This window comes from Rhodococcus sp. GB-02, assembly GCF_053470465.1.
Genome location: NZ_JBPUKE010000004.1, coordinates 518,733 through 576,403, shown reverse-complemented (window position 1 = coordinate 576,403; position 57,671 = coordinate 518,733). Strand labels below are relative to the sequence as shown.

Genomic DNA, 57,671 nt, shown 5'->3' with positions numbered 1-57,671 from the left:
CACACAGACGCAAAGTCTCCGGACGGCTCCACTTCAATGTTCACACAGTCACTGTCCGGGTCGGTCACTGCAGTGACGTACCCGATGACAGCAACCGGAACTTGCGCGATTGTGGTGACGTTCATGGTGCTCCTATTACGACCGCTGCTACAGACCCGCCGAAACCGAATGAGGTTGACAGCACATAGTTATTGTCAGCGAGCGGTACAGCAGAGCAGGGAACTTGCACGTGGGCAAGCTCCTCAATACCGCTCTCCAGGGTGGAGATGGTCTTATTGGGAGGGACAACACCTTCTCGAAGCGAGGTGACTGCGACGACGGTTTCGATCACCCCTGCCGCGCCCTGACAATGTCCTGTTGTTCCTTTGATCGATACCACTGGTACGCGATCGTGCCGCGCGGAGAATATTCGGTCGTACGCACTAGCTTCGAGTGCGTCATTGGCGCGAGTTCCTGTGCCATGGGCGCAGATCCACCCAACATCATCGACCGTGATCGAAGCGGACTCGAGTGCATCTGTGATTGCGATGGAAAGCCCCGTCGCGGTAGGCGAAGGGGCGACGAGGTTCCATCCGTCGCACGCTTCTCCATACCCGGCAATGCTTGCGAGTGGTGCTTTCGCAAATTCTGGGGGTTCAACGACGACAACACCGAATCCCTCGCCAGGCATCATTCCTCGCCGGTCGGCGTCGAATGGGCGAACCATGTCATCATCACTCAATCCACCTAGCGCCAGGAAAAGGGTCAGCACTTCATAAGAAAGAACCTCCGCACCAAGGCATATGACCATATCCGCGCGCCCAGATGAGACGAGCGACTGCGCGAGCCCGATGACGGTAGTTCCGGCGGCACAGCCTGATCCGATTCCAATCACGTCGACATGTCCGCCGAGGAACGTCGCCACTGCTGCGGCATCAGAGTCAAGGGCAGCCCGCACTCCCTCAGCTGCCGAAATCGGGTCGCTGCGGTCATGGTCGGGGCGAGAGCCCATGACCGTGGACAGGAGAACCACAGGCCGATTACGTTCCACATCTTCGTCCGCAGCGACGATCCTGTTACGGATCGGACCCAATGCCTCTTGCAATAAGGACTCGAACAGATACTGATCGCCCTGGGCCTCGCAGGCGAGTGCATAAGCACGATAGTCGCTGTCATGTCCGATCCCGGGAATTCGGCTCGCCTCGATAGCGTCGCCGAAAAGCATTCTCTTCCAAAGCGTGTCACGACTATCGCATTCCGAAGTTCGGCATTCTGCATAGGTGATCTTGGACGCCAAACTTAACACTGCGAGCCTGCCGCGGCCTTGGATTGGATCAGTTGCTGCAACTGAAGCAGTGTGAGGACTTCATCCGCCTCACTGTCGGATATAGAGATCTCGTACTTGTCCTCGAAGTATCCATAGACTGCGATCAGATCGAGCGAAGAGAGCCCGAGATGGTCGTGGACGTGGTCCTCGTCGGCAAGATCACTGGCTTGCAGACCCGTGGTTTTCGCTACGATCGCTCGGAGCTCATCGTCAATCGTCATGGTGATCCTTTCATCAGGCGAGGGAATCGACGGCGTCGTTGGTTAGGGAGTGGCGAGGCCACAGAAGCGCTGACATATGAGACGCGGACTTGCGGGACAGGTGCTTATTCCAGTGAGCCAGAAGTGACATCAGGACCCACGCGATAACGCAGGCACCCGCGACGAGAGCAAACTGCAATGACTGGTTCACCGCAATGCCGATGCTCACCACGGACGCCATTGTGACGAGGTAAACGTGCTCGCGGACCGCGATTGCGTCGGCAGGGGTACGAGCGCGCCGTACACCGAGAATGACGCTCACCTCGCCCGCTGCGATGATGGAATATGCGAGAAATACGGATATTCCGACCTGCGTGACAGTGATTGCTGCGACCGTGAACTGCACTAGGGCTGTGATGAGAACGGTTCGCCCCGCGCCGTTCTCCACAGCGGTTAGCCAGACCGAGCGGTAGCCGATCAAGGTGTCACCGCGGCGATCTGTGAGGTCTTTTGCCCCAGCGATTATGACTGAGACCGTCGCCAGCAATACCGCGACTCCGACCGCTACCCGCCACTGCTCAGAGGAAAACGTTCCGTTGCCGGTAGCGAGGCCAGTCACCCATGGCATGACGAGCGTTGCAGTCAATAGTGCGATCGTGGCACCCGGATATCGTTTGGTCACTCTGCCGAACGAATAACCGATACCAATAGTGATATTGACGACCAGAACGACAGCTAGGGCAGTCTTCGACGGTGCGTCGCTAGGGCTCAGTGCCACCATTGCTGTCGAAAGGAGCACGACCGAGAACCACGCTACGAATGTTGCTCGACGCAGACCACGAGTCCCGAAACTCAACGCCCATCGTGTACGCAGCGGTTGATTAATTCGATCAGCGGGAAGATCCACCAGTCGGTTGAGCCATTCTACGGAGACGCAGAACGTAATCCAGTAGGTAATCCACAACAGAAGATGTGGTGGCGCTTCGTGCGCGACAAAGAAGCTGCCGGAAAGGAACCCGGCAATATACAGGGCAGAGAATCGGGGCGATCCGGTTCTGACGAACTGGGAAGCGCGACTCGCCAGCGGTACGGACATTGCTATCGGCTTACCGCTACGGAAAGTGTCTCTGGACCGCGTAACCCCATGCCAGGCTTGTAATTGATTGGCTCTGCAACTTCGATGGAGCGGTACCGTTGCGATAGTTCGCGTAGAAAGTGCTGAAGCATCGAGTTTGCCAGTGCCGAGCCGAGGCAGTGATGGATCCCACGCCCGTAAGAAAGTGAAGACACATCAGGGCGCGTGACTGAGAATGTGTCTCCGCGCTCGACTGTTTCTCGATTTCCGGAGGCAAGAAGGACCATGACGGCGTCACCCTTAGTGATATTTGCGCCACTTACCTCGCAGTCCTCCAATGCGATTCGCCCAGCTTCGTGCGCCGGAGGCTCAAAACGGAGCACCTCAGCCACTGCATTCTCAATGAACTGCGGGTTGGCGCGTACCTGTTCGAACTGATCCGCATGACGGGAGAATGTGATCAGCATGTTGCCGATCGTGTTGGAGGTGGTTTCTTGTCCGGCGACCGTGATCAGGAGGCATGTCGCGGCGATCTCGTCAACGCTGAGCTGGTCACCGCCGTGACTGACTTCGGACAGTCGCCGGACAAGCCCCTCGGGCGCATTGCCGGATGTTGCGAGAGTTCGGAAGTAATCGATCGATTCTTCGATTGCGGCAGAGCGGCGATCGGCGACTTCTTTTGGAATCGCGAAGTTGATATCAAGTACGCCGGCCACAAGATTCGACCATTCGGAGAATCGCCCGCGATCTTTGTCCGGAATACCCAATATTGACGAAAGTACCTCTACAGGAAACGGTTCCGCAACCTCGGAAACGGCGTCAGTGCAGTGTTCGAGATGCCGAACCGCTGATGAGGCCGCGGATAGGACGATGTCGTCCATGGAAGTCGTGGTACTGCGGGTGAAGGCATCGGAGACGAGGCCCCGCAGCCGGGTGTGTTCGGGCGGATCTGTGAGCATGAAAGGACGGGCGTCGCCGTCGATGCCAAGACCAAGGAATGGTGGCATGTCTTCGCCCATCATCGACGTCAGATGGTCGAAGAAGGTGGAGTTGGCAAAATCCTTGCCGAATAATCTGCTTCGAAGCACCTTGTCGCACGACGTGTAGTCAGCAACGATCCAGGCGCCCAGAGCTGAGCGATGTATTGGAAGCTCCGTGCGCAATCTTGCGTAGACCGGGTATGGGTCTGCCTTGAAGGTTGGATCGAAAGGATTGACTGCGAGAGCGAGATCGCCCGTATCGTCGACCGTGTGTGTCATGTTTCCCCCTGTGTGGATCAATGTGTGCCGTCGCGCTGCCGCGCGAGACCGCGATGACGAAAAGCGAAGGAACTCAATCGGTTACAAGCCGGTAAATCACGTAGAAGCCGAACCAGGCGATTGCAGCGCAAGCAGCGACGAGGAGGACGTCGAAGAAGATGACCATGAAGCGAGCCCCATCCGTTTGGTTCATGGAGAACAAATCTCAGTATGAATCTGGTTGTGTGCCTGTGGATATAACCACATCGCAACACGAGTTGCAATAAATCCATTGCTTGACCCTGTTTGACGCAGCAAGCTAGGACCAAAGTCCCGAGAGTGAGGAGAATGAACCCGTTGGTTAAACGCAGAGGAACGCACGTGACCACGGCGGTGCTCGATGCAGCCGCCAAGCTGATCGTCGAGGATGGCTACGACTCGGTTACGGTTGCTCGTATCAGCAAGCTCGCCGATGTCCATCCGACCTCGATCTACCGTCGCTGGCAAACGCTCAACAACATCCTTGCCGAGGCCGTCTACAACATTGTCGAGGACGATGCCCCGATCCCCGATACGGGCGATGCTCGAACAGATCTCATACAGTTCTGTCAGACACTGAGAGACTTTATGGGGACTGCGGTTGGACAATCTCTGGCCCGCCAAGCCATCGAACCGGTCGACAGTGACGATATGGCCGAACGGAGGCGGGAGTTTTGGCAGAAACGATTCACTGCGGCCGGTACGATCATCCACCGCGGAATAGAGAATGGTCAGATCAGGAGAGATATTGATCCAGGGCAGGTTCTCGGGTTAGTGACGGCGCCACTTCACCTTGAGGTTCTTCTGGATGAAGCTCAGGAGCCGGTCAATATTGAGGCGAATGTGGATATCATTTGGAGGGCTATCGCGTCGAGTGAATGATTCTGTTGACGGTGAGCTTGACCCAGTTGGAACATATGGACTGATGGGGTTTCTGACCGTGGCAGTGAATCGATGAGCCGGATGCTGACGCGGCCGTGTGGCGTTCAATCGGGGAATGCCACACAGCCGCTCGCCGGGTCGACTCAGCCAGGGCACCTTTCTGCCTATCGATTGGACAGTTTGTAAGTGCCCGGAATTCTCTAAACACTCGTCAATCACTCCGCCGGGAATGAAAATCTCTTCAGGCTTAGGGCACAGCCCAGTTCGATGCATTGCTGGTCAGGATAGTTTTCTCCCGGATACGCTCGAACGGTGACTTCTATACAAGACTTCATCGATGCTCGCACGCATATCGGCTTCAGTCAGCGAGAGGTTGCAGCGATATCGGGCGTCTCCGAATCAACCATCCGCCGCGCGGAGTTGGGCGAATCGAATGTCTCGATCGTTGTGTTCAATCAGTTGATGTATGCGGTCGGTGTCAAACAGGCTGGCTTTCAGCCAATTTGCGACTACTCCGCGATGGTGGCGGCACGATTTGTTGTGGGGGATACAACAGTCCAGCTCAGTGATGCCGCCCGCGAATGGATTATCCGTTGGCGGAAGATGGGAACCGCAGCAGACGGTGCCTCAGGGTTCAAGACAATCCTTCGAACAGCCGGATATGCGGCAAGGATTTTGGATCGACCGCGGAGAGAGACGTATCGCGGTTCTTTGCGTCCGACCCAGATCTTTTCCAGACTCCGCGAGTTGCAACAGTCTGACAACCTCGATTGGGCAGTCACCGGTGCGGACGGCTTGCCGATGATCTACGTATCGGATCCTCCGCTGGCGTTGGAACGACTAAATGACGTTGGGGGCGGTAGTAATCGACGATCACGCTTCTGGGAGGGTGTGACGTTACTGGATATGTCTCCGGTGGCGAATGCACGTGTGCGTGGCCGTATTTCAGCTGGGGGAGACAAGGTGCGTTCGATGGGCGAGATACAGACGGTGATCGACATGTACTCGGCCGGTCAGATAGACGCAGCAGATAGGCGTGCGAACAGCATTCATGCGAGATCGTTCGCCGACTGGGAAGGGTGCGGGTCAGGACTGGTTCGTCGTGCCCGCGAGACAGGGGAACAAGCATGAGTTGCAGGCAGGCGTCATGCAGCGATCGCCGGCCCGGATAAGGCCGATGACAACATCGCGTAAGGGTTGGTCAGAGGAAGAACGTGCGTACCTCGCTGCGATCATCGAAAGTGAGGGAGGTGGTCTGGTGGACTATCGGGATCAGGTGCCTCCGTCAGGTTCAGGGATTCATTCCCGGCAGATCGAACTGCAGGAGGGGACGTAGGATTTAGCAGATATCGTTGCGCAGCTTCGGATCCCGAGGGAGTGGCCATGCCCTGGACGGCATCATCCGGTCTGATTTCGCCGACCACCCACTCATATACCTCTGGCCAGCTCATCGATCGGATCGTTGCGACAACGTCTTCGTTCGAAATGTGACCTCTCGCGGTTCGGAGTTCTGGTCGGGCAACCCATTCGTCCGCGTAGTCGATCACGGCGTGCGTCATATCCGCGATGGTATCCGCGAGAGTCTGTTCACCCGACAAGAGGCCGAGATCTGGTGCGACGATCACAAACGCGCCGTTGTCGTCGAGGAAGACCTCAAAGCCGGTGAACTGATAGGTGGAGGCTGCAGGTGCCGGGAGAAAAGTTCTGGACGGGTCCGGTTCGCGGTTGATCCATTCGACGATCTCCTCGTCGCTCAGTCCGTCTACCTGGGCCGCAAGTGCCGCGCTCCGCTCCGGATGCTCCGAGGTGGGGCCGTCGGAGTGGTTCCACCAGTATGCATACTGCCGCAACTGTCGGACCAACTTGTCGGTCGCTCTGTCGGAGTCGGAGTCAGTGGCCGAAATCCCAAGCCCGGGAACATAGACCGTGTAGAAGCCGCTGACGAAGATCATCCGAAAGTCTGCATCGAATTCCGGTATCGGTTCAATCGACATGATGAAACCCCTTGTCGCTCAAGTATCTTACTCTGATACTAGAGAGACCGTACGATAGCTATTTCGAATGTGAAGGTCCCATGCATGGAGTGCTGTTAGGGCAGATTTCGTCGCAGTCGACCGACGAAGCTTTCGTCTGTGATTGGACAGCGCTTACTGACCTGACCTTGGCCGGGGGCTACATTGCCTGTCGCCGCATCGTGGTCAGGTTGTCGACCAACCTGGTGGTTAGTTGCCCACGAGCCAGAAGCTCAAGGGGAGTTTGGGCCCCCGCGATGCGAATTGGGGTCACCCACCAAGCGAGTGTTCCCCACGGATCAGTTTCCGCATTGAGATCCGCGTTCGCGTGGGCAACGATTGGAATGACCGCCCGTGCTGCAATGTCGAATTGGAATGCCGGATACTCCCAGTTCAGTCCACGTGGAAGTCGGATTAGGGAGACTTGTCCTCTGAGTGACTCCAATCTGAGCTCTGCATCAGAGTGATTGGGGTACAGCAGGTTCGCGGCTTCTGAGGTCGAGATGCGTTGGAACCGTCGACGCAGCATTTCTGTCAGCCGGGAGATTGTCGGACCGCCGCTTTCGGGATCCCTTGGTTCAGCCATCATGTGCCCTCGATCCATTGTTCGGCGTGGCGTTCTCGTTGATCGTAGCGAGTTGGATACCGTGTTTGTCCAGGTGATATCCGAATGATGTGTGCCCCGTATCGGAGCTTGTTTAGGCCATGACGACGACCTTCGACCTTCGGCTTGATGTGGACCTCATTGAATTGGTCTGGCCAGTCTTGCATGTCCTCAATTCTCGGCGAGCCGGTTGTCCAAAGGCCACTCTCTCCTCGATCATCGATCCCGCATTACGGGCGTGGATCGCCGAGAATCATGAGCTACTTGCCGCGTTGCCCCGAGATTTCGTCCTGCCCAAGACGCTGCCTTATGTTCGGCGAGTGAAGCTCCCAGCGCAACCGGTTCTCGGTGACGTCGACGCCGAAGAACGGGGACTCTTCGCGAAAGCCAAGCCGCGAATCCGACCAGGGCATGCTGAGCCGGCGAAGGCAGTTCCTCCGGTACCGGTCCCAGTTCCTTCGGCGATACGGAAATTCCGCACCACGCCCGTATCGATCACCACTACCGCCGCGGTAGTCACCCAGGTGCGTCAGTTGACGTCGGCTTTTGACCGGGACCTTCCGAAATCCCCGCGAGGCGCACCTGTCCACCCTGTATTGGTGGCGGAAATGGCGCTGCGGAGATTCCTAGATACCCCGATGTGCGATCTGGTCCGCGCCTACTCCAAGGGCTGATCGGATTTTTGCCGCTTGACCTGGTAAATATTTCCGACAAAGTGAATTCTCCTGGATTACTAGTCTAAGAATGACCGCCAAGTGGGCGGTGGGACGAGGAGATTTTCATGGGCAAATCGGCTAGACGCACGGCAGAAGTGCCGCTCGCGAAGGAGCGCCCGGTGCGCGCAGAAAGTTACTTGAATCGGGTGTGGTCTATCCCTGCTTTCCACGACCAGGGAGAAGATGCTCGAGAGGCGCTTGGGCACGCACTATTTCAGATCGGCGATCCTGAGATTCGTTCTGATCTCCTCGATGTCTACGACCAGATCCCTACGGACCAGGTGCAAACGTGGCCCAGGACGGAGTCGGGGGAGTCAATCGCAGGAGTCCGGGTATTGCGGGAGTCAGCGCCAGGCCTGCTCCTACGGCGTCCGTCACGACTCAAGTCCTCGGAAACATGCTTCTACTGCGGCGATGCGTCCAACGCCAGAGGCCGGCATACCGAATGCGATGTGATCGCCGTCGCTGAACGTGAACACGTTTTCATGAAGTGCATCACTTGCAGTAATGAGCACTACAACGTCGATTTTCGCGAGCACGAAGAACTAGGTTTGTCGCTGACCAGGCTTCTCTGTGAATTCTGCGGTGGTTTTGGCAGAAATGTTCACGCACCGTCGATTTCGGTAGTCCGCTCGATGGGGCGCCGCTTCGATCTGAGCTCAGCGGTTGCCGTTGAACCATCGATTCCCGCGGTGCTGCTACGTTTCAAAACCGATGAGGGTCGGCCATTCTCGATCTGTATCTCGTGCGGCGCCGAAACAACAGGCGATCCAGGTATTTGGACAGTGTGTGGGAGGTGCCCCGCAGGGGAAGACGAACTGCGCGGCTGCGTCTATGAGGAGCCCTGACGGCTGCGTGCGCATCCGACGTGTTCCAATCAGGCCGTTTCCCAAGTGTGCTGATCGGCTCCCATCGTCGAAATTGGTTACAAAACAGCATGTTTCACCTGCGGACCTTCATGGATGGTCGCACCTTGTGCCAATGAGCTGCCCGAGTTCATGAGCATCCAGCGGCCTGATCGATCATCTCAGCGGATGCCTATTCCGACTGTGTGGCAAAGAAATTCAATTCCTGGGTCTATTAGTCGACCCGAAAAGCAGAAGGAGAAGGACGATGGCTAAAAGACCTCTCAAAGATCTCGCCGGTCCAGATTCGGTGAGTGCCTGGATGCAGTCGCCTCTTGAGCCCGGGATCCGATTGACTGTTGAGGATCACACGCAACTGGTCCAGTTGAGGAACATACTGAGCAGAGTGCCGGACTTCTTGGAAAGCGAGGGATACGCGAGGGTTCCGATCGTCCGTATTGTGTTCCGATACCGGGGCCAGGAGGACGACATTCTGGACATGGATTTGTGTGGGCGCGTACCTCAATCAAGCGCTGACAAAATCGCACAGAGTCACCGCGCCGAGATAACGATTCTCGGTGCACGCCGAACGCCTGGAATGGCGGCAGCGCGTACATCGATCTCCAGAGAATGGGTGGGTCGTCAGACTGTGTGTGCGGGCTCCAGGTTGGCGAGAAAGTATAGGGCAGAAGATGCACGTCGCTATGTCGTGCATGAATGGTCGGCGCGCAGCACTGTCCTGGATGTTTTCGATTTCATAATGGACGATCTGAATAGTCGCGATCACGACATAGCATTTGTCGGCTCAACGATTATTTCGCGGTATATGGGGTGCTCGCGATCGATCGCTCAGAAAGCTCTGACCGCACTTGTTGCGGCGGATGTTCTTGTCAAAGTCAGGGAGCACCAGTATTGGGTCAACAGTGAGTCGAACAGGAATCGGCCCACAGGCTATTGGGTTTTCGGTCTTGAGCGCAAGAACAGAAAGAAGGCCAATTCATCCGACACCGAAGAAACATGGTCCGCGGTCACGTGTCCGGAATTCAAGCCGTCTGCTTCAGGCGCCGCGAAGCGGCAGCGCGAGGCCAGGCTTGAGATGCTTGCCAACGGCGGCAAGGTCTAGACGTATGCATTCGATCAGTGTTCATAGCCGTAGATTCCGCGCGGCTGTGCCGATTCTGCGTCCTCGGTGTGCAGACGATCGGCGTGATGAAGTCCTTCTGGATGGTCACGGGCTACTACCAGGAATCTGATCTCAATCCGGGTCTGCCCTCCGGATAGTAGTCAGGGAGCCACGGATCGCCTATTTGCAGATCGATCCTGAGTGCAAATTCGGCACTAACAGGCCGTGGCATCTTTATGCCTTTTTGCTATTGGTGATATTGAAAACTATTCGTCAATGGCGCTACCGAATCTACATTAGTGATTATCGCTGGACATTTCGGCTATAAGCCGAATAAATTTCGTCGTAGACGAGTTAGCTACTCGTTCTGAAGAACTGAAGCAAGCAGGGTGGCTCGGTTAGAGGTGACCATGTTCGTCACCCTGCTTGATTTCAGAAATGAACAAACACCTCACTTTTAGGACATTCCGTATGATCCTCTGCGCGCCCGAAATCGATGAAGAAACTCGATCTTCGACTGACTATCTTAATGAGCTGCGCACACAGGAATGCCCTCGAATCACGCCGGAATCAACTCGGGATGAGCGAGGTCTACTGATCGATTGGCTACTCCTCGATAACGGAATCAGTTTGATTCCCTGCACGATTGACAAGACTCCAAAGATGCCGTGTCTGCAAAAGAAGCTGGATCCGGCCAATTATCAAGGTAAGAAACATCCCTCGTGTGAGAAGTTTGGGCATGGATTCAAGACTGCGACGCGGGATCGGGAGCTGCTGCTTGACGTTCTCGATCTGCATCCCGAATTGGTGCTCGGTGTGGTGCCCGGTCCGGACAGGCTGATCCTCGACATGGATTCGGACGACGCGATTGCGAGCTTTTTGGCTGCAACAGGTGCCGACGTGGAGGAGAATCCTTGGGTGTCGACCGAACGCGGCGCACACCTGCACGTTAAGTGGCCTGGCGCAAAGTCATTCAAGACCAAGCAGCTACCCAATGTTGACATCCGCAAGGGTGGAGTCGGCTTCGTGATCGCGCCGGGGTGTGAACGGTCAGAGCGGGCGTTGTATACCCATACGCGTGGTATCTGGGGGCATGTGGTCGAGAACGAGGCAGTCGTTCGGTACATCCTGAAGACGGCGGAGCGTCGGCCGAAAACCTCTGGTGTCCAACGGAAGCAACATGTGAAGGCCTGCGGGGCTGAGAAAATCTTGCTGGAGAAGTGGCAGAACAATTTCGATCTCATGTACGGGTGGCTGAAGGACACCCCGGCGGGCCGTGAATACCGATCCCGCCGGACCAAGCCCTCGTCCCGCACCGATGACCAAGACGCGTACGACCTGTGCTCGGTATGGAATGTGGCCTATCATTTGGGCTTCACCCAAGAGCAAGCCCTCGGCTTGGTGAAGAAGTTTCAGCCAAAGCTGGCGCAGAAGCGCCTCGAATCCCGTGACGAAGTTTGGCTTGTCGAAGACGTGGCACGGGTATACACATCTGCCGCGGGCTGGACCGGCAATCCCCTCGTCAGGTTTCAGGCCGAGCAGGCATTGCAGACGATTGAGCGACTGTGCGGCAAAGAATCTCGGCAGTATCTGCTGCTCGATTGGATAGTCCGTATGTGTACGACCACGCAGAAGGATGTCCTCAACGTCGGGCAAGAAGCTACCGCCGAACTTTTCGACGTCACGCATGTGACGATAGGTCGCGACCTCCGTTTCCTCCGCCAGACGATGGTGGAAGGCTTGGTCGACGAAGACGGGCAACCCGTCCCGGTTCTCAGAGTCGTGCGGCGGCACTGGTATGACGCAAAGCGCTGGAAACACTGCAGGACGACGTCGTACGCAGTCGGTGGCATGGTGGCGGTCGGTGCGGTCGGTGCGGTCGGTGCGGTCGGTGCGGTCGGTGCGGACGGTGCGGACGGTGCGGACGGCAAGGAGTGCCCCGATCTGGAAAAGGCAGCCGTTCTACAGGCGGAAAAAGCGTTACTCACGAAGGTGAACGACGCAACCGGACAGTGTTGGCCATTGGTGCAGATGGACTACGAGGTTGACTTGGTCGGAGGCACGGTCGATGTCCGAATCTTCGACGAGCGCCTTCAGACATCGGACCCCGTCGTGCAGTTCGAGATGGTACCGAACCGAGAGGCCCTCAGTCCGCTGGTTCGGCGTGCCGAAGCGAACTGCCCGAACTTTAGCTCGCCTGAGAATGAAAGCAACAGGTACCCCGATGTGCGAAAGGAGCCGAACGCGCAGGTGCCGGCGAAGCGCTTGGAGACGTTGGTCGAGAAGGTGACGGTCAATGCTGCAACATTGGGTCGGCAGCGGTCACGGTACGAGCGGATATTCGATGGCGTCAAGTTTGAGCTTGACGACGAAGGCTTGCCGATGAACAGGCAGGTGCCCGAGTGCATCGACAGCGCTTGTCTGATCCGTTCATGGGACGACGTCGACGTGGTCCAGGTGGTGACAAACATCGCCATCGGGTGGGACGAGATCCGTCGTAAAGCCCTGATTATGAGGAATTCTCCCGAGGCTGAGGCGGCGATATGTGCAGTCGAAGGTGAGACATGGAAACTCCTGTTCGAGGCTGAAGAGCGGCTGGGTAGACGCTATGACAGTCTCCGGAGAGCGGCGGAACGCAAGGTTATCCGCGCAATCCGGCACCTCTAGGTCTGTATCGCTCACCGAAGTGCCTTTGCGCGTTCAAATCGATTGTGATGCACTGAACTCTCGATTCGAGTAAGTCGTACCCCCTCGAACTTTCGGCGCGTCACAATCGCAATGCGGGGCCGTTGGGGTCGCAGTGTGGTCGGTGAGAGCTTCGGGTTGCGCTTCAAATTTGATCGCGATGTTTGTCGTCGTAAACTGTCTGTCGGACAGTGGCATTGAAGGTGATGCACGTGAATTCAATAAGGGCTCTGAGCTCTACGAATGGGTCAATGTTCAATACGTCCACGTCCTCCGCTTTAGGAGCACCACTGATCCCCGGGGTCCGTACAGAAGGGGCGCTCTGAGAAGAGGCTCCGCAACGTATAGGGAATCCACGCAAAGAGATGAACCTCGAAGCTGTTCCTACTCAAAGGATTCGCGTCGAATCGTGAGCTATCCATCGTGGGCTCTGAGCTCGTCGTATAGGTCAATGTTCAATACGTCCACGTCCTCCGCTTTGAGAGCACCACCGACCTCAGGGGTCCCGCAGAGAAGGGCGATTCATCACGGGCTCTCCCTAGGAAAGATCTCCGCATGGAAGTCAGTCTCCGCGAAGGTGCCATCTCCGTCTGCGATCGACGGTAAAGTGATGTGCTGCAAGGAGTTCCGAACAACTTCCTGGGCGAAGTCTCGACGTACCTGAAGCTCTATGGGGCTATTGCTGAAGCTGAGTGCGACGCTGACGAACTTTCGATACTTCTTACGAACGATCTATCGAGACGACGCTCTGAATCGAACTGAGAGCGAATCAGAGCTCCCGGTATCCGTACACCTCGCAGAGGATCTTCCGCGAAGATCGATCCTCGTCGAATGGAACCTCCTGCACCGCATACGACCACGACGATGATAGCCATTCGATCGACGCCATATGGCCGGCATCAGCAGTCTTATGGCCGCAGGGGTAGAACATCCGATTCTCGGGCCAATGTCCGCGGTCGTAGTAGCCGACCGAAGCGCAGATCGTGCAGCGGGCGAGCCCGGCGGCGTGCGCATCGTGGATCGGATCGAAGTCGTGACGCCGATCAGTCGGATCCTCGATGATGATGCCCGCGATGAACTCCCGAGAATCGGTGAGTCCGTCGATGCGGCAGGGCTTCCGATTCAGCAAGGGTGCATCTGTGACCATCGTATAGAAATCATCTGGCCGGCGATCGATGACTCGGGGCGGTTCGAACTGTCCGCTCGCGTGATCCTCAACTATCAGGTGGGCCAGTCTGTAGCTGTGTTCGGTCGACAGGGTGAACGTGACACCGGCGAACTGCCGGTAGGCCCAGTGGAACCCGAGGTCGGTCAGCAGTGCGGCCCATCTCCTGTGAGTGGGCGATTCCAGTGATGGCTCGTCCTGCGAAGTGCTGCCGCCGAACGGACGGAAGATGGATGAATGATCTGGGCTCATGGGAACTCCGATGACGGAAAGGATATGACGGGCGAAAAGTCGCTATACTGCTATTTTACTAGGCTGGTCGCCGCTCCTACAGCTCAAATAGACTGATATAGGGCATATTTGGGTATCGTGCGCTGTCGATGCCGAGCGTTGAGGAATAGACTGGACAAATGAACGCAGATCCGGCGCAGTCCAAGTGGGAAGCGATGGTGGAGAGCGGTGAGGTCCAGCTGGTCGATCCGAATGCCGCACTCGACCAAATGCCGATTCCCGCGCTCGAACTTCCGGACGGCATGACCTCTGATTCCATCCTCGACGACCTCCGAGGTGATCACTGATGGAGGACGGGCAAGGTCATCAGAGGGTCAGCGTGGAAAAGGAAGTGACGTCTGTCTTCGATGTGCCGGTGGACGATGGTTGCTCGGCCGAACTGGCCCCGCGGCGTGACGCTGAACCCGTGATGGTTCCTTTGGCCCTCCAGCTGACTCAGCCTGACGCCGGAGTTGGAGAGTGAACACATTGCCGCCGGATGGACCCACCGTGCCGATACAACCCGGCCGACTGAAGTCGTCGTCTTCCTGGGCGCCTCCGGAGCTGGCGCCACTTCTCGACGACCCTGACTTGGTGGAGTGGTTCGCAACGAATTATTTCCGGCCCAGGGACCCGGTCGATCCGATAGGACGAATTCTGTATGTGCACCAGCATGGTTCGATCGTCGTGCCGATCGGATTCCGAACTGATGGGCTGATGGACTGTCTGCTACTCCGTGGCCCCGCGTCGAGTGAAGAGGTATTCCCGCTCGTATTGATCGAGGAGAGTTACATAGGACGGGCAACCGAATTGGGAGTCCGGCTTCCAGACGATCGGATGTTCTCTGACACTGGCAAGGGTGATCGGCCACCCAGCTCGGACGCTGATCTGCCGGACATCGAGCTCGGCGACAGTGCGACGGGGCCAGTCGATCTCCGCACTCGATTCAAACCTCCGCCCTGTGATCGTCTTGACTGGTTGGGATTTGAGGAGACGGTCCCTGTCGAAGAAGAATCGGAGAGTCTGGGCGAACCACCGAGTCTGCGCGAACCGCGCCATAAGGTGCGATTCGACGACGATCTGGACGACCCCGATGCGGTGGAAATGATCGCGGCGAAGCTTCACCAATGGCCACCCAGGGATAGAAGGGAGACCCCCTACGGAAAACTCCTCTATCTACACGAGCACGGCGCGATCGTCATCTGGACGGGAAATGTGATGCAGTTCGGGTCCCTGAATGCGCTTGTGATCAGGGGGAGGGGTCGCGGATCGTCAGCTGGGGTGTCCGAGGCAGAGTGTCGGCTGGCGTTGGAGGTCGGAATCTACCTGCCGGACAGTGCGAAACAATGATGGGCCGAGTTCGTCTGACGAGTATCGACTCGGAGGGCGCGTTGCGGCCCCTAGCTGCGAAGCTGATCGACATTGAAGCTCGTCGCGTTCGTTCGTCTTCGATAGCGATTTGAATTAGCCCGCTTCGAGCTGAAGGCTCATAGGCCACTCGCGTTAATCGCAGTTCGCCAGATCGAATTGAAACTGTGGCGCCCCGTCGCCCCAAACTGAATGATTGGTCGCCAGAGCGAGAGTCGCCCGTCCGGGCAAGGGTCTACTGGTCGGACCAACGTCAGTCGTACGATCGCCACATAACGAAGTTGATACGGATCTACAGAGTTGCTGTGCAGCTAGGTCTCGGATCAATGAACCGACATGACGCCTCAAATTGCGTCAGTGCCCGAAGATGCACAGCTCACCTTATTCACCAAAAGTACTAGAAATAAGTGTCACTGGTAACCGTCGATGCCTACGGCAGCTCTATTGTTGAGATCAGTACGGCTATTCCTCTACGGTTAGCCGATGACTTGCCGAGTCCACACAGTGTTCGATGACCCGACCTGCTTTTACTGCAACTCTGTTGCGACCCGTCGTGCAGCGCAGGAGTCCGCCAAGGCGGACAAACAGATGCTGGATATGCATCAACGGGCTGCCCGTGCGCAACGACGGACTACATCCGCTGCGAAATCGGAAGTACGACGGCAAGAGAGTATCGAGTGGTCTCAGCAGCAGAAACAGAAGAAGGAGGCCAAGTCCGCTGCCACGAAGGCGGCGAGGCAGGCGCAGGGTGGGGGTCTGCTGCCGAATGAGAAGTTGAAGATCGCCGCCGTCCTGCTGTTGCTTTGGGGCACAGGCATTGTAGTCGGATACCAGGACAGGAATTGGTTCGTGGTGATCGCCTTCCTCGCCGTCGGTGTAGGGGTGGGCTACTTGGCGATTAGGCGCGTCAGCAGACGGAAGGGCCAGCAGAATCGAGGGACCTAACCCTCGATTCTGAGCCATTGGGGTTCGACCGGGTATTCGAGATGATGTTAGAAGGCAGGGGAATAGGTTCTTGAGGTTTTCGGCGCCCAACAATCCGACTCGACCGGCTCCTCCTGGTGCGGTGAGGGCAAGCGTGAGCGGCGCGCCACCGGCAATGCTGCCGGGTATCGACAATCCTGGACTGACCCGGTTGCTCGAGGCTGACGGATTACTTGCGCTGTCCAAACACCGGTCGGACCTTTCCTCGCCTTCAACTCCCTTCACTTATGCCGTTTCTGTCGGACCTCTGACTTAGGTTCCACGCAATACTGTTCAGCACCCGTCTGGAGGTCCTCGTGACGATCGATCTGTCCGCTCCGGAACTTGTGCTGTTCCCGCTAGCCGCATTGCCGGTAGCCGTGTCAGGCGCAAGGACGTCCCGCGATAAGAAGCTCACCAAGTCAGTAGGGGAGCACTGGGCCTGCACCGTCCTGGCCGGGCTCGGCTGGGCAGCTTCGCTGACGAGGGACGGAGTGGCCCGAACGGATGTCCTTGCGGTACATATGGAATCTGGAGCGATGGTGTCCGCGCAGGTGAAGGCGGCCTCGTACAGTGCGAACCCTTCCTGGTACTTCGGGGAGAAGGGATTGCTGCCGGCGATGTCACCGCAAGAGTGGTACCTGCTGGTTGTCCTGCCTGAGAATCCGTTCGGTACCCCTCGCACCTTTGTCGTGCCGAGAGACCATGCCGCAGCCGGTGCGTGGATCGCCTACCGGGACTGGCTCACCGACCCGACTGCCGGGCCGGGGGCTAGGACGACCAAGCCCAGCGCTGCGCGTACGTATTCGTGGGTGTTTGAAGACTACGAGGATCAGTGGGAACGAATGACTCTGCCCGCGGATGAAGCGCCGATCCTGCTGCCGACCTATATGAGGGATCTCGCTGCGAGTGAGCGGGTCGGGCTTCCTCCGGGTCATCCGTGGCGGCATCATCTGCCGGAGTGGTGATTCGTCGCTGTCGATCGGTCTAGAACGGACGTGATCAGTCAACCTAGTACAGGCCACAGACTTTCCAGCTCCCGCCCGTCTTCACATAGCGAACGATGTTGTCGTAGGTATCGCCAGGCTGATCCAGACGTTCGTACTTCACCTCGGTGAGTACCTCTGAGTCAGAGTTCTTGTCGTCCAGAATGTTCAGTTCAAGGACCTTGTCCGGGGCCCAGTCGATATTGATCGACGAGTACATCTCTGGGCAGACCGAGTTTCGGAAGTTCTCGATATCCTTCTCGACTCGAGCGTCCCGGTACGCGGTTTGAACCGTCATGAGCTGATCGGCTTTGGAAGGTTCAGGCGTCGAGCAAGCTGTCAGGGCTAGTGCCGCGCCGAGAGCAAGCACGAAGTTGCTCGTCAATGTGCGGGTTCTATTCGTCATGGCTGACCATTCCAATCCAGTACATCGTTGCGTAACAATGTTCTTCGACTATCGAATCCACTGGATAGTAGAAGGCTGACGAGCGCATCTTCAATCGCTGATGTTGCGAGGGGTACAGATGAGCAAGGCATTTCGCAGTCCTTCGACTCCGGTGTGTCTTCGAACTTCATCATCGAAGGAGTTCAAGCGGGCTAGTCTCACCCTTTAGGCCAATTTCACGAAGGGCTAGTTTCATCTCGAGAAGACGAATCGCACTGTTTGGCAGCAATTTTCGCTTTTCCAATGAAGCCGGAGCGGACAAGCCCATCGACAAAGGTGAACGCCATGAGACGCAGTCTCCACCCTCGAAAGAAAAGTCGCACATCAGAAGCTCGGCCTGAAAATGGTCGCATCCTGAAGCGATCGAGAACAATCAACATTCTCTCGACCAAATTCTTGTTGATCGTGCTTGCAGCTGTGTGTCTCATGCTGGGTGGCGCTCAGGTAGCTCTTGCATCGCAGATGGATGGGACAGCGATTGCAGCAGTGGATAACTCGCCCGCGAAGTATCGTGATCAAGCGCGCGAAACGCAGACGTTGACAAGCGCCGCTTCGAAGTACTTGACCTTCAGTAGGTGGAATACAGTTTCCGAGATTCCAACCGCAGACATGTCGCTCAGTGACCTCAGTTTCGGATTGGTGGAGTCGAATGCGCGGGGCGGCCTTTCCGAAATGTTGCTCAGCGTCGGGATGTTCCTTGTTGTCGGCCTCGGATTCCTCCTCACGATGGTGACCACGGCGGAGCTGATGGGCCGCCTCGTCTATTGGGCGGAAGAGATTTCGTACACGGTCGGGTTCGACTTCCTAGGCATCACCGGAGAACCTTCCGACTACCTGATCTGGGTGGGTCTCGCAGCGGTCACGGCTGGACTATGGAGTTTCGGCTCGAAGTGGAGGTATGGGGGCGGAGACTTCTGGGACGTCTTAAAGCCAGTCCTTACCGCTGGAGTTGTGATTGGGGTTATGACCTTGGTCTTCTCCCAGGCGACGAAGAACCACATCGACAACACGAGCACGAGCAAGGCTCCAATTGCCGGCATGGCGAACGACGGAGTTACTGCGAATGGCATAAACGGCACGGGCGCAGGAATTCCCGATGGCGCCTCTTCCGACCCAAGTGCTTGGGCTGTCGCGTCACCGGGCTGGATCATCACCAAGACGGGGTGGATATTCAGCCTCATCGGTGGAGCTGCAAGCTCGGTTCTGCTGATGGGGACCGATTCGATCACGAGCGGCGCCAGCTATGAAAACGATACTTGCCATCGCTATGTGGAGTCTCTTCACGCTATCTACGAAAACAGCGCAGCTAGTAGTGGTGATCTCACGAAAGGGCGGATACTCACATCTTTCGACAACCTGGTGGGATTGCTCCATTTTGACAACTACAAGTTGGCAGCACTCGGGGACAGCTCGAGTGCTGATGCAACATGGTGCCGCTTCGCAGAATCGCAGGCAAAAATAAGTGTCGGAGATCAGATCTTCGTTTCCAGGGTAGCTGGTTTGTATGGCGAGCTCATAGGAACTGGCGGAATGGGCATTTTCGACGGCACGAACGACGTTGTCGACCCGGGAGGTGAGGGATCTCTTGGTGCGGTGAAGCATTCGTCAGCGGGACAGCGAGATGGGCTCCTCGTGACGGCCGACGGCGAGTGGGTAGGTGACGAGCAGGCGGATCGAGATCGCCGCGAGATGGTCGCTAGGAGTCTGTTCGGGCCAATATTCCAGACGAAGGGGGACAAGAAGACCAAGGTTATTGATACAGCCCAGATGGCGTTGACCTATTTCGCAGTGTGTATCTGGCCTACCCCGGGTGGTAACGCTGAAATCAACCCGGACTGGAGGGACGTCTACATCGGCAGCTACACACAATTTAAGCAGGAGAAGACGTTCGGGACCGACACAGGCAAGTGTGGTTTCGAATCGGTCACGTCGGATGGGGAGGTGACGACACCGTCAGAGCCGATCACCCATGATCCTCTCGGGTCGAACTATCCGACATCGAACAACTTCAACTTCGCTGCATACAAAGGCGTAGCGGTAGGACCTCAGCTCGATCTTTTTGGTGTGGTCGAGTTCGGTGCAAGGTTCGGCGAAGGGAGCGGCGGAGTGCAGTTCAGTAATGCTCCCGCTGCTGGTGCGTTCTACGACAAAGTCTCGGGTGGAGATCCGAATCGATCTGCTCAGTGGTTTGCGGTCATGGGGTTGATCGTCATAATGGTGCTCGCATGGATCCTTCTGCCGATCTTGGTTGGCGCGTTGCTGTCTCAACTAGTCGCTGTCGGAATCGTCCTGCTCGCCCCACTTTATCTCCTATTGTTGCTTGTCCCTACGGATTTTGGCGCACGGGCGACCAAGAACACCGGGATCCTTCTGCTCAAGACGCAGGGGGTACAGGCTGGCATCCAGGTGTTCTTCGCGCTGATGTTTCTTACTGTCAGCGCGACTGTCTCCGGCGCCCGAGCGCTGCAGGTGACAGACACCATCGGTCGTACGATCGTAGATGGGATTGCGGGTCTCCTGGGTATCGTGCTCCTCGGCGTCATCCTCAAAGTGACCATTGGTCTCAACATCTTCAATCCGATGACGAACATGACGGCAGGCGCAACAGCACTCGAAGCGGGACCCAAGATCCGCAAATACCTGCCGAACTACCCCGCTTCACCTCTGGATGATTCCATGAACAGGATGAAGGGGTGGTTTACCAAGGGCAGGAACGGGCCCGACCAGGCAGGCATTGCGACGGGCGATGTCAAGGGACAATCGGATGTGGTCACTTCAGACGATGAAAACCTCAATCCTGGCAAGCGATTCGCCGCCGTCGACAAGAGCTCACCGACAGGAAAAGAACTCGGGAAAGCGATCGGCGACGACGCGAAGGCGTCCATCGACCTGGCAAAGGGAAAGCGGAATAGGCTCGAAACTGCCAGGGACCAGGTGAATGCCTCCGAGCAGAGAGGTTCAAATGCCGCTGCAGAGATCCTCCGATACGGCCCAATGGAGGCACTGCTCAGCAAGGCGCAGAGGGAACAGGAGGAAGCCAAGGACTCCATGCAAGATACTTTGGTTGAAGAATTGGTCGGCAAACCTGACCTGTCGGCGACGGCACGCCGGGAAGCTGGTTTCCCCGAAACCAACTTGAGCGACAATCAAAGTGAGGTCGCCAAGATGGCCGGTGTCAGTGAGGCAGTAGGTGGTTCGCAACTCCGTCCCGATGGTATTGACAGCGCTGTCCAGGAAGTGCAGCGAGGGATCGATGCAGACAGTGTCACACCGATATCTGCGCCGCTCGAGCGTGACGGCGCGATAGTTAACCAGCTCAACATCGATCAGATCTCCAGTGCCGTAGCAGAGGCCAGTGAGATCGCCGCACAACGTATCAGCGACTCGGTAGAGACTGCATTCGACCCCCGAAACCTCAACATCTCGGAGCTGTTCCGCGACATAGATTTCGGTAGTGGAAGCCAGGTGATTTCTTCGGCAGCGAGGGAGCTATCCGGAGCAACATCAAGGTTCGGAGATGGTGTGGACAACATGAATGCAGTTGCAGAGAGTCTGGCACAGTCAAGCGACAGTTTCCTGACGGGAGTGGGCGAGTTCGGACGCGCAACATATGACAGTACCTCCGACATGCGAGATTTGAACGCAGAGAGTGCTCGGGTCCTGGAGGCTGGCGCAGAAGGGGTGAGAGACGCGGGCACACAAGCCTCCAACCTAGTTGCGGCGCAAAGCGAAATCTCGATGGAGGCAGCGCTTCAGATCATCGATCAGAGTCGTGGTCTCAGGTAGCAGCCGTCACGGATAACAACTCAGGCCCCGGTACTCGTTCGTGCCGGGGTCTTTCCGTGCGGTGATCAGGTGTGCCGGCCTGGCGATGTACCGCCCGTAGACTGCGTTCAGCTCGATTCTGACGACTGAGTCGCGCCCGCGTAGACGCTCGTACTACGGACTCCAAACCGTGCTCATAGACGCACTGGACGCGAGCGGGGATCCATGGTGATCTTCCCCCCCCCCCGCTAAGGCGGGTTAGCGATCTCTGCCACCCCCATGATGTCGACATGAAAAGCGCGTATCAGAAGTTGGAACGAGCGAAACAACACCTTGCGCTGCTGGATGCGAGGATCACCGCGTTCCGTGCTCTCGATGCTTACGAGTTTGTCCCGAAAGAAGGTGAACCTCCGCGGGACAAGAGGTTGGCAGTCATCGAATATCACGTCAAGGTCAAATCCGAACTGCCTGATTCCTGGGGTGTGATCGTCGGGGATATCCTGACAAACCTTCGTGCAGCGTTGGATCATTCAGTTTTCGGTCACGCTGCCGACCGTAACGCTCTGTCTCCCAAACATGTGAAGGCGATGTCATTTCCGATTCTGACCGACCCGGTGAAGGGCTTCGCAGGGCCCACCAAGACCCTTGGCGCCTTGGTCGACCCCGCCGTACTGGCTGTTGTCGAAAGTCGGCAGCCGTACAACGTATCCGACCCTGCAACAGCGCGCCTCCAAGTCCTGAACGAACTGGTGAATGTGGACAAACATCGAACGATCAATGTGATCGCCTACTCGCCAATGGAACTGGAGATCAAGCGCAAGGCGGATGACGTCATAATCAGGTCTATCGACCTTCATTCGGTGGAGATGGTTGATGGGGCAGTTATCGGATCGGTCACTTTGGATCGACCAATTGGCCAGAGTGCAGACAAGGCGCCTACATTCCGAGCCTTGGGCGGAACCCTTGAGGTCGCCTACGTCGAGACGATCGCTATACCGAGCGTCGATGGCAGGCACTCCGTCCTGGATGTCATGGAAGCTTTGGTGTTCGATGTCGAGGACGTTTTGCACGAACTCAAGAAGGCAGGCTGCTGACGAGATGTGGTCAGATTCCCGCCAAGCGGCGCGCGAGTTGAGCCGGAGTGTCGTAGTCGTCTTCGAGTCCCATCAGGGCGTCCAGATCATGGACCTCGCCAACAGGCTCGCCGTGAATGACCAAGCTGGCTTCGGGCCCTAGCGTCGGGTCCTGTTCGAGACCGTACAGCTCGATCAGGGCACTCAATTTCCCTCGCCATGGCCATCCTTTTGGGTACGACGGCCTGGACGTGTATCCACCCTGGTCAGTCTCGGCGAGCAACATCTCAAGTGTGTTCAGGTCGTACGTGGATCGGATGTCGACAAGCTGCGTCTTGGGGCCGAGGTTCCGTTTGAGCATATGGTCTTCTGCCCGATCTTGGCTCCAGCTGTGCTTTTTCATCAGCAGGTCGCGGATCCAGATCTTCTTCAAATGGTGAAACCCACGATCCTGGCTCTTCGCTTTCAGCTGTGCGACCGACGCTTCGCCTTTGAGCAGCGCATCGATGTATCGGGCTCGCATGGACTGAGCAGCTAGTTTTGTCTGCATACTCTTGTCGCTTCGGCTGAGATCAACATTGTCGGCCATCATGATTCACCCCATGCGTGTCGGAATCTGTGTCGCTGTAGAGCGACGTTCGTATGGGAAGGTAGAAGAAGCCATCTCCCGAATATTTTGAAGTGTCGTATCAGTTCTACTTGCACTCGACATCGCTGGTAGGAGCCTTGTGAATCGCGAAAAACGTACGTTTTTCGACCATTTTGGCGCTTCGACTCTTCTCTACTTACTTCAATACTCTCTACCCCGCTCCGGGATGCTCCCTCCGCGAGGAGAAACTCCGATCAGAACTTCGCCCTGATTGCCTCCATGAACCACCTTGTCGGGAGCCCGCGACGTTGCTCGTCACGTACTTCGCCACGGTGTTCCCCTCCTGGCGAGTATGCGCCGCCGATTCTCGGAGTCTTTGGTCAAGATGCCCCGATCCAACCTGCCCGTCCGATCATGTGCGGAAATCATCGCGGGTATATCCTTCTGTCTCCAGCAGTGTACCTGTTTGGTCCAGAAACTATGGCCGACTGCCGTTGTGGCTCAACGATATTGACCGGTACGAGGTCCGGCTGAAAGATGTTGTCCAGCTTCAGGGCATGCACCCCCAACAGGCCACCATGAGGGGCAGAAGGATCTTGATCGAGGTGTCGATCCAATCCAAGTTGCGTTCCTGCTTCGAATAACCTGACTGCGAGACAGAATCATCGAACGGCCGATCGGGTATCCCCACTACGGAGTGAGACCAGCCTCCCTCATCGTGATCTCGGCAGCAGTTCCGGACATCGCGAGGAGATGCAATGGGAGATGATCTTCCGGTTCGGGTTCCGTGCAGACATCCGTGGTGAGCAACCCCTGCTGACAGAACCCCGAACACGGATAGAACGGCGCAGCAAGATGATCTCAAAATGAACTCACACTGATCTGTTGACCTCGCGTGGAGATCATCTGGAAGCGGTTGACTCCGCCAGAGTTCCACTCACAATGATGGCACCGGTTCGTGATCTGCGAGGGCGCAGGATTTGAGCAGACCAGATGACCTCATGATGATCTCCGCACATCAGCAGTTCCAGTCGTTGAGATCATCTGGGATAGAAGGATTCCGGGACTGCATCCGTCGCAGAATGGACTCCGTTTCGGAAGTGTGACCGACGCTGAATCGCCCATCCCAAATGACCTCATGATGATCTCCGCACATCGGCCGATCGAGTAGTTGAGATCATCTGCGACAGAACTGTTTCGGGTCAGATTCAGTCTCCGTCTGGCGCTAGTTCACGGCGGTGGACCGATCTGGAAGGAGCCCGACAAGATGACTTCATCATGATCTCAGCGGATCATCCGATCAGTGTGTTGACCTCATCAGGACGGACGTCATTCCGGGCCTCGCTCCATGCAGAAGGACCTCGCCATGACAGCACCGATCGGTGTGGAGTCCGATCCGGCAAGCACCGCGATGAGGAGCTCAGTCCTAGGTCGCGGAGATCCTGCATTCATAGGTTGACCTCTTGCAAAGGCTCAATCGATGTGCATACGAGAAGCTGTTCCGTCGGGCGGACCTCTGCACGAAATCCTGTCCGGATTCCGCGCCGACGTCCGCCCGACGGGAAACTGCTCGAGCTTTCAGATGACCTCGTTCAGACGCCCCTCCGGTCGTCCGATCAACTCGTCTACCCCGGACAGAGACGAGCCGATACAACTGGAGAGCCCCTCACTAATAGAGAGCGAAGCGAACGTCATGCCCCGGAGTTGGTCGCGGGAGAGGGAACCGAAACCGCGGGCTAACGCCCGCACTTGTTGTTGTAGTTGGGGCGGTGAGGCGGTTGGTGAGAGGCCGGACGTGTGGACAACGGGAGGCACGTTTCTGAGAGATCTGCGGCCCCGAACATGGCGAAGCAGTCAATGGAGTGCCGACCGAACACCATCATGAACAGGACCGTCGCTGGACGCCTGAGCCTTGCAAATGTGTAGCCGTTGGCTGGAACCCTCCGACGCTACTGACGAGGGTGGACGTGGCGGTCATATTCGGACTATCGGACGGGAAGCACACCATAGATAAGATCTGCGCACGAGAAGTATGGCCGTTGTGGAAGGTGTTGTCCGTGAGGAACTCATCGGTTAGCGGCATGTGTTGAGAGCGGTACGCAATGGGGATTTTGCCGATGGCCGAGGACGTCGAGGCAGCTTGAGTTGGTAACCCGAGATGGGAGTCTCGCGAGGGCCATTCGATGGTTACAGCTTTGCTGGGCTGAACAGTCAGAGTGCTTTGTTCACTGCAGTACAGAACTTCGTCCATGACAGTTTCTCATCCTCGGTGAGAGCGTTGTAGCCATTGGACTGAAGCCAGGCCGCGAAACCTTTGGCCAACTTCCACTTGGACACTTTTCCTTTGCCGTGTTCCTTTTCCAAGATGTCGATCAGTGGGCGTGTTGGCTGTGCAGTCGCGGTGGAGGTGCTGTCCCACCCAAGAGTCGAGGCGACGCCGATTAGGGTTTCGCGAATCATGTCCTCCGTCTCGGCTCCTGGATACGATGGGTCGATGAAGTCTCCTGCGCGTAGGATTGACTTCTTCGGTAGGAGCGCGACGAGTGATTCCTGCTTTGCAGCAGTGTCCCCGGCGTTATCGGAATCGAGCAGCGCGGCGACCATGAGCTTCTGTGTGACATAGATGGTGCAGTAATATGCGATCTTGCTCGCGGAACCAGCAGGAACGATGGCGGGATCATTTCGCAGGATGGGCCCGCCATCCGCGGCGGCTGCGGCGTTCAGGGCGTTGATATAAAACATGTCAGTGACACCTTCACAAACCAGATTTCTCTTCTGAGAAAACATCGTTTGAGCAAGTTCATAACCGAGTGCTGCCTGCAGCGGAAAAACTGATCGGGGATCATCGACCTGAAGGCGGGTATGGATCTTCGTTCCGATGCTGCGATCGGGCATCTCCACGATCCGAACCAGATCGAGTTCGTCCGAACCCACCATGAATGGTGAATGCGTCGTATAGATTATCTGGTTGTCTGAGCCAAGAAGAGAAATGGTTTTGCGAAACTCCTGCTGCTTGAGTGCATGGAGGCTCATGCCGGGCTCGTCTAGCAGGAGAATCGCGCCTGCAAGTTCATCTCGAGCCTGCGCACGGAACACGACAAAAAATGATACCAACCAGCGAAAGCCCTCGCTTCGTTGATCGAGTTCGACCTCAACGCCGAGGTCGTCTTCAACCATGACTTTGAGATATTGTCCATCCGCGATCAACCGCAGAGTCATTTCCTGCCCCCAGATACGCTGAATGTCTTGGGTCAGTTTTGCGCTGGCAGCGTTCAGACTGTAATGGCGCTCATCCAATTTTCTGTGATGGACTGTGAGTGCGGCGTCGTGTGCCTCACGTGCAGACGGATTGTCGGCGTAGTCATGTGGTTTGATTGGTGCTCCAGCCGCGAGTTCAGAGAGATGCTTTGCGCTGAACCCGAGCAATTTGAGTAGACACAGGTTGCCGAAGTCGTATTCTCCGTCGATGTCTCCTCGTTCTTGGCGGGCGGCAAGGGATTCTAAGTCGATCCGGGGCCGAACGGTGAAGTATGTGGAGTAGTAGACGAACAGTGGTAGGCGACTGAGAAGTGCACCAGCGGTGCTCGCCAACTGGTTGCATATCTTCGACGCGACACCGAGGCGTTGCCATCGCCCGGTTTCCTTCTCGTTGTCCTCGTCAACATGCGGCAATGCGAGATCGAGTGCGTGGCGAAGGAATTCAGCGTCGGCGCCTTCTACCGCGCGCAGGTCGTCTATGGCGAGTACGTGATCGAGACTAGCAAGTGCATCCGCGGAGTCGGCGTCCTTCGCTACGTGCGCTCGTAGTCGGGTCAGGTCCATTCTGAGGGAGCTGAAGGTCGGGGTCTTTGTGAATCCGTGAAGTTGGTAGCGAAGAGTGTTGTTAAGATATCGAATGATAGTTATGTTCGGTGTATCGCTTGCCTTCAAAGAATCGGGAATTAATTCCAAGTCTGAGGAATCGAGGTCGAAGGTTGCCGTAGTGACCCGAACACTCGCTTCCTTGACTACCCCAGTCTGAAGCTCATTCAGCTGCGATCGGGGGTAGTCCGCGAGGTAGTCGATTGGGTCGGTCCCGGTCGGCGCATTTAGTTGTTGAAGGGCCTTGAGTAACGCGGTCTTCCCAGCCTCATTGATACCGACGAGGATCGTCTTCTCGGGTTCGATGTCGAACGTGTTCGAGTCGACGACGCTGCGATAGTTGGTGATGCGGGCAGATTTGATACGCATTGAACCCTCATTTCTTTTCGAGCAGTGTCGCATATAGTTTGCATGGGCATGACTGTGCTCGATGAGATCTAGCTGAAGTGTAGGGCTCAAGCTCAATGTAACTGGCTTCATGCGTCACTGATCAATCGATCGACCTAACCTTGGTATGCGAGCCCGTGGCATACGGGGTGGATGCGCCGCAAAGCCGCTATCCAGCTCGCCCTCCACGCTGCGGTGATCGCCAAGCTGAAGGCTGACCCCTCCATCCCGTATGTGGAGATTGCGGAGCGGAACATCGACAGGATGCGCTCGGCTGTGCGTGGGCCTTCGATGGGGCACTGTCTGGACACGTGGGCCGAGCTGATCATCGGCCCGTTCGACCGGATGGAGTCCGCATCGTTCGCAGATGATGAGTCTGGGCGAGAGTTGCGTGCGCTGAACCCGTTCACCGGAGTGCTGACGCAGGAAGAGCGGATAGAGGCAATACAGAGTGTCGATCGCAAACCTGGAGAGTTCGGCTGATGAGTTAGCGATGTTTGGCGCTTCGAGATTGTCATCGAAGTCGCAGGAACGGGTCGAGATTGTGCGCGATTCTCAGCTCCGGTGAGAGCTTCTAGCTAGATCGACTCGATTTCGCTTCGTTGGATCGTCAGAATCGACTGTGGGGGACAGCAATCGACTACGAATGGACTCGCGCTCGTTCGAATCGTCGCTGCCTGAACTGGTCAGACGGGATCCCGATCCTACGAACGGATGAAACCCCACCCGACAGTGCGGCGAGCGAACCACGTGAGAGTTGCACTATTGCTGGCAGCCACTTTCATCCCGCAGTGGTTTTCGGTTCGCGAAATTCTTCAAGGAGAGCGCGGTGGAGTTCATCGACGTAGGGGCCGAAGGTGTGCGAAGCGTCGGACAAGGCCCCGATAACTGCTGAGAGAGCATCGGATTGACGAGCACGGAACAACGATGGCAGCGCACTGTAGGCGAGTGAACCTTGGTCGTTGTCGAACGGACTGCGAAGCTCACTCAGTGACCGGATCTCGCCCCGGTACAGATCAGACGAGGGATATCCCTCCGCAGCCCACCGCGCGTCCGCGTCCGTCAGATCGTGAAACGGCGCAGGCATGTCCGGATCGCCCCGATTGAATGCTGCAAGTGCCGGCGCAACCCATTCCAGGTCTGCCAGTCCGGAACGTTCGTAAGCCTTGTTGACGCACCAACGCGCTACACGTCGCTGGTCGGACTCACTCATGGCGATGATCATCGCCACCAACTCGGGATTGTGATGGACGAGCTGCGGAGCAGCAGCATTCTCGTTGAGGGCTTCGAACTTGCCGGTCAGTGGTTCGTTCTGACGCCAGGGGTCATCGCCGATCACCGGTGATCTGTCCGCGCCAGTATTGAGTTCGATTCGACTGATGAATTGTGGCACCGCGCTCGGCGGTTCCCCAAGCGGAACGAAATCTTGCTGGCGCCCAGGCGGTTCGTCATCGAGGATGACCGCGTCTTCGAGATCGAGTAGCTCGTAGTCTTTGTCGTCGAGGTCCAGCGTTTCGTCGATCGGGTAAAAGGAGTGCGCTCGGTAGCGGAAGCCTTCGATCAGCAACGGGCTGATGTCGACCCAGGCGAACCTGACGAGCGATCCTGGGTGCAGATCGAGTGGTTGCTCCATCGGCATCACTTCGTTGGCGTCTGCCCAACATCCGCCGGGAGTCTCCGCCGAGTCGAATACACCCCAGCCTCGGTCTGTATGCCAAACCCTTACTGAACCGGTCACTTTGCTCATGCGGGTTGCTCCTTGGATATGTTCGTCATTGACAACGACAATACGATCCCCGAAAAGAGCAGTTGTTTCGTCGGATGTCGCACACAGCAGACGAGAGGTCACCATGCAGCCAGATGATCAACTGTCCGAACCGATCACCCGATCTTCGACACCCGCTGGATCGGTAGCGGAGCAATGGGCACGGATCGCGGCGTGGCTGCACTCGCATCTCTCTCCCGTCACGATTGCCTGCGCAACCCCGGCCCAGATCGCAGATGCTGCCGAATCCACCGGCACCACGTGGCCGCCCGAACTGATCGAGTTCTACGAACAGATCAACGGGTTTCCGTCTGAGCAGTTCGTTGGGCTTCTCCCGGGCCGTGAACTGTTCGACCTCGAGCGGGTTGTCCAGGAGCGGGAGATGGAACTCGATGTCTATGCCGAAACGAATGAGATCGAGGAGTACGAGCCGCCGGAGGGAACAACAGCCGGCACGGCGGTATTCACCTATATGGCCGAGTTCATTCCATTCGCGGGACTCGACGGTTACCTATTGTTCGTCGATACCCGTCCCGGTGACCTGTACGGGTGTGTGACCGAGTTCGACAAGGTCGATGCAGACGATGCCGGACCTCGGTGGGTATCTCTCAGTGCGATGCTTACCGATCTCGCAGAGAGCCTCGAAACCGGATCAGCATTCGACAAATATTGGAAACCCACGGTGGTCGATGGCCAACTGGACTGGAAATACGCGCCTTAACCTGGGAGTTGGACACGAGATCACCACAGCGTGAGCTGCAGTACGGCGTACTCGGCGTCACGAATCCTCTCCTCCATTCTGTCGAGGTTCTAGTTGCGGTCGAGATCGGTTCGGATGACATCGGCAATGGCGCGGGTGCGCTAGGCCGGTCCGAGGACAATCCACGCTCAAAATGTTGCGGCGCCGGAGGTCGTATACGTCGCGTTTGCTGCGTTTGGCTCCCGTGTGTTGGTGAGCCGGGTCAAACGACGGAAATGGAACTAATGCGACGATATTCAAGTTCACCTGAAAGATAGGTTTGGCAGGGACATCCGTCGATCTCAGGTACCAAACCGGTTGTACGTCGCCTCCGCGCCACCAATGCCTGCGAGACTCGCACCGACTCACTCGCGCCTGTTCCGCTGGACGCACGAAAGCTCGGGCTCAGGCGAACGTCATTTCAATGAGGTTGACGGCTCCCAGGTCGGCGTGAGTGACCTTTGCGAAGGGAAAGTCGGGCGAGGTGATCGAGTTGCCCAATAGGGTCAGCTGGAGCGCATCACCGACAGGAAAGAGTGATACGCGTAGTTCGTCCCCTGGGTTGAGCTTCCCCAAGATGCCCTGAAGGTAAGTAGCTACGGATTGGGCGGTTTCCTCTTCCCTGATGTCAACATCGCCGAGCTGCAAGAAGAATGACACGCCGAGATCGCGAGCACGTGCGAGCGTCGCCGGAAAGGCCCGACTGAGGTTCACAAGATGTGGACTGATGTGAATAAGCTGCCGTAGATACCGCTCTTCGTCCGCACACGCTCGACGCGTCGACTGCGAAGCCGGATCCCGGACAATCCGCCCGATCTCATCCAACAAACTGATCGCCGACTCGAGCCCCGCGTCCATCCACCTCTGATTGCTCTTCTGCGCGGCCTCCTCGACTTCGGCCTGGAGCAACGCTTCGTGCGCTTCCCGCTCTGATCTCACGGCTTCTCTGCCGAAAGTCGCAAGAAGGTGCTGCAGCATCGCCCATAGAGCGCAGAAACCGATCCCCACCGCCCCGGCCACCAGCACGATCTGCGCTGCCGTCACTGAATACGAAAGGCCCACGAGGGCAGTCGAGAAGACTGTCAAAGTCCAGAACGCTGCGGCGAAACCCCGCACCGACCGTCTGGGCGTTACGGCCAGAAGGAGGACGAACGGCCCGGTGGGGGCAAGAGCCTGCCAGTGGAACACACCATCGCTTCCGAACTCGACTGCTGCGGCAGACAATACGAATACGGCGCTAGAGATAGTGGCCAGGACGACACCAGCGAGACGGTGGCGTCGGAAACCCGGGACAAAGTGGTAGACGAGACAGGCAGCGGCCATCAAAGCGATCATCGGGAAGAGCGCCATGTGGTTGTTGGTACCTCCTGCCGCCGTAAGGATTGCACTGACCGCAGTAACGCCAATCGCCCAAAGTTCGCTCGAACGCTCGTAGAGGTGGACAGTGGACGTCCAGGCTGGGTCCTTGACACCTGTGGTGACTTCCGGATGGCCCGATCCGGTGCCTGTCTGATCCAGTGACACAGTAACGGTGACCAGGGTCCCCACTCCTGGGCGCGAGTCGACGGCGGCATGAAATCCGTTGTCGCGGGCGCGACCGATAATCGACTCAGCGATGCCACGGCCATCGCTGTGCGTTCGGGGATCAAAGCCTTGACCACTGTCACTGATGTCGATAGTCAGTCGGGCCGCCGATGTTCGAACCTGGATCAGTGCATGATCGGCGCCGGAGTGTTTAGCAGAATTTTTCACCGCTTCGCGGACGACGTATACGACCGCAGATATGGTGGATGCGGGAATAAGCTGATTACAGCTGGCGATTTCTTCATCGGCGACCCCGCTTCGACGAATAGTAAATCCAGGGTGGTGAAAGACCTCTTCCAGCCCCCCAGGAATTGGCCGGGCCGTCCGAGTTCGTAGCGCACGGAGCATTGTCACGTCGCGGCGACATTGTTCTTGTATATATCGATGGCCGGCGATGTCGGTGCTGCCATTTGCGATGGCACCGAGAGTGTTTATCGCCGTGTCGTGAAGCATGCGAGACTCCTCGGCAAGTTCCATGCTCACACGTTCGACCAGTCGGATCCGCCGCAGGGCGGCGTTTTTACGGGATTCGATCGCATCTGCTTCGGATGCGATACCGACAAGTCGTGATACTCCCCACCGGACACCGACAATGATTGATAGCTGCGTAGCCAGAATCGAGAAGAAAGTTTCCATTCCCCACTCAGGAAGAGCGAGAGCCAGGATCACGACCAGCATCACGGAGAAAGCGGCGGTGAGAGGGACTCCGTAGGGGCGGAGCAGCAATATTATCCCCAGGCAGGTTGCGAAGTTGATCTGCCAGCATGCGGCAAAAACGAGAGCAGAATCCATATCTCCACTCGCGAGGTAGGCCCAGAGTCCCGTGCCCACCATCCCTGCCGAAATCAGTGGGTCCAGGTGTCGGCCGGAGCGCGCGAGAAGTGCGATTACTCCGACAAGGGCCACCGCGACGGCAAGCATGAGACCATCCCGGCCGAGGGCGCCGAAGGCGGCGAACACCATGACGCATTGCCAGAGTGCAGCGAAGGTAAGTGCACCTTGACGGAAGGCCCTGAGGATCGAACGAGTCTCCACTGCGGTGGAGAGCGCACTCCCTGATTCAGATCCGCGATCACTAAGATCTGTGAAAAATACGGCAAATATCGGTAACCGGAATGTCGCCGACAAGAATTTTCTCAAGTTCGGAATTCCAATCGTGATGGACAACGAGTAATCAATTGTATAGCCCATCATCTTCTTTGTCGGAATCACGGTCGGACTCCGAGGGCGAAGTGGAGGCGGCAGCGATTTCAGAACCCCACACGGAGGAGGAGGTCATCAGGAGACCCCATTTCCGTTCTTTGAGCCGGAACTCAATCCGACGACATGCGCTGCGGCGCATGGCGATTCCACAACCGCATGCCGCGTGGATGGGCAGCATTCTCAGTCGCGCCGCGATACCCCGAGGTTACGGGACTAGCGCAATGCACTTATCTCCACAGTAGTGAACCGCCCAAGTTTGGTGCCGCAGCCTAGCGAGTTGAAGCGATGCAACTATCCACGAGGATATCGAGCCTGTGAGCCGTGAGCGGGTCGTGTGGATGATCGCCGAACAACGCAGTGGCCATCCGAATCCAGACTCGCGCAAGCGAAGATGATCGCAGAGCGTGAGCACATCGGCGTCAAGACCGTGCACTGCTGGATCGGGCAGGCCGAGGTCGATTCCGGCGCGCGACCCGGCATCACCAGCGACGGCCAGGTCGAAGTCTATTCGCTCGAACCAATATCCGCCGACTCGATCAAGTCCGGCGAAGCATTGGGGAGGAGCAGGTCGGACGGGAGGATGTCTGATCGGCCTTGTGCCTTCCGGAATTGCTTCGAACTAGCTATAGGCTAGTTGGATTCCAGAAGCGTCTCATATCCGACTACAACCGCAGAGGATCAAGGGCCCATATGAACACAGCGAGAACGCCAAGGTTCCGCGTGGCAGTTGTCGAAGACCATAGACTCCAACGAGTAAGGACTGAGGAACTTCTGAACAGTTCGGGGCTGGAATTGGTCTTCAGCGGAGAGACGGCACCGGAGTTCTTGGCATGGTCCAGATCAGTCCCACGGAACGAACGCCCCCATCTTCTCGTCCTAGACCTGATGGTGGAGCGACAGCCCAATGTGGACGTCGAACTGGTCTGCAAGCTTCTGGAGGCAGGCCTACGTATAGTGGTGCTCTCCGCGCTCGCCTCTCCATCCTTGGTGCAAAGCATGATCAAAGCAGGAGTTTCGGCCATCGTGGGCAAGCGTGACTCCGAGGAAGCCATCCTCGCAGCGATCCACGCTGCACTCCGCGGTGAAGAGTGGATGAGTCCCGAACTCGCTTCAATTATCGCCGGGGACTCCAACCGGCCGAAGCTGAGCGTCCAGGAAGAACGTGCACTCGTGCTGTACGCCTCCGGACTCACGCTACAACAAGTCGGTGAAGCCATGAACATCAGCAAAGAAACAGCGAAACAATACCTTGACCGGACACGAAAGAAATATTCAGCCTCCGGCGTTACCTTAAAGACGCAGCTGGACTTCGGCAAGGTCGCATGGAAGGAAGGGCTCATCGAGCCCTGACGCAGGAATTGTTCGCTGCATACCGCAAGGTATAATTCCACTAACGCAACAAGCCTTTTGCAACTAGCATTGTGCATGACTGTTCAGGGCAGGTTTATTATCTTGCATTTGAGAGTAGACCGCCGAATGCTAAATGATCAGCCGTCATCATAGGGCTGGTATCTATTAAGTGTCAATAGTATGACCCCTGGCGAGGGGACATTTGCATCAATGGCGGCCCTAATGTGAGAGGTCCGCTTGACACGAATCATGATTGCGGATTTAAATTCTGGCAATCGCACAGCAACTCGATCTTTCTTCCGCTGAGGCGAGCATTTTCTTGAACCCGCTCTGTATCCAGAAGGAGAATCTTGCATGCGTAATTCGCATTACGAGACCAGACCCCGCCGACCTGGTTGGCTCACAGTGAGTTCGGTGCTGTCGACGATCATTCTGATGTTCGGAATCACTGCGGTCTTGGCCGCGCCGGCTGGGGCGGCGCCTGTCGTGCCACCTCGTGAGGCCTTCACCGCGTCGGAGTGCGAGAACTCGAACGGTAGCGGTGTGGGTGATCTTGTCATCGATCGTGGCCGTCTCGCCGATTACAACAATGGTCAAGTAGTCCCGATGTACTACAACCGACACCCGGACGTCATGGAGGCGATCGCACCGGGAACGGTGTGCGGCGTCTTCGAACTTCCAGGAGTTGGGCCGACGTCGGAGTGGATGTACTGCACCGACAAACATTTGGATGTTTGCGGTCAGACAACCCCGGAGGGCGAATCCGGCTACTGGAACGGGACCGAGTGGGTGGTGACCGGTTCAGCGAAGCAACTCTCGGGAAATCCGCGACTGAGCGAGGACCAGCAACTGCTCGTCAGCTACCTCCTGCAGAACCCACATACCTACGTCGATGAAAACGGCGTGGCCGGGATCGCAGACAACGGCAATTCCTGGAACCGCTCGAATCGTCAACAGCTGGTGTGGTGCGCGTCTGGGAACGGTGCCGGCAAAGTCTGCCAGGAGAACCTCGGGCAGGAAGAGCGGGAGCGAATTCTCGCGATCATGAAGTCGACCCCGGCGCTGACGATCTCCGGACCGGAGCACTCAGAGATCGGGGCCGGTGAAACGGCGACGTTCTCGGTGTCGACCAACCTGTACGGCATTCCGTTGACAGTGAACGCTCCTGCAGGGGCAGCGGTGACCTTGTGCGAACCGGGGGCCGGAGCGACGTTGACGGGCAACACTCTCACGGTCACCGGTACCGACACCGCCGGCACGGAGGTTCGCCTGTGCGTCACGGCCGAAACTCCTGGCGAGGTCACAATTTCCGTTGCTGGGCAGCCGAACTCGCATGAGAAAATTCGCTGGAACCAAGCCGATCCAGTGTGCCAGGTGTTCGCGTCCTTCGAAACGGAACTCCCAGCCCGCATTTCCGATGATGCTTCGGTGACCTTCCTCGACGGGCCGGTCACCACCACACCGGTCACCACCACACCGGTCACCACCACACCGGTCACCACCACACCGGTCACCACCACACCGGTCACCACCACACCGGTCACCACCACCAAGACGAATACGGCGATCATCCCGATCCCGATTCCGATCCCCATTCCAGGTGGTACGGGGAGTTCCAGCGGGCCGACACAAGGAGGCGTCCCCTCCCACGTCAATCCCGCACCGAACAATGGTGGAGGGCAGACCAACAATGGTGGCCATCCAGGTGGATACACGACACCTACCGGCACCATCGGTGGGCGTCCGACAGCGATCGATGGCGGAACGGCAGATCAGAGCTCGGGACCTCACATCGGAGTCGCAGTCGCCGGGCTTGGCGTGATTGCCGTGGCTGCCTGTGGAGTCATCACAATCAGGCGCAGCAGGACCTAGAGGCCGCGCTCATTCCGACGCGAACAGTGTGACCTGTGCTCGGCGAGGCCGCGCTCATTCCGACGCGAACAGTGTGACCTGTGCTCGGCATCGACATTCTCCACCGATCGGTGCCGAGCACGGGCGCACCACGAGGTGAGGACAACATTGGTGAATCCTGACAACAGCAACGAATCTGCCGGCGGTCGCGACTTCGCCGAATCCGGTATCGGTAACTCCGCTCGACGCGGGAAACGCACGCGCGCACTACTTGCAGCAATTGCCGCATTGGCCATGATCGTGGGATCGGTCGGTGTCTACTTCGGAACCCGCGACACCAGCAGTCCGACAACTGCTACCGCGACGACGTCCTCGGCAGCACCCCACGATGCAATCCCGGCTGCAACCACCACCCACGGCACATTGTCACTGGACCCGATCAATATCGACACACCCATCGTCGACGCCACCGTCATCAACGGTGTCCTCACCCCACCCGGAGATGTCAAAGAAGTCGGGATCTGGCTCGACGGTGCACCTTTGGACGCCACCACCGGCACCACGCTGATTGCCGGACACGTCAACCTCGCAGGACAAGGAAATGGCGCCCTCTTCGACCTCGGAACCCTGACCCCCGGTCAGGAAATCCACACCACCAGCACCTCTGGCAACACCACAACATGGCGCGTGACCGCCGTCGTCTCCCGACCCAAAGCCGACGGAATCGAAGAAAGCGTCCTCGAAGGCCCCGACGGACCCCGCAAACTTGCGGTGGTGACCTGTGGGGGAGACTTGGAGTACGAAGATGGCATCGGAAACTATTTGGACAATGTTTACCTCTACGCGGACCTTGTCTAACGGGGCGCACTTCCACCATCGATAGACGCAACTCGTCCACAGATGCGTCGCCCGCCCCTACTCGGATGAACCTAGTCCGCGGCCGGTCGGCGAAACCGCCGCACCGTCGATGCGGACGCAATACCGCACCGAACAACGAACACTCCAATTACGTCTACGTGCTCCCGAAATTAGATAGACCTTCGGGCGGAATTCACCCCACGCGAACGGCTGCTGGAGCGAATTTACGAGCACGAAACGGCGGTGTCGCTCTCCTGCAATGACGAGGGAACATAGTGATCGGACAACTAATATGATCAGTCACAGGTCAATCGGGACGCCCCTTCGGCCGGAGCTGGTTGCGAGACTCGATCGCCGCCGAGCGCTGACGATTATCCGAGCGCCGAGCGGTCACGGGAAATCCGCATTGATCGCGTCGTGGTTGCGTAGTTCCCTCGATCCCGAGCGGACTGTGGTGTGGGTCGAACCGCCAGCGCAGAGCGCGGTCACCCCCGCTGCGTACTGGTCCGGTGTCCTCGCCCGGCTTCGCAATGCCGGCGTCTCCAGCTCGTCTGCCGAATGCGGCAACGTCCGCGAGATGTTCACCACTGTCGTCCATCTGCTCGAAAATGCCTCGCGGCCAGTTCTTCTCGTCCTGATCAGACCCGACGTGATCTACGCCGGAGGATTGGCTGATCAACTGATCAGTCTTCTCTCTCTATGCCCCGACGTGGACATCGTCGTGACTCTCTCCGGGCCCGGTATGTTTTCCGGGCGACGTCAGATCGGCGTTGACCATGACGTCATCACTGCGAAGGAGCTGCGGTACACGGCAACCGAAACCGCACAGCTGTTGGCTCTGGCCGAGGCGCCGGCCGTTGCCGGTGATACGGAACGTATTACTGCGCTCACCGGAGGGATACCTGCTCTGGTGCGAGTGGCTGTAGCTGCGATCAAGAACCTCGACAACGGCAGCGAGCGCGAAAAGGTCGTTGAGCGTCAGGTCAACCGAGCGGTCGACAAGTACACCGCACATCATGTGCTCGCTCTCGCCGAAGAGCTGGGCGAACGCGAATTCGTACTTGCGACCGCGTACTCAAGCACCCTCACTTCGGAACTCGCGCGGCTGTTGTCATCGTCCAAAGATACGGTTGCGCGGGTACGCACGCGGCTGGTCGTCCTCGAAGCAGCAGGACTTTACGATCGGGTGGAATCCGAACCGCAGGAGACCTGGGAGCTGCCGTCGGCAATTCGACGGTCCATTCTCCGGATCCGCGCCGCAGCAGGCATAGATAGCTCACAGCACCTGTCTCTTCTGGCGGATGTCCTGATCGATAGCGGCCGACAAACACTCGCACTCGACCACGCTCTCGACGCGCAGAACTGGGCTCTGGCGATCGACATCACCGACCAGTACTGGATGGAGATGCTCGTCGACGATGTCGACAGACTCAGTTCGGCGCTGCGAAGGATTCCTCCGGACGTGGCAGGCAAACACCCCGTCGTGTGCGCACTTCGCGCGTTGTGCGACGGGCACCCCGTCGTCACGATTGGCGTTTTAGCGGATCCACCGCCACTGCTCTCTGATCAGGGAGCGATGGATTCGGCGAAAGATGCACTCAGCGTCGGGTGTATCGAGTCGATCATGCTCCGGTTGGCCGGCCACCACGAAAAATCCGCGGTGATCACGCGCCGTTTGTCCCGTCTCAGTCGTCGCGCCCTCGAAGACAACTCGACGCTCGTCAGCCGACAGTTGCCGTTCATGCGAGCCCAATGGGCCATCACGTATCAGCTCAGCGCGATGCTGGCCGAGTCCACCATCGAAGCGCATCTGGCATACCAGGACGGCCTTTCACTGCAGATCGGATTCGTTGCCCGCGCTGCCGCAAGCACTATCGCATTGAACTGGGCGATGGTCGGTGAACCACTCCACTCACTGCACTGGTCGGAATGCGAGCAACGCCATACCGACCAAGGCGGCCGGCTCGAACCGATCCTCCGCACAGCAGGACTGGTCGCACGAACACTGACCTTGCTCGACTCCCTCTCCGTCGAGGAGGCAATCAGCACGCTGGATGAATTGGGTTATCCGTCCGACGCCGAAGAACTGTGGGCCTTCGTCATTTACGCGCACAGTCAGTACGCGCTGACCCGAGGTGATCCATTCGCAGCGTTGACGTTGGTGCGCAGAACCGTATCAGCACATAGCCATCAACGCGCCGTAGCTTCGATCTCCCGTCCTCTGTTGCAGGCCACCGAGATCGATCTACTGCTTGCGCTCGGAGAAGGAAACGCGGCACTCACACTGGCCGCGAGCATCGACGATCCTGCGGCCTACCCGTGGACCCTGACGTCGGTGGCACGGCTTCGTCAGCGAATCGGCGACAACAAGGCGGCATTGGCTCTGTGTCACCAATACGGCTGGACTCTCGAGTCGTATCCACGCGCCCAGATGGAACTGCTTCTCGTTCAAGCAGTTGCCCACTGGGAACTGGGAGAAACACAATTGGCTACGCAGGCGTGGTTCAAAGCCTGCAAAATCGCAGACCAGACTGGACTGCTGCGTCCGTTCTCGACCATCGCCGCCTCCGACATCGCTCTGTTGGAAAACGCCGCGACAACTGGCTCGCAGACCCTCGCAGTGTTCCGTAAAGACCCTGGAGTGGAGTCCTTTCCGAAAGCACTCCGCATCGTTACTCTCACCGATCGCGAACAAACGGTCCTCACACTTCTCAGACGAGACATGACCCAAGTCGCGATAGCGAAAGCCCTCTACGTCTCCGTGAATACCGTCAGGTCCCAGTTGCGCAACCTCTACCGAAAGCTTGACGCGCACAACCGAGATGATGCACTCAGGCGAGCACACGCCTTGAAGCTGCTGCCCCGAGCTTGAAGGTGACTTACCGCGACGATTCGATCCCAGCGACCCAAGCCGCGCCGACTCCGACAACGAAGAACCCGGTGTGGCCTTCGGCCATGCTGCTTGCCATCCGCACGAGTGCGTCGTCGGTATCGCGGAGTTCCACGCTGATTCATTCAGCGCTTCGCCCTGGCTCGAAAAGAATCACTCGTTAAATCACCCTCTGTCGAGAGGGCTCGCCTCGCGAGGAAGTTTAAATTGAGATTAGCTTGCGATTCGCTGAAATGTGATTCACATGCGTCCGTCGGGGACCCTGAAGTCATCCAGTGAGGGAGAACGTCGTGAGAACGATCCGGTCAGAACTGTGGTCCACAGCGGTTACCATCGGCGTCCGCCCCCGCACCTATGGCAGGCTTATGCGAGTCATCGGCGTGGGTGTCGTGGCCGGAGCGCTGACGGTGGGGGCAGCCTCGTTCGGTGCGCCCGCGTCGTCCTTGGATGTCCGGCTGTCGACAGAGGAGATCACCGGCCTACCCTTCACTGTCGGGTTGACTGTTTTCGACGGCGGTCCGCCGTTCGACGCCAGCGACGGTCCGGGCCTTGATTCAGGTCCCTCCAACGAGATTGTCCGCGAGGGTGATCCAGTGACATACGTGGTCGACATCGGTGTTCGGGACTCACCATTGTCGGATGTGGTCATCGAGATGCCGGTGCCTCGGGGATTCACGTTGATGTCCGTGCCGGATTACTGCGGCCCCGGCTCAGGTGTCGACGGTATGGGATTGACCTGCCGCGTAGGAAGTGTGGGGCAGGGTAAGCATTTCACTCGGACTGTGACCATGACAGCTGGTCCCCGGTCGACGGCGGACGGGCTGCCGATCGCAGTAGTCGTGACCGCTGACGGAGGAGCAGTTCGTGTCCGCTCGCAAGAGGTCGTCGTGCGGGTCTCGACCACCGCGGGTGTCTGCGATCCGCACGGAATCGCCGTCTCCGACCATGCAGCACCTCCGGACGGTTCGGTGGTGGCGGACGGCCGCATCGCCGGTCTCGTCACCTCCGGTCCGGCAGAGTTCGTGACGATCGAGGGCACTGATCAGTGTGCTCACGCGATTGTTCGGTCAGTGACGCCGGTCGCCGGACGCTTCGCGTTCGTCGGGCTCCTTCCCGGCATGTATCGCGTCACGGTCGACGGTAGGGCACCGGTGGAGGTCGTGTTGTCCCCCGGTGCGATGTCTGTGAACGGGTTGACGTTCTGACCACCGACACGCGCATTCCGAAACCTGACATGCTCACCCGCCGTCTTTTCTGTGTTTCAAACTCTCGTGAAATCCTTGGAGGTAGTTGTGCGTGAAAGCTTGGGTATCGCACTCGACACCAGTTCCATCTCCACCGCTCTCGTGGACGCAGATACCCCTCTTCTCGGATCGATCGACGAGTTCCGCCACCCGTGGGGCGAAGGTGGGAGTGTCCCCTCCGCGCCTTCATCGGCTCGCGCGCTCGCCTCGGCTGCAGATGTCGCGATCGAGCGAGCATCGCGTTCCCACCTGCACCCGACCTCGGTCGGCGTGACGTGTGAGCGGGCGGACGTACGCGATCTGCTTCCGGAATCGTTCTCCTCCTCGGCCATCGGGAACGTCGAGCTGGTCAACAGCCTCGACGCACGCCTGGCCTACCTCCGGTCGGTGGACGCCCTGGCCGGAGTGTCCCCGATCCTGGCGTTCTGGCCGGACGGCAGCGAGACCGTGATCGCCGCGATAGACCCGATCGCCGGCACGATCGACTCCGCGCATCGCTACATTTCCGCTGAACTTCTTGCGAACAGCGCTACCTTCACTGCCACACTGGATACGATTGTCGCGGAACGAGACCCGGTTCCGAAGATGCTCGTAGCCATGGGAGCCCCCGAGCAGACCCGGCAGATGTCCGCGGTCGCAGCAGAGCGATCCGGTCTCGGATTCACCTTCCTCGGCGAACGGACCCAACTCGCAATAGGTGCCGCGCTGGTCGCTGCAGCACGCAGCACCCCCACCAGTGCGGCGCCGCTGGCCGTCGGCAGCGGTGGGGCCGCAGGAGGCGCGGCGGCCGCGATCGCCGGACCGCGTCGAGGGACACCACTGATGTTGTTCGCGACGTTGCTCGTACTCGGCGGTTTACTGATCGGCATGTTGTTCACTCTCGCTCCAGACAACGCGAGCACCGCGACCTCAGATCCACCGATCACCGAGAACACGCCGACCGCCACGGTCGACGAACACCAACCCGCGAACGAAAATGGCGAACACCGGACCGAAAGCGAAAACGCCGACGCCCCTGGTTTATCCGGGCCGGAGTGGGGTGAGAGCGGTGGGACTGCCGACCCACCAAATCCCTTCACACCGCCCCCGCCCGGGAGTGTCCTCCCACCCTGTGATCCGGTCGTTCCCGCGGCCCCGGCAGGCCTACGACGATCGGACCCCGAGATTCCGCCGACATCGCCCACTCCGGCACCCGACGCCGAGGCCTGCACACCGATCCGCCAAGGATGATCGGCATGACGCATCAGAACAGGGCAGCCCTGATCCCGATCACTGTGGGGCCGGGTGTCGACGGATCTCCTGTCCGACTATGACCAAGATCCGCCGGTCGATGTCAGTGGGGCGGCAGCGATATTCGGCGTCTGTCCACCCGACCTGGCACATCACCTCACTGGACTGTGGTCTGGTCGATCGTCGGAGCATGAAAGGAATTCACAGGAAAGCATGTACTACAACGATTTTGCAGGGTGGGTGCGGGACCAACTCGATGCAGGTCCGTACAGCGACGACACCGATGCTGCCCGGAAATTAGGAGTACCACCTTCGACGGTGACGCGGTGGCTCGGCATTCGTTATCCGACACGGGCAACGACCCGACAAGTCGCAACACTATTCGACGTACCCATTCACGAGGTCCTCGTTGCCGGCGGCTACATGACACCCGACGAAGCCACCAGCATCACACTCGGGCCCGGCGACCTCGGCACCGAATGTACACCTGCGCCTGGGGCACCCCGTGTTCGCGGGCGTCGCAGATGAGATCAGTGCCCCGAAGAGCCGCGACGGGCGAGGGAACCGACTTCGCGGAACAGTTTCATTTCGTGGACTACGGTGAGTGTCAATTTCGACTGCGCGGCCTTCCAACCTGGAGTTGGATCATCCCTCGGCAGAGGACAAGTGAGGTCCCAGTTGAATCCTCCACCGTCCTATTCCGAGTGTGAATTCGAACCCTATATACCCAGGCAATCCGTGGCATATCGAAGTACAACTGCCATACTTCTCGATAGTTGCATCAATCGGATCGTGGATTGTGTACCGAATCAGGGGGCATAGTGAGAACCAAACTGGCGATTTCTATCTGCTTGTCCGCCGCATTGTTGTTGGCTGGGTGTGGGTCCGATTCAGTCGAAGGCGCTGCACAAGCGGGGGAGAGCGCAGCGGCTTCGTCACCGACCACGACGTCTTCGTCCGCGCCTGATGTCTGTTCGGGTAAACAGGACTGTGTGTCCCTGGCTGTCGTGGATGTCGACGGTGACGGCAATGATGATTCGATCGGCCGTGCAGGTGGTCAGATTGTGGTGCTGACAGCATCCGGCATCGAAGCTGCGGTAGCCGGCACGGACTCCAAGTTGCTGACTGACCCGAAGGCGCAGGATGCGGCAGGGTTTGTCGGAGCATGGGACGTTGACGGTGTGCCGGGTGCGGAGGTTGTCGTCGCCACGAAGGAGCTCGGCGGCTCTGCCTCGTACAAGGTCTGGTCGTGGGAGGACGCGAAATTGGCCGTCATGTCACCGCCCGTCTCGTTGTACGAAGGCAATCCCATCGAGTGGAAACTGCATCGAGGTGAAGGGGCCGAGACCGCGGTTCGTTGTACCGGCGATCCGTCCAGGCCGATCGAGGTCTGGAATTTCGCTGCGCCGTACGGCGGAAGTTCCTCGCAACCGGCGATGAAGGTGACTTCGTACAGCTACGACGCCGCGAACGGTGGTCAGTTCGGTGACGGTTCCATGTTCGGTGACGAGCAGAGTTTCTCCGCGGAACCGCAGAGTCTCGGACAGATGACCGGATGGCCGTGGCTGTGCGGGACAAACGCTGTCGATCCCGCAACGGTTGCGACAGTCAAGTGCGGAACGACCCCGAAAGTCGCTGCGATATCGGCCGGCCTCGACCAGGTGCCAGCCGCAACCCAGATTCCTGGCATCGAGTGGACGTTCTTGGGGGAGACGAACTTTGATCCGTGTGCTGATCTGAGCTACGCGATCGCCGATACCAATGGCGGGACCGGTAGTTCGCCACAGCATGTGATGTTATTCCACCGTGGGGAGTATCAGGGGACAGCTACGGCGTGTTCTTTCGGCTTCACTTCGGTGATTGATTCCTCCAGCGACAGCGTGACGGTTCAGTACAAGTGGCCGCGAGGGATGGACTCGAATGCGAATCCGTCAGGTCTGGCCACCGCGACTTTCGTATGGGACGGCGACGGGGTCGTGATGCAGAATGACCTTCCTGCAGAGTTGCTCAAGGTCAGTGGCTGCAAGTGACGGTTTTCACCACGGAGGCTCACATCCTGGTGTGAGCCGGGGCGCGCTAACCACGCAGCCGAGCTCGGAAGGCTGAGAGCTCTTGCTCGACGTCGCTCTCGCCGTTGAGAACACGGCGGCAGGAGGCTTCGGTATCCGCATCGAAACTGCCACCGGACAGGCGTACGGCAGCTTTGGCGATACTGAAGGCTTCGTCGTCACTACGTGTATGCGCGCTATCGGGGTTATCCATCTGCCTCCGGCTTCCTGCAAAGTGACTGCTACTCAGTGTGTTTCAGAACGTCTCGGAGTAAATCGAGATACGTCGAGTCGATTAGACCCCGAACGGGCGTCAGAATCGCTTGTGGGGATCAGCGCGAGTCGTTCTGACGTCATCTCGATCTTCCGTGTCAACCTTCCATCTATGAAAATGGCCGGGTCGAACCGCGTCAAACCAGTTGCAGAGTAGGGCGTGCGTCCCCTTCGCCGAGCAATAATCTCAGTCTAGGCAAGGTTATTCGTAGCTCGGCTGCTAGTGCTTTCAGGCTCAACCCGTTCTGTTCCGCTACCTCGTAGGCAGAACGGAGCAATGTTGGGACCTCGCCCGGAAACCCCTCGATGGGCTCACTCCGAATCACGTCGGCATCTCGAAGCGCCGCCAATCGTTGATACGCGCGACGATAGGTTGCCTCGGAAGCCATTCCGACTTCCTTGCATCGACGGAGAAGTGAGTCGACAGACACACCCCATGTCGCGCTCAATTCGATCAGCGCATTGAAGTCGATCCGAGCGGGCAGCTCCGGGCTGATCTGATCCTTCGGCGTGAGGAACTCCGCAGCGAAGATGTCGGCTTCCTTCTCCTGCAACGGATCTCCAGGCACGCAGTTTCCATGCATGACCAGATGGCCGAGCTCGTGTGCGGCTGTGAAGCGGTGGCGATACACGTCGTCAGCCCTGCCTCGTGTGAGTACGACGACCGGTCGGGGGAGCTGAGTCGTGGAGAACGCATCGATCGTTTTTGCATCGTCAGGATCGAACGGTGCCAACGTGACGATGATCCCGTGCTGTTCCATGGTTCGGACGACTCTGGGAATCCGCCGAAGTCCTAGCCCCCAGTATTTCCTGAGCTCACCGGCGGCGCCGATAGGGTCGGTTGGAAACCCCAATTGTTCGACCTCACCGGCGGAGAATCCCGGCAGATCAACCGCGGGGAGACGGACGCGCTTTTCCAGCGCGTTGGTCAGTTCCCACAGCTGTTCAGTGAACGCGACCGCCTTGCTGCGTTGGATTGCCGGCGTCCGTCGCAAGCTACGGAAATGAGCTGCAGCAGAGTCGAGTCGGGCATACGGACGCCCTGATGCCAGAAATGACACCGGCACTTCGAGCGCCTTGGCGAGTGCTTCCACATTGTCCGGGCGGGGACTGGCTGTGCCAGCCTCCCACTGTCCAACTGCTACCGGTGAGACCCCGATCGTGTCGGCGACTGTCTTCTTCGTCAGCCCTGCGAGTCGGCGCGCCTGAGTTAGACGCGCAGCATCGAATGCCCCCGAGATAATGTCGTGAGGGATCTCGTCGTCTGCCAAGAGACGAAGCTGGCCCGGCTGTTCGTGGTCATTCACTGTTCTCACTGCCTGTGATGTCGATTTCCGGGATCTTTTCGCTGTTCACCGCGCCGGGTTCAACATTGGGAGTCAGGCTGAATCCGACATCATCGGACTCCTCATCGAAGCGAGGCAACCGCGCTGTCGCGATCTCTGCGAGGCGAAGATGCTTTCCCAGCACCGGGGCGTCGGGGCGAGTCAAAGGTTCCGAAAACAGCACGTGGATCCGGCCAGTGTCCTCGTCGACATCGACGTCGCCCCAATAGAGGTCGAAGACGCCATCGGGGCTACATGCGATACCGATTGTGACAACGCGTCCGCTTCTCAGCAGTTCTGCGCGGAGTTCGTTCTCGGCGTCCCGACGTCGGACAATCTCTTCCTCACTGAGCAGGGGCTCGAAGAGGTCGAACTGTTTCTCGGTCTGGCGCGCTACGCCCGAATGCAGCAGGTCTCGACGTACCTGCGACATCGTGATTTTGGCACCATCACGCTTCACCTTGCCGTCCTTGCCGTATCGCAGCGGGTACAGCAAGGTCTTGGTTTCAAGAATGAGCGGCAGTTCGTATTGGACCTTGGCGTTCTCAGGCTTTCTCAGCTCCACGCCTTCAAGGTCACGTGTGTGGTCCGCCAACTCCTCGAACTGTGCGACCGCGAACTGAGTTCCGTATGCGTGTTCCGTACGGGCTCCACCGCCGAGGTGAGCCCCCAGAGCCCGGGTTTGAGCCTGGTGCATCGACGCGATCGCAGCGTCCTTGGCGACCTGGAACTTCGATCCGAATCGGAGGATCTGCCACTCGGTGGGTTCAGTGGATGCCATCTGAGAAGCCCCTTTGGCTTGTTTTTCTCGGGACAATGCATGGATTGACTTTATTTCTATGCAGAATCCTATCACTTGATGCCGACAGGCTTCAGGGAGGCGACGGGTTCGACCGCCCAAATGGAGATAGAAGTGCTGGTCACCGCGCCGACGAGGAATTCACTTGTGTGACCCCGCGCAGCCGAGTTGACGCTGCCTGAGGGCTGAGTCCCGCGTGACGGTCGCCTATTCGCCGATCCGCCCGCACCGATCTCTGCCATCCTCGATCAACTTGAGGAGGGCCTCTGCCGCCCTGGTTGAGTGAACGCGTTGATAGAGAGCCGAAGTACGCGCGTGCTCGACCGATGCTCCTTCGGGTCGAGAGGCTTCGTGATCGAACTCCATGGAAATAGCGTACGTTGAATCGCCCGGGTCACCCCATGGCTTTACACGTGGTCGTGGCTGCGGCAACTTTGCCCTCGACGTTCGTGGATAGATGAACTCAGAAGCCTGTCGTACCGTCCGGATAATCTGGTTTTCTGCGACGAGAGATCGCCGCGCAGTCCCTCAACCGAAGTCAGAGTGTCTGGCTCTGGCCCGGTCCCGGTGTCGAGATGTCTGGTCTCTCACCGGACCTGCGCGGCGATCTCTTCTGTTGGCAAACCGATACCGAAGTAGTCCTCGAGGCATTCGGTCACCAAGGTTCGTCAAGCAATGGCGGTAGTTCGAAGCTGATCCGCCCGAAGTTCATGCTGCTGCACGTGAACCGCGGCATCGGACGGGGCTTGTCCCGCTCCGGTCGGCCGGAGTCGTTCGAGTCTCTTGCCGTTCTCGCTGGCACGGATACCTTCTCGGATGGTTTCCTTCTCCTTGATGATCTCGTATGCCCAGACGCGGTAGCGCGGGTGCGAGATGAAGTTGAACAGGTATTCGTTGACCGCTTCGACCCGTCGTGTCGGAACTCCGAGGATCTGGGCAGCATTGGCTGCTCCGTAGGGCAGATTCTCATCGACTGAGAAGAGGATGCGGGCGTACTTCATGTACTTCTCCGCCAGCATTGACTCCAACACTTCGAGGATTAGCTCTGCGCTCTGCTTGTACGCGACGTCATCCGAGATGGACGCGGGATCCGATTCCGGGATCGACACGTACTCGGGGTCGTGAACATCTCCGAACGTAGACCGCGACGGAATAGAGGGAAGCACGTAGGTGCAGGCAAATCCGGTGATGTCTTCCAGCTCTTCGTCTGTAGGACGGCGACCGTGATCCCTCACAAATTCGTCAGTCGCAGCGAGCCAACGCCAAGTCGCCTGGATCGCTGCAGTGTCAGCGCGATACGGAGTGCTGTTCTTCGCGATCAGCCTGTTCATCGCCTTGCTGATCGCGAGGGATGAATACTTGGCGAACCGAACACCGGGGTGGTTGTCCGTCCCGCGAGCGTTGAACGAGTTGGTCACTCGGAGCGCAGCGATGACGCCCTCATCGAAGAGATCATTGCGATCCCATCCGACCGAAGACTTGTTCTGAATATTTCGGTGATAAATCGAGCTCGCAATCTTGTTGATGTGAGGAAGATACGCCCGGATAAGTTCGGTCGCGGCTCGATCGCCGTCCTCTATGACGTCAAGTTCCGACACCAAAGGTTCACGCTCTTCCTCCTGGAGCAGATCACGGATCCTTCGCCGGGCGACTATGCGGACAGAGAGTCGCAACTCCTCCTCGTAGGTCAGCATGACTTGGCCCCTTCGAATGCGAGGAGCTGGTCCACTACGTGTTGTCCCAGTCGTCCAGATTCGAGTGCTTGCAAGGGTGAAAGCCCGTCCAGCATGTTGAGAGGAGTGGCCCACCATCGCGCGGCCCGCCACTGAGCTTCACACTGATTCAGAGCGACGCCAAGCTTGCGATTCGCATACGCCACCAGCGGGATGATCGCGCCGGTCTTCTTGTCGAACTGGAAGTCGGGGTATCGGGTGCTGGAACCGCTCATGCCGCTGGTCGCGATACCTGCGTCTGGATCCGACGCGTCATCCATCTCCACGGAAATCAGGTCTCCCGACTCACTCGGATCCGACAGGTGAAGGATTGTTGATGTGGCCGGATCGATGAACTTCATCGCAGCGAATATCCTGCCGTAGTCGTCAGATTCGATACCTGCGGCCGACCTCTGCTGGGAGACCGCCGAAAAGGTCAATTCCCCCTGAACGATCATCATCTTCTGCGACTCGAACGGAATTGTGAACGCTCGCTGCAGTCTCTCCGCCTTGACGACGGTCAAGGCCGGGTGAAGTCGAGGTATGAGCATCGCGGGTGTGTGAGTGCCAGCAAGGTAGGTGTCTTGTTCCCCGTTACGGCAGAGAGTCATTCGGGTGTATCTGTTCTGTAGGACCTCGATATTGACTGGAGTGCCGAAGTGGGCGCCCCTCAGATCCCAGAAGACGATCACTGAGTCAGTAGACCGGATCAGCTCACGGTCCAGCTGTGCGGCAACTTGGCCCATATCCCTTGCAGTCCAGGGGATCAGAGGAGATGTGCCCTCTGCAATTGCGTCCAAGACGGCGTAGACGGGATCTGTTGTGGATCCGCCCGGAGCTTTCATCGAATCAGGGAGGGTGTCGATGGTGGAGAGTCGGGGGTCGGGCGAATCTGCCATCTTGCAGTGGCGGGCAAATGTAGCTGATGTTTTGGAAACATCTCTGGACACCAGATTGGTGTGAATTCGATTCACTATATTTCTCCTGTGCTCGGATCGCGTTACGGCGCGTTCTCGATCTATCTATCGTATAAGGGCTAGTCGAGAAATGACAGAGTTCCGTTAGGAGGAGGTTAAAAGAGATAGTCTATCCCGTCTGTTCTCTGCTTCGCAAAAGCTATTCTCACCAGCGAAAAGAGAAAGGAATATTTTCGGTCTTCAATCTATCCAATGGGCGGTGGCGATGGTAAGTAAAGAGTCCAACAGAGATGAGAGAGAAAGACGACTCGATCAATCTGTAGACGAGATTGCGCAGCTCGTTGACCAAATACGCGAATTCATCGTTCCGGATGTTTCGGCGATCCCGGACGATTCAAGCGATCCTGGGTATCCGAACCTTCCGCCTTCGATGGTGGATGAAATTCTTCGCATCGAGCATCGCGAACTGGCTTCTCTCAGAGGCGAGCCTGTACGGCCCATCGGGGACCCGAAGAAGCTCAAACCAGACGAAAAAGCTCTGGTCGATGCGCATCGCATCAAGGCTCAACCAGTATCTTCCCGGAATCCCGAAGAGGTCAGTTCAGTGGTTCACGATGTGCGCAAAGAGTGGCCGCACATCGGCCATAAGGGGGTCGCAGAAGATGCAACTGATGGAAGCGAGTCGAATCGCCCGGATGCTTCAGGAATTCCCAATTCGGGGAAGGTGTTGAACAAAGCCGGTCGGATAAGACCTCGGGAAGACCTTGCGGTGGGCGCCGATTCATCTGCATCGGCCATTAAGGGCGTCAACGATGGAATTATGGCCGAAGACCGGACCAGCATTTCAAAAGATGCTGTCGGCGGTGCAGCGACGGCGGGCGCCAAAGCCGCAGCAGCAAAAGTTGGAGTCGATACAGACAAGGTTGAGCTTGCGGGCGACGTAGCAGATGCTGCAGTGGTCGTCGGAAGTGTCGCCTCCGGTGCGGTAACTACCGAAACCGTCGTCAGTGCCGCAAGGCTAACCAAGAAGTATTCAAAGAAACTGAAGACCCCACTGATAGTGCTGTCCGCATTCCTGGCCGTCATCGTTCTGGCGGTTATCTCAACTCTGACCAGTACTGCGATAAACACTGCGGTCGGCGCTGCATATGCGACGGCCAATAAGGACTGTTTGCCTTCGATGTCCGATACCGAGGTCACGCTCGTCAGCGGCGGGGCCGACAGCTCCCCACAGGTACTGCAATCGTCCGCGAGCGCCGACATCGGAAGCGTTGGGGAGCCCACTATTGGGGACTGGGAAGCCATCGCGGAGTGCGAATCCAGCGGAAATTGGTCCGCCAACACGGGCAATGGATACATGGGTGGACTTCAGTTCGACCAGAGCACATGGGATTCCGTCAACGGAGGGCAATATGCCCCGTCTCCTGATCGAGCTACCAAGGCGCAGCAGATCAATGTGGCCCTCGATATCTGGCGTACCCGTGGTTGGAGCCCCTGGGGCTGTGCAGCAACGCTCGGCTACGTCGGTGGACCAGAGGGATGGACGAATGCAAAGGGTGATCAGTTCGGGCCGACAACGGAGAAAGCCACCCCGTCCGCCGGTCAAGATGCCGACCGGAACTTGCCGGAGACTACTGCCAGCCTGCCAATTGACTACAACAAGATCGACGTGGATAAACAAAACGGTGTCACCGATACTGCTCAACCGAATGCGCCGCCTGCTCCCGTCGACGATGCCAATTACATCGATCGCGACGACGCGCTCACCAGCCTTGCTACCGCCGACATCGTGCTGGACAAGGAACAGATCGGAATTGCGCGAACGATCATCGGCGTTGTCGATGAGTCCGGCCTGGGCGACAAAGCCGCAGTCGTCACTCTCGCCACGGCACTACAAGAATCAACTCTCCGAAACCTGGACTACGGCGACCGTGATTCCCAGGGCCTCTACCAGCAACGGCCCAGTATGGGGTGGGGAACGCTGGAGCAGATCAAAGATCCAGTCCTGGCGACCAAAGCCTTTCTCGGGACCAGTGATCACTCCAACAACGCGGGACTCAAGGACGTAGCCGGTTGGGAAAACATGACTCTGACCGACGCTGCACAAGCGGTCCAACGTTCAGGCTTTCCCGAGGCATACGCAAAGTGGGAGAACTCGGCGAAACAGATCGTGGAATCACTCACAGGCAAGTCCGGTGGATCATCTTCATCTATCTCATCGCAGCCATGCTCGGATGCAAGTCATCTGTCCCAGGGCGACTGCATCACCGCAATGACCGCCATCTCGGGAGTCGTCGCCGATTCGACCTTCAGAGGAATGAAGCCCGATACGGCGCTGGTCACCAAGACTGTGACCAAAGAGTTCGGATCCCACACTTACTACGGCTACCGCGACCCCGACGGCTACAACGAGCATTACAGCGGCGTCGCTGTGGACATCATGATCGAACCGGTAGTGGGTAACGACATCCCGAAGTCCCCGGAGGATCCCGAAGGTCTTGAGTATGGCGACAGTTTGGCGCTGTATCTGCAGAACAATGCGAAACAGCTAGGCATCGAATACCTCATCTGGAAGCAGCGCATCTGGATGTCGTCCGCTCCCGTCGAGGGCTGGGACCCGATGGAAGATCGTGGTGGCATAACGGCCAACCACATGGACCACATTCACGTGAACACCTTCGGTAATTCCGCAACGGGCGCAGCAGGAGTTGCAGGTCAGACATGTACGAAGAGCGAAACCGTGGGAGCGGCTTTCGTCGCGAATCTCGAAGGCCTCGCTCCACCTGCGAGGCCAGATGAATACACGTTGTCGGATTTCTTCGGCACCCGGGATGGCGGACATAAGGGTGTCGATGTCGCTTCAAACGGTGCAAAGCCGATCGAACTCTTCACCATGGGCAACGGCACCGTCACCGAGGTGGTTACCGGTTGCGCCCCTATGACACAGGACAACTCGTGCGGTGGGGGATGGGGCAATCACCTTGTCATCGATCTGGGCAATGGAGTCGGACTCCGGTATGCGCACATGAGCGAGATCAGCGTGACACAGAACCAGCAGGTCACGGCGGGACAACCGATCGGGAAGATGGGCAACTCCGGTTGGTCAGAAGGTGTTCACCTTCACTTGGAGCAACTCGACATGAATAACGGTCGCGCACAGGTCAATCCCGCAGAACTAATGAAAAAGGCCGGTGCCTGGGCGAACGGACAACAGGCCCAGTAGCCAGTCTGCCGGGCGAATAAAAGTCGACGAAAGGTATCAATGAACCTGAACAGTAAGCGGTGCATCGCAATTGGGGTCGCCGCGATAGCAGTAATCGTCGGCGGGATCTGGGTTCTCTTCTTTCCCCAAAACGGCGGTGGGGACCCACCAAACAGATCGGTGGGAGTCGTTCCCAGCGCCGGCCAGCGCCACACGACGGCTACTGACTCGCACGATCACCTCCCCGAGGGGTGGGTGCCAGATGGCAAGGTGCGGCCGACACCTCCGCCGGAAAACAAGATCTCACAGTGCTCAGATGGCCATTGTGGAGATGACACAGCAAGCGTCAATATGGAACCGGAGATTGTTCGGCAGTGGGAGGATGTGGCTCGACACTTCGCTAACAACTTTGGCAGAATCGACAATCGCAGCAGGGAAGAGTGGCTCAATTCTCTGCGGCCTCTTGCACTTCCAGCCCTAGTTAAGAAGATGGAATCCATTGAGTACGGCCGAGTGAGGGCTGGCGGCACACCTCAGGTTGTGGTTAGCGATAGTAGCCAGTTTCGGCAGGTGAGCGTCCGCGCTGACTACCCCGAAGGCTGGAGCATCTACATCAAGCTCGAGCTGATGGGTTTCGAGGACTGGAAGGTCACCACATACGACACCCCGAGGTAATCCCTCCGCAGGGCGTATGCCAGATTGTCGGCGAATGCTTGCTCTTGGATAGATCACAGTTGGGACGACACCCGACGTGGGTCGATGATGCCGCTCGCGCTAGCTTGATTCTTGTTCGTTGCGTCTGGTCAGGGTCAGGAGCCCACCTGTGAGGCCGTGGCAGACGTTTTTGATGGCATTCCATGATTCACGAACCATGTTGGCTCCCTTCGTCGATTCCTCTTTGCTGGACAGTGAGCGGGTTACGGAGCCGCATACATATGTCTCCAGCACGGGGAACAGAACTAAGACTACAAAAACGCTGCACGCTGTCACGACCTGTAGCACCGACTCGAACGGCGCGCCAGACCCGTACCACACGCAACGAACGGGGAAGCGCAATTCCCTGGGTTCTAAGGTATTGAGTTTTCAAGTTGGTTGCCCCGAGCGTGCAGCTTCGAAGCTCGAATAATTTTTCATATTCGCGGACGTTTGTCAAGAACCAGTGAGAGAATGAGATTCTGCCGCGTTCTTGAAAGTGAGTGCGATGGCGATTGCCCATCGGGAAGTGATCTATCCAGCGTTCTGTTCGTTAGAATCCACGAAAGACACCGTCCTCATCAGCAGATGACGCGAAGTCCTCGAAATCCATATTGGCCAGCGATAGGTTGTTTTCGATCGCGGCCATTTCACTGGGCACCACCCGCAAGGTGGGGACGCCATCACGGTCCGGGTCCTCGTTACCGGTATCCACGGCAAGAATGGGGTGCTCTGGGTCCGACCGTGTCCGGCTATCTGCGATGAAGACGTAATATGGCGGCCCAGCACCGACAATTTTCATCAAACCGTCGAGGGTGAGTCCGTGGAAAGCTCTGTCGTCGATCAGCGTCAGGTCGGCGAATGCTTCGATGCCCCCGCCCAGATCCCAGGGTTGTCTCGCGGCTTCGACTGTTTCGAACCAGGCGGCGTCGTCAGTGAAATCCGTTCGGATAAGTAGCGACTGATCATCGGGCAGCGTAAGTGTCATCTTTCGAACATATCCTCGGCCTGTGTCATTTTGAAAAATCGGGACATCGCGATGTTCCTGTGGGGTTGAGGGCCGTGCAGACTGGGAGGTCACTCTAGTGGACGCAGATGCGACGGTGTTCGAGATCTACAGCCCGGCATCGCTAAGAACGTCCTCGAGGTTTGACAGCGAGGCGAGCGCCTCATCACGACTCGCACGGGAAGTGAACCTAGCTCCTGACCGGGAACCTATTAGCTCGTCGTGCGAACGATAGGCGTCGCTGAAGTCGGCGTCCCTGGTTGCCGAACCCTTGGATAGAAGGTAAATCTCCATCGACTGATAGGTGGCCAATGGTTGGTTGCCCTGGCTAAGCATCCCGTAGTTCACAATGGCAAGCCGCATCCTGCGCCAAGCGATGACATACATGTCGTAGATCTCATCGTTAACCTTGTCGAGCGCTTTTTCATGGCGATGACCCGAAAAGCACGACCGGGCCATTTCCATGATTCGATCACCCCTGCCGCGGGTTGATGCCTGAGACGCTGCGAGGCTTAACTGAGAAACTATTTGCTGGAAATTGGTTGGAACGACATCGCGTCCTCGGAGGACTGGGATGGCAATGCTCGCAGTGATGTGATCAAACGAGGCCAGCATGTTCTGAATCTTCCTATAGACGTTCTCTGCGTCGTCCAGAATTGATGCCATATTCGGAGCGTCCTTCGCTAGCTCTGCTCGGTACCTGTCGGAAAGCTCGTACAGTTCCGGTTCGATATGAGTGACCCACGATCCGGCGCTGTCGTTCGCGTCCATCTGAGGGTCGGTCAGTGCGTCGTTGCCACCAAGAATCTGGTGGGCCCGAATCAGCGCGTTGGCCTGCCGGCGGACGAATGACTTGATACTCGAGTCCTCGTAGCGTTCGCACTTCAATCGCGCTTCTTGGAATCGTGCGTCGACCATCTCAAGCCCACCCCGTACGTCATTCTCGTTCAAGAATCTGTATGCGTCTCGGTCCGCGGAGATCTGCGGGTTAGAGCCCATGTGATACCCCTCGACATCCGCTCGAAGGTACCGAAATCCCTTCGAGGACAGAAAATTGACCCAAGCGCCATCCGCCTGCCAGAACCCCATGTGAAGGAGGAGGTAGTACATGCGGATCGACCAGTCGTTATCGGACTCACCTTCTCGATATGCGGAGAGTTCTGTTTCAACCCAGTAGATTGGATGGCCGAGGAACTCGTCCTTGACGTTCTTCGGTGCGAGACGAACGATGGCCGACCTACGCCTCGGCGTCGGCTTCGGTATCGGGGGAAAGCCCCAGAAGTTGATGGCGAACTGATCTCGACTCAACCCGGAATTATTCATCATCTGCAGGATCTGGGTTCCGCTTTCGATCATCGACACCGGTCGGCACTTTGTGTATCGAAACCCGTCTGATCCCTGAGTGCCCTGGTGCGAATTTGGGATGAATTCTGTTGTTATGGTGGAGTGTTTCGATTGATCGGCCATTCGATTGCCCTTTGGCTAGTCGCGCTATTCGCTAGGAAACTAGCCCTTCAACTTGTGTGTCAGGTGGGGTTCTTCCTCAGATGCATCGGCGTCCTCGCACTCGCGGGAGTGTTGGAACAACGCCGAACTTGAGTGACCACGGGTTTAGACACCCGGAAGCTTCGAGATGAACTTTCAACGTGTGTGCTTGCTTCTTCCGTCGTCGATGGTCTCAGACTGATCCGCCGATGGATCGGCGACAACTGGCCGTGCTGGACCGGCGGATACCGCCATTGAACTGAAGTGAGGTACAGCGTCGAGTTGCAATCAGCACCTCTCAACGACGGCGTCACGGAATCGGTCACCATCCCCTCCATTCGTCTCACCGTGACCTTCCAACGAGTGAAAGATTGATTGGTACAGAGCTTTACGCAGATTTTCTAAGGCTGACGTGATTCGTCCGAAAGCGTTCAGTGACTGTGTCAGCTATTCGAGTTCGAGGGTAGTCGAGATTCTTTCGCGCGAGTCTGGTTGGCTGAGAGTTCATTTCGAGTCGATTGAGACGCTATTGAATAGCATCGTCGTCCGTGTCAGAGGTCTACGGTGCGTAGCGGGTCTGCGTACCATGTCGGTGTATGCAATTGGGCGACACAGTTTTCGATGTAGTTCCGTTCCGCTGGCCTCTGATCTCCGAGCTGGATCGGTGCCAACTCGACGTCGGCGGCACGGACGGTGGGCTGCACAACCAGCGCGCGAAACTCACTGCTGACGCACCTGGGGCCGGGAAACCAACGATCTACTTCGGCAGTGAAGACACGATGCTGCCCGCGTTCCCGGATTGATTCCGAGGCAACGTACTTGTTGCTGGCAGCGTTGACTCCAATCTCAACCAACCTCCGCATCTTCCGTCGGTTCTCAGTTTTCGCGATGCTGACAAAGATCACGTTCAAATCGAGGTCACTACGACCGCAAATGGAAGTCCATGCTGCTGCTTTCTTGACCAGTCTGTTTTCGCCGTCCGAACAGGAGGAATTCGAGTTGTTCCCGTCGACTTCCAAGACGACGATCTTGCCATCACGGGTGAGGATGGCTCCATCGCCTACATTTGCTCGAGTATTCTCGTGGTCCAGTGTCGTCGCTTCGTAGAACGAGTTGCCAACGCAGAAGCGCTCGCCCCAGAGTCCGATCACGCCGGGGCACATCTCCAGCGCTTTGATCTGAATCTCAGTGGAGACCAAGTCATGTCGTCGTGTCATCGGCGAATTCTGACCCTTGAAAACAACCATCGGGTCGAACCCATAAGAGACGAACATCCATGACTTCGTGTCCAACCGTTCGAACCAGTCTCGGGCTGGTCTCTTGTCCTGTTCGGTGCCGCCGCGCCGCACCCTCCACAACGTCGATTCTCCGGGATTCGACCGGAGTCCGTTGACCATGATCGTCAGGGTCAGGCGCTCTACGATTCCGCCGTTGAACAGGACGAGCATGGTGTTCTCCACCTCCCGTGGGTTGATCGCCAGCAAGGTTGAGAGTTGCCGTGTGGAGAGCTGATGCCACTCGACCAGAGATGCCATCGCCTGCACGGCGATGGCAGTATAGAGGGATCGGGGGTTCTGCGGGATTGGGTCAAAAGCCAGTTCTGTTCCCTGGATCACTATCTCGCCGTTCGGGTTCGGCCCGGTCACCTCTCTCAGGACCGAGATGTACTCCCATTCCGGTCTGACAGCGTCTTTGTAGTTCAGCTCAGAGATCGGATCGAATCGTAGGTGCCAGGGGTACAGGGCCCGAGAGGCGACGACGTAGTTAGTCATGAGTTCGACGCGCTCCGTTCTTGTCAGGTTTGCCGGACGGGATGAGATGCAGCGACTCATGCGCCGTTAGCCTGAGATTGCCTTGTGTGATGGTTTCGCTCGTCAAGGGACCATGACTCAATCGGTCC

General features: G+C 57.8%; 43 protein-coding genes (2 of these 43 cut by a window edge). 21 read left to right on the top strand and 22 right to left on the bottom strand.

The genetic code is table 11. From position 1 onward, the window contains the following. The 5 genes in view from ACSW29_RS27385 to ACSW29_RS27365 are tightly spaced (at most 13 nt apart) and all read right to left on the bottom strand, a layout consistent with a single transcriptional unit that may run on beyond the window. On the bottom strand, positions 1 to 125 hold the 5' portion of the coding sequence (locus ACSW29_RS27385; RefSeq protein ID WP_448278788.1) for a hypothetical protein. Its footprint begins 406 nt before the window's first position; 125 of the gene's 531 nt are visible here — the first part of the coding sequence; the start codon lies at positions 123 to 125; the stop codon falls past the left edge of the window. Further along, positions 122 to 1,276 carry a beta-ketoacyl synthase N-terminal-like domain-containing protein gene (locus ACSW29_RS27380; RefSeq protein WP_448278787.1) on the bottom strand — a complete coding sequence of 385 codons (1,155 nt, stop codon included), beginning with the start codon at positions 1,274 to 1,276 and terminating at the stop codon, positions 122 to 124. The genes ACSW29_RS27385 and ACSW29_RS27380 overlap by 4 nt, the downstream gene beginning before the upstream one ends. Positions 1,277 to 1,278: 2 nt before the next feature. Further along, positions 1,279 to 1,527 carry an acyl carrier protein gene (locus tag ACSW29_RS27375; RefSeq protein WP_042445145.1) on the bottom strand — a complete coding sequence of 83 codons (249 nt, stop codon included), beginning with the start codon at positions 1,525 to 1,527 and terminating at the stop codon, positions 1,279 to 1,281. A 13-nt stretch (positions 1,528 to 1,540) separates the two neighbouring features. Continuing rightward, the gene (locus tag ACSW29_RS27370) at positions 1,541 to 2,602 is read right to left on the bottom strand and encodes a UbiA family prenyltransferase (protein ID WP_448278786.1); all 1,062 of its coding nucleotides are present in this window, start codon (positions 2,600 to 2,602) and stop codon (positions 1,541 to 1,543) included. 2 nt (positions 2,603 to 2,604) lie between these two features. After that, positions 2,605 to 3,840 (bottom strand): cytochrome P450, encoded by a 1,236-nt coding sequence (locus ACSW29_RS27365; protein WP_448278785.1) that lies wholly within the window; start codon positions 3,838 to 3,840, stop codon positions 2,605 to 2,607. A 360-nt stretch (positions 3,841 to 4,200) separates the two neighbouring features. Between ACSW29_RS27365 and ACSW29_RS27360 the strand changes: the two genes are divergently transcribed. Both ACSW29_RS27360 and ACSW29_RS27355 read left to right on the top strand, forming a co-directional pair. Beyond that, positions 4,201 to 4,740, top strand: a complete 540-nt coding sequence (locus tag ACSW29_RS27360) for a TetR/AcrR family transcriptional regulator (protein ID WP_042445134.1) — start codon at positions 4,201 to 4,203, stop codon at positions 4,738 to 4,740. Between the two features lie 312 nt (positions 4,741 to 5,052). Next, positions 5,053 to 5,871, top strand: a complete 819-nt coding sequence (locus tag ACSW29_RS27355; RefSeq protein ID WP_448278784.1) for a helix-turn-helix domain-containing protein — start codon at positions 5,053 to 5,055, stop codon at positions 5,869 to 5,871. 101 nt (positions 5,872 to 5,972) lie between these two features. Here ACSW29_RS27355 and ACSW29_RS27350 read toward each other — a convergent pair whose 3' ends face one another. After that, a complete protein-coding gene (locus tag ACSW29_RS27350; RefSeq protein ID WP_448278783.1) occupies positions 5,973 to 6,734 on the bottom strand; it encodes a hypothetical protein in 762 nt (253 codons plus the stop codon). A 723-nt stretch (positions 6,735 to 7,457) separates the two neighbouring features. On the opposite strand from ACSW29_RS27350, the gene ACSW29_RS27345 reads away from it, so the two are divergent. The 5 genes from ACSW29_RS27345 to ACSW29_RS27325 all read left to right on the top strand — a co-directional run bounded on the left by ACSW29_RS27345 (position 7,458) and on the right by ACSW29_RS27325 (position 12,707). Continuing rightward, positions 7,458 to 8,030 (top strand): hypothetical protein, encoded by a 573-nt coding sequence (locus ACSW29_RS27345; RefSeq protein ID WP_448278782.1) that lies wholly within the window; start codon positions 7,458 to 7,460, stop codon positions 8,028 to 8,030. Between the two features lie 107 nt (positions 8,031 to 8,137). After that, complete coding sequence (locus ACSW29_RS27340) at positions 8,138 to 8,920, top strand: hypothetical protein (RefSeq protein ID WP_448278781.1); 783 nt, start codon at positions 8,138 to 8,140, stop codon at positions 8,918 to 8,920. 265 nt (positions 8,921 to 9,185) lie between these two features. Next, positions 9,186 to 10,040 carry a hypothetical protein gene (locus ACSW29_RS27335; protein WP_448278780.1) on the top strand — a complete coding sequence of 285 codons (855 nt, stop codon included), beginning with the start codon at positions 9,186 to 9,188 and terminating at the stop codon, positions 10,038 to 10,040. Between the two features lie 17 nt (positions 10,041 to 10,057). After that, positions 10,058 to 10,198 carry a hypothetical protein gene (locus tag ACSW29_RS27330; RefSeq protein ID WP_448278779.1) on the top strand — a complete coding sequence of 47 codons (141 nt, stop codon included), beginning with the start codon at positions 10,058 to 10,060 and terminating at the stop codon, positions 10,196 to 10,198. A gap of 280 nt (positions 10,199 to 10,478) precedes the next feature. After that, entirely contained in the window at positions 10,479 to 12,707 is a 2,229-nt protein-coding gene (locus ACSW29_RS27325; RefSeq protein ID WP_448278778.1) for a bifunctional DNA primase/polymerase, read from the top strand. Positions 12,708 to 13,494: 787 nt separating this feature from the next. Here ACSW29_RS27325 and ACSW29_RS27320 read toward each other — a convergent pair. After that, on the bottom strand, positions 13,495 to 14,142 hold the full coding sequence (locus ACSW29_RS27320) for a hypothetical protein (protein WP_448278777.1): 648 nt from the start codon (positions 14,140 to 14,142) through the stop codon (positions 13,495 to 13,497). A 158-nt stretch (positions 14,143 to 14,300) separates the two neighbouring features. On the opposite strand from ACSW29_RS27320, the gene ACSW29_RS27315 reads away from it, so the two are divergent. Both ACSW29_RS27315 and ACSW29_RS27310 read left to right on the top strand, forming a co-directional pair. Continuing rightward, entirely contained in the window at positions 14,301 to 14,468 is a 168-nt protein-coding gene (locus ACSW29_RS27315) for a hypothetical protein (RefSeq protein ID WP_283309822.1), read from the top strand. Positions 14,469 to 16,808: 2,340 nt separating this feature from the next. Continuing rightward, positions 16,809 to 17,459 (top strand): hypothetical protein, encoded by a 651-nt coding sequence (locus tag ACSW29_RS27310; protein WP_448278776.1) that lies wholly within the window; start codon positions 16,809 to 16,811, stop codon positions 17,457 to 17,459. Between the two features lie 43 nt (positions 17,460 to 17,502). Here the strand turns inward: ACSW29_RS27310 and ACSW29_RS27305 are convergent, their stop codons facing one another. Then, positions 17,503 to 17,883: a hypothetical protein gene (locus ACSW29_RS27305; RefSeq protein WP_448278775.1), complete on the bottom strand. Its 381-nt coding sequence runs from the start codon at positions 17,881 to 17,883 to the stop codon at positions 17,503 to 17,505. Between the two features lie 324 nt (positions 17,884 to 18,207). On the opposite strand from ACSW29_RS27305, the gene ACSW29_RS27300 reads away from it, so the two are divergent. Further along, positions 18,208 to 21,708, top strand: coding sequence for a hypothetical protein (locus ACSW29_RS27300; RefSeq protein ID WP_448278774.1), 3,501 nt, complete (start codon positions 18,208 to 18,210; stop codon positions 21,706 to 21,708). Positions 21,709 to 21,977: 269 nt separating this feature from the next. Further along, complete coding sequence (locus ACSW29_RS27295; protein ID WP_448278773.1) at positions 21,978 to 22,781, top strand: hypothetical protein; 804 nt, start codon at positions 21,978 to 21,980, stop codon at positions 22,779 to 22,781. A 10-nt stretch (positions 22,782 to 22,791) separates the two neighbouring features. On the opposite strand, the gene ACSW29_RS27290 is transcribed toward ACSW29_RS27295, so the two are convergent. Next, the gene (locus ACSW29_RS27290; RefSeq protein ID WP_448278772.1) at positions 22,792 to 23,352 is read right to left on the bottom strand and encodes a hypothetical protein; all 561 of its coding nucleotides are present in this window, start codon (positions 23,350 to 23,352) and stop codon (positions 22,792 to 22,794) included. Positions 23,353 to 25,560: 2,208 nt separating this feature from the next. Further along, the gene (locus ACSW29_RS27285) at positions 25,561 to 27,579 is read right to left on the bottom strand and encodes an AAA family ATPase (RefSeq protein ID WP_448278771.1); all 2,019 of its coding nucleotides are present in this window, start codon (positions 27,577 to 27,579) and stop codon (positions 25,561 to 25,563) included. Between the two features lie 171 nt (positions 27,580 to 27,750). Here ACSW29_RS27285 and ACSW29_RS27280 point away from each other — a divergent pair, with 171 nt between their 5' ends. Further along, a complete protein-coding gene (locus ACSW29_RS27280) occupies positions 27,751 to 28,080 on the top strand; it encodes a hypothetical protein (protein ID WP_448278770.1) in 330 nt (109 codons plus the stop codon). Between the two features lie 298 nt (positions 28,081 to 28,378). Here the strand turns inward: ACSW29_RS27280 and ACSW29_RS27275 are convergent, their stop codons facing one another. Then, positions 28,379 to 29,344, bottom strand: a complete 966-nt coding sequence (locus ACSW29_RS27275) for a hypothetical protein (RefSeq protein ID WP_448278769.1) — start codon at positions 29,342 to 29,344, stop codon at positions 28,379 to 28,381. Positions 29,345 to 29,447: 103 nt separating this feature from the next. On the opposite strand from ACSW29_RS27275, the gene ACSW29_RS27270 reads away from it, so the two are divergent. Next, complete coding sequence (locus ACSW29_RS27270) at positions 29,448 to 30,083, top strand: SMI1/KNR4 family protein (protein WP_448278768.1); 636 nt, start codon at positions 29,448 to 29,450, stop codon at positions 30,081 to 30,083. A 423-nt stretch (positions 30,084 to 30,506) separates the two neighbouring features. Here ACSW29_RS27270 and ACSW29_RS27265 read toward each other — a convergent pair whose 3' ends face one another. Continuing rightward, complete coding sequence (locus tag ACSW29_RS27265) at positions 30,507 to 32,720, bottom strand: sensor histidine kinase (protein ID WP_448278767.1); 2,214 nt, start codon at positions 32,718 to 32,720, stop codon at positions 30,507 to 30,509. Between the two features lie 888 nt (positions 32,721 to 33,608). Here ACSW29_RS27265 and ACSW29_RS27260 point away from each other — a divergent pair. The 4 genes from ACSW29_RS27260 (at position 33,609) to ACSW29_RS27245 (ending at position 39,819) form a co-directional block, all read left to right on the top strand. Continuing rightward, positions 33,609 to 34,238: a response regulator gene (locus ACSW29_RS27260; RefSeq protein ID WP_448278766.1), complete on the top strand. Its 630-nt coding sequence runs from the start codon at positions 33,609 to 33,611 to the stop codon at positions 34,236 to 34,238. A gap of 354 nt (positions 34,239 to 34,592) precedes the next feature. Then, the gene (locus tag ACSW29_RS27255) at positions 34,593 to 36,110 is read left to right on the top strand and encodes a hypothetical protein (protein WP_448278765.1); all 1,518 of its coding nucleotides are present in this window, start codon (positions 34,593 to 34,595) and stop codon (positions 36,108 to 36,110) included. Positions 36,111 to 36,260: 150 nt separating this feature from the next. Beyond that, positions 36,261 to 36,947 (top strand): class F sortase, encoded by a 687-nt coding sequence (locus tag ACSW29_RS27250; protein WP_448278764.1) that lies wholly within the window; start codon positions 36,261 to 36,263, stop codon positions 36,945 to 36,947. 406 nt (positions 36,948 to 37,353) lie between these two features. After that, complete coding sequence (locus ACSW29_RS27245; protein ID WP_448278763.1) at positions 37,354 to 39,819, top strand: LuxR C-terminal-related transcriptional regulator; 2,466 nt, start codon at positions 37,354 to 37,356, stop codon at positions 39,817 to 39,819. 7 nt (positions 39,820 to 39,826) lie between these two features. Here the strand turns inward: ACSW29_RS27245 and ACSW29_RS27240 are convergent, their stop codons facing one another. Continuing rightward, positions 39,827 to 39,952 carry a hypothetical protein gene (locus tag ACSW29_RS27240; RefSeq protein WP_448278762.1) on the bottom strand — a complete coding sequence of 42 codons (126 nt, stop codon included), beginning with the start codon at positions 39,950 to 39,952 and terminating at the stop codon, positions 39,827 to 39,829. Between the two features lie 175 nt (positions 39,953 to 40,127). Between ACSW29_RS27240 and ACSW29_RS27235 the strand changes: the two genes are divergently transcribed. From ACSW29_RS27235 to ACSW29_RS27225, 3 genes are all read left to right on the top strand, one after another. Then, positions 40,128 to 41,042: a hypothetical protein gene (locus ACSW29_RS27235; protein WP_448278761.1), complete on the top strand. Its 915-nt coding sequence runs from the start codon at positions 40,128 to 40,130 to the stop codon at positions 41,040 to 41,042. Positions 41,043 to 41,129: 87 nt separating this feature from the next. After that, positions 41,130 to 42,311 (top strand): hypothetical protein, encoded by a 1,182-nt coding sequence (locus ACSW29_RS27230; RefSeq protein WP_448278760.1) that lies wholly within the window; start codon positions 41,130 to 41,132, stop codon positions 42,309 to 42,311. Between the two features lie 992 nt (positions 42,312 to 43,303). After that, a complete protein-coding gene (locus ACSW29_RS27225; RefSeq protein ID WP_448278759.1) occupies positions 43,304 to 44,341 on the top strand; it encodes an LppP/LprE family lipoprotein in 1,038 nt (345 codons plus the stop codon). A gap of 46 nt (positions 44,342 to 44,387) precedes the next feature. On the opposite strand, the gene ACSW29_RS27220 is transcribed toward ACSW29_RS27225, so the two are convergent. From ACSW29_RS27220 to ACSW29_RS27200, 5 genes are all read right to left on the bottom strand, one after another. Further along, positions 44,388 to 44,573, bottom strand: a complete 186-nt coding sequence (locus ACSW29_RS27220; protein WP_448278758.1) for a hypothetical protein — start codon at positions 44,571 to 44,573, stop codon at positions 44,388 to 44,390. Positions 44,574 to 44,769: 196 nt separating this feature from the next. Continuing rightward, a complete protein-coding gene (locus ACSW29_RS27215) occupies positions 44,770 to 45,903 on the bottom strand; it encodes a helix-turn-helix domain-containing protein (protein WP_448278757.1) in 1,134 nt (377 codons plus the stop codon). 28 nt (positions 45,904 to 45,931) lie between these two features. Continuing rightward, the gene (locus ACSW29_RS27210; protein WP_448278756.1) at positions 45,932 to 46,738 is read right to left on the bottom strand and encodes a hypothetical protein; all 807 of its coding nucleotides are present in this window, start codon (positions 46,736 to 46,738) and stop codon (positions 45,932 to 45,934) included. A gap of 686 nt (positions 46,739 to 47,424) precedes the next feature. Then, positions 47,425 to 48,450 (bottom strand): hypothetical protein, encoded by a 1,026-nt coding sequence (locus tag ACSW29_RS27205; RefSeq protein ID WP_448278755.1) that lies wholly within the window; start codon positions 48,448 to 48,450, stop codon positions 47,425 to 47,427. After that, positions 48,444 to 49,442 carry a hypothetical protein gene (locus tag ACSW29_RS27200; protein WP_448278754.1) on the bottom strand — a complete coding sequence of 333 codons (999 nt, stop codon included), beginning with the start codon at positions 49,440 to 49,442 and terminating at the stop codon, positions 48,444 to 48,446. The genes ACSW29_RS27205 and ACSW29_RS27200 overlap by 7 nt, the downstream gene beginning before the upstream one ends. A gap of 763 nt (positions 49,443 to 50,205) precedes the next feature. Between ACSW29_RS27200 and ACSW29_RS27195 the strand changes: the two genes are divergently transcribed. Continuing rightward, positions 50,206 to 52,608 (top strand): transglycosylase family protein, encoded by a 2,403-nt coding sequence (locus ACSW29_RS27195; protein ID WP_448278753.1) that lies wholly within the window; start codon positions 50,206 to 50,208, stop codon positions 52,606 to 52,608. A 1,225-nt stretch (positions 52,609 to 53,833) separates the two neighbouring features. Here ACSW29_RS27195 and ACSW29_RS27190 read toward each other — a convergent pair. From ACSW29_RS27190 to ACSW29_RS27175, 4 genes are all read right to left on the bottom strand, one after another. Further along, positions 53,834 to 54,268: a DUF6924 domain-containing protein gene (locus ACSW29_RS27190; protein WP_448278752.1), complete on the bottom strand. Its 435-nt coding sequence runs from the start codon at positions 54,266 to 54,268 to the stop codon at positions 53,834 to 53,836. 126 nt (positions 54,269 to 54,394) lie between these two features. Then, complete coding sequence (locus tag ACSW29_RS27185; RefSeq protein WP_448278751.1) at positions 54,395 to 55,648, bottom strand: hypothetical protein; 1,254 nt, start codon at positions 55,646 to 55,648, stop codon at positions 54,395 to 54,397. A gap of 674 nt (positions 55,649 to 56,322) precedes the next feature. After that, the gene (locus ACSW29_RS27180; protein ID WP_448278750.1) at positions 56,323 to 57,417 is read right to left on the bottom strand and encodes a hypothetical protein; all 1,095 of its coding nucleotides are present in this window, start codon (positions 57,415 to 57,417) and stop codon (positions 56,323 to 56,325) included. A gap of 118 nt (positions 57,418 to 57,535) precedes the next feature. Next, positions 57,536 to 57,671, bottom strand: the 3' end of a protein-coding gene (locus ACSW29_RS27175) for a hypothetical protein (protein ID WP_448278749.1). 929 nt of this gene lie beyond the right edge of the window; 136 of the gene's 1,065 nt are visible here — the last part of the coding sequence; its start codon lies off the right edge, out of view; it ends in the stop codon at positions 57,536 to 57,538.

What these genes read in the sequence shown, in the direction of transcription:
- ACSW29_RS27375 (WP_042445145.1), bottom strand. Translation starts at nt 1,527, where the DNA reads ATGACGATTGACGATGAGCTCCGAGCGATCGTAGCGAAAACCACGGGT.
- ACSW29_RS27370 (WP_448278786.1), bottom strand. Translation starts at nt 2,602, where the DNA reads ATGTCCGTACCGCTGGCGAGTCGCGCTTCCCAGTTCGTCAGAACCGGA.
- ACSW29_RS27365 (WP_448278785.1), bottom strand. Translation starts at nt 3,840, where the DNA reads ATGACACACACGGTCGACGATACGGGCGATCTCGCTCTCGCAGTCAAT.
- ACSW29_RS27350 (WP_448278783.1), bottom strand. Translation starts at nt 6,734, where the DNA reads ATGTCGATTGAACCGATACCGGAATTCGATGCAGACTTTCGGATGATC.
- ACSW29_RS27345 (WP_448278782.1), top strand. Translation starts at nt 7,458, where the DNA reads ATGACGACGACCTTCGACCTTCGGCTTGATGTGGACCTCATTGAATTG.
- ACSW29_RS27340 (WP_448278781.1), top strand. Translation starts at nt 8,138, where the DNA reads ATGGGCAAATCGGCTAGACGCACGGCAGAAGTGCCGCTCGCGAAGGAG.
- ACSW29_RS27335 (WP_448278780.1), top strand. Translation starts at nt 9,186, where the DNA reads ATGGCTAAAAGACCTCTCAAAGATCTCGCCGGTCCAGATTCGGTGAGT.
- ACSW29_RS27325 (WP_448278778.1), top strand. Translation starts at nt 10,479, where the DNA reads ATGAACAAACACCTCACTTTTAGGACATTCCGTATGATCCTCTGCGCG.
- ACSW29_RS27320 (WP_448278777.1), bottom strand. Translation starts at nt 14,142, where the DNA reads ATGAGCCCAGATCATTCATCCATCTTCCGTCCGTTCGGCGGCAGCACT.
- ACSW29_RS27315 (WP_283309822.1), top strand. Translation starts at nt 14,301, where the DNA reads ATGAACGCAGATCCGGCGCAGTCCAAGTGGGAAGCGATGGTGGAGAGC.
- ACSW29_RS27305 (WP_448278775.1), bottom strand. Translation starts at nt 17,883, where the DNA reads ATGACGAATAGAACCCGCACATTGACGAGCAACTTCGTGCTTGCTCTC.
- ACSW29_RS27300 (WP_448278774.1), top strand. Translation starts at nt 18,208, where the DNA reads ATGAGACGCAGTCTCCACCCTCGAAAGAAAAGTCGCACATCAGAAGCT.
- ACSW29_RS27295 (WP_448278773.1), top strand. Translation starts at nt 21,978, where the DNA reads ATGAAAAGCGCGTATCAGAAGTTGGAACGAGCGAAACAACACCTTGCG.
- ACSW29_RS27290 (WP_448278772.1), bottom strand. Translation starts at nt 23,352, where the DNA reads ATGATGGCCGACAATGTTGATCTCAGCCGAAGCGACAAGAGTATGCAG.
- ACSW29_RS27285 (WP_448278771.1), bottom strand. Translation starts at nt 27,579, where the DNA reads ATGCGTATCAAATCTGCCCGCATCACCAACTATCGCAGCGTCGTCGAC.
- ACSW29_RS27280 (WP_448278770.1), top strand. Translation starts at nt 27,751, where the DNA reads ATGCGCCGCAAAGCCGCTATCCAGCTCGCCCTCCACGCTGCGGTGATC.
- ACSW29_RS27275 (WP_448278769.1), bottom strand. Translation starts at nt 29,344, where the DNA reads ATGAGCAAAGTGACCGGTTCAGTAAGGGTTTGGCATACAGACCGAGGC.
- ACSW29_RS27270 (WP_448278768.1), top strand. Translation starts at nt 29,448, where the DNA reads ATGCAGCCAGATGATCAACTGTCCGAACCGATCACCCGATCTTCGACA.
- ACSW29_RS27255 (WP_448278765.1), top strand. Translation starts at nt 34,593, where the DNA reads ATGCGTAATTCGCATTACGAGACCAGACCCCGCCGACCTGGTTGGCTC.
- ACSW29_RS27220 (WP_448278758.1), bottom strand. Translation starts at nt 44,573, where the DNA reads ATGGATAACCCCGATAGCGCGCATACACGTAGTGACGACGAAGCCTTC.
- ACSW29_RS27210 (WP_448278756.1), bottom strand. Translation starts at nt 46,738, where the DNA reads ATGGCATCCACTGAACCCACCGAGTGGCAGATCCTCCGATTCGGATCG.
- ACSW29_RS27205 (WP_448278755.1), bottom strand. Translation starts at nt 48,450, where the DNA reads ATGCTGACCTACGAGGAGGAGTTGCGACTCTCTGTCCGCATAGTCGCC.
- ACSW29_RS27195 (WP_448278753.1), top strand. Translation starts at nt 50,206, where the DNA reads ATGGCCGAAGACCGGACCAGCATTTCAAAAGATGCTGTCGGCGGTGCA.
- ACSW29_RS27190 (WP_448278752.1), bottom strand. Translation starts at nt 54,268, where the DNA reads ATGACACTTACGCTGCCCGATGATCAGTCGCTACTTATCCGAACGGAT.